The sequence below is a fragment of the Bacteroides rodentium JCM 16496 genome (genome assembly GCF_000614125.1).
Taxonomy (GTDB): Bacteria; Bacteroidota; Bacteroidia; order Bacteroidales; family Bacteroidaceae; genus Bacteroides; species Bacteroides rodentium.
On record NZ_BAKJ01000001.1, the window covers coordinates 1 to 57,671 of the forward strand.

Sequence of the window (57,671 nt, forward strand, 5' to 3'; positions counted from 1 at the left end):
GCGGAATGCGTCGGGTGCTTATGGGGGAATGATATTTGTTCTTATGCCTTTACATACTTCCTTTTGGCTATCAGCACTGCCACGATGATACCTATCACCAGCAGCGCCAGTGCTCCGTAGGCGATGCCTTCCGTCACGTGTAGGCTGGTGGGGTCAAAGCGCATTTCGATGGTGTGCTGTCCGGCAGGAACATACATTGTGCGCAGGATGTAGTCGGCGCGTGCCAGTTCGGCAGGCTGTCCGTCGATGGTTACGTGCCAGCCGTCCGGATAATAGATTTCGGAGAATACGGCAATACCGTCTTGGGCATTGTTCGTTTCGTACGTCAGGCGGTTAGGTGCGTAACTTGTTAGGCGGATGCTGGAGAGGCTGTCTTTATAACTTTCCGTGGCACCTTTCAGTACATCCTTGAAGCGGGCATCCACTACGCTGTCTCCGTGGGTATGATGCTGTCCAGGGCGTCAATTTCTTCGTTGGCGTTGTTCACATACTGCACCTTGTTTACAAACCATGCATTGCCGTAGGCGTGCGGGTTGAGGATGGGAAGTGTCTGCCCTTGCTGTCCGGCAGGCAAGATGAAATATTTGGTGTTCAGCATGTTCAGTACGCGGAACTGGTTGGCATCCACTTCCTCCATCTTGCCCCCGGCGGTGGCGATGGCACGGTAGGCGGCCTGCATTTCGGGCGCTATGTGGCGGTCTATCATCTCCTGGTAGCGGCGCAGCTTGGCGGGATGGTAGCCTCCGACACTCTTATGCCAATAAGAAGTGTTGCTTTCGTTGAAGGTGTTGGTGGAGAGGTTCAGTACGCGGTAGTCCGGGTCGGGGTCTTGCAGGATCTGCTCATCCGCCTGGGTCTTGTTGAAGGTCTCGGTGCGGATGGAACCGGGCACGAACTGTGCATCGTTCAAGTAGCGTTTGTTCACTCCCCACATGTCTCCCAGGCAGAGTATGGTGATGCCTGCAATGGTCAGCGAGCTGCGCAGCTTGCCGTTTGCATAGAGCCAGAGCAGGCTGCAGCCGATGCCTATGATGATGAAGCTACGCAGGGCGTCGCTGCTGACGAGTTCGGCACGCATCTCTCCCAAGTTGGCAAGGATGCCGGAGAGCTCGTTGGCGGGTATCATCTGCTGGTTGACGGCATTCTGCAGCATCTGTGCCTCTTGGGCGGGCACGTAACCGGAGCCGATGCTGCCCGGGGCAACGGCAAGCAGCAGGGCGATGCCTGCAGTGAGCAGCAGGCTGATGCCGAGGGGCTTCTTTTCTTGCTTCAGGATTTCCGGCTCTTCAAGCAGGCGTTTCAGGGCAAAGATTGCCAGCAAAGGTATCGTGAACTCTGCTATGACAAGGATGGAGGACACGGCGCGGAACTTGTTGTACAACGGGACGTAATCGATGAAGAAATCCGTCAGCGGCATGAAGTTCTTGCCCCAGGACAAGACAATGGAGAAGAAAGTGGCTCCTATCAATGCCCACTTCAACGGTCCTTTCACGATGAAGCATCCCAGTACGAACAGAAACAAGACGAATGCTCCGACGTAGACGGGACCCGACGTCATGGGTTGGGTACCGAAATATTGTGTCAGTGAGCCGTACAAGCTGCTGTACATCGGGTTTGCCTTGCTCATGGCGGTTTCACTTTGGCTGAGGGCGGCGGATGCTCCGCCTTTGAAGTTGGGCACCAGCAGAGTCAGTGTTTCGTCGATGCCGTAGCTCCACTGGGTGATGTAGTCGCGGTCCAGCCCGCTACTGGTCTGCTTGGCAGCGTCGCCGGTCTGCACCAGTTCGCTCTTGCCGCGCATGGTTTCTTTGCTGTAAGCATAAGTGTGATAGAGGTTGGATACGTTGGCGGCTATGCCGACGAGGGCTGCCACAATCAGTACGGCACTTGCTTTGAAGAACTGGGGCAGTGTCTTGGTGCGCCATGCTTTCTCGAAGTAGGCTCCCACAAAGAAGAGGATGACGAAGAAGAAGTAATAGGACATCTGCACGTGGTTCGAGGTGATTTGCAGGGCCACGAACAAGGCGGTGAGGATGCCTCCCCACAGCAGTTTCCCGCGATAGGCAAGCACGATGCCCGCTATGGTGGGCGGCACGTAGGCAAGGGTGATGAACTTCCAGATGTGTCCGGCAGATATCAGGATGAAGAAATAGGAGGAGAATGCCCACATGACACCGCCCAGTCCGGCCAGCCAGACCGGTATGCCGAAGACGCGCAGCAGGATGTAGAAGCCGAGCATCAGCATGAACGTGAGGCACACATAGTCGGGCAGGAAGAGTTGATAGGCTTTCTGTACCCACTGCAGCGACTTGGTGGAGTCATACGAAGGGGCTATCTGATACATGGGCATACCGCCGAACAGCGAGTTTGTCCAACGGCTGCGTTCGCCCGTCTGTTCGTAATACTCCTTGACTTCTTGTCCGGCGCCTGCTCCTGCAGCTGTGTCGTGCTGAAAGAGAATACGGTTTTCTATATCCGCCGGGAAGAAGTAGGCGAAGGAAAGGAGGACGAATGCCAGGATGGCAATAAGGTCGGGAAGAAGCTTCTTCATGAGTTGTTGAGTTGTTGAGTTAATTAATTATTTACAATATCTTTCAGGGTATAATGAATGGCAAATAGCCTCTTTATATACATTTCCTTCCGGTAGATTTAGAGCAGAAAATGCTTCCTGGACTTTATAGACTGTCGTACAATGTTCTTCTATAATGCCCAAGCGTGCTATTTGTCCTTCTTCTATCTTTTCCTCGATAGAGTCATAAGCTACGAAATGAATGGCTGCCGGTTGGTTTGGAAAAGCTGGTAGTTTTTCTTTGCCGCCCAAGCGTCCGATAACTCTGTGATATATAGGGCTGGGACACACAAAAAACAGTCCGCTCCGACACAAATCCTCTCGTTGCAGAACTTGTCCTTTATAGATTAGTTGTGGTATGATTCTTTTTGAAACATTTTCCCAATTTAGCCCTACGGTGTCGCTTATCACTTCCCTGTTTTCTGCCAATGCTTTTCTTGCATTGCCATAACTTCCGGTAGTGTCTATGGTTTGTACTTCAATGGCCGTCAGTTCTGCAAGTTCTCCGTTTCCATCCAGCCGGGCCAGTACCCAATCGACAAAATAAGAGCCGCTCCCTTTTCGTTGCGGCAGTCTTAGTTCTCCTCCCCATCCTTTACCAAAAACAGCTACCGCCCCTTTTTCTTGCTTGGCTTTGAGGATAGCGTTTCGTCCGGCATATAAATTCAACTTCATGTTGAAAGCTCTTTCTGCAATTTCATAAAGCATTTTGTAGTTGTCTGCATACAGCCTGATTGGGCAACAAATCACATTGGGCGAACCTGCTGTTTTCTGCCTTACAGAACAGACACCTGCTATAGTTTTATCTCTTGCGAGAATCTTTGTGCAGAAACTTCCGATAAAGGGACATGTGTTTTTAGCTGCCGCCATAAGTGCCTTTTCGGACTTATCGGTTGCTCTGAATCCGAAAAATTCTGATATGTATCCTGCCATTTTTATATTTCTTCGGTTAAGATGTTTCTGATGGAATTGCCTACGGCTTTAGCCAACAATGGAGGGACTGCGTTGCCTACTTGGCAAATTGTTCGGCTACAGTTCCTTCAAACACGAAATGGTCTGGAAAGGATTGTATTCGGGCAGCTTCTCGTACGGTAAAGGAACGGTCTTGCTCATAATGTATGTACGCTCCCCAATGAGGGTCGCATTTAGTGAGAATAGTCGAAGCAAGCCCATTCTTAGTGACTCTGCCATATCGTTTCGTGTGGTCTGAACGACGTGCTTTTTGCATTCCTTTGGGCAGAATCTCAAATGGAATATCCGTCCAATTTCCTCCCGGCTTTATATACTTCATTCTTTCGATGTTTATCTTGGCCAATTTGGGTGATTCATGATTGAATACTCCTGATGTGCCTTGCCGCATGGCTTTCTGGAAATCACAAAATGGTTTACACGCATATTCTTTTACGGCTTCACCTTTCTCTCCGCACTCCAACGAAGGCAGGTCTCCGATGGCCTCATATACGGTAGTGAATTTGGCCTCTGTTGCTGATGTCGGGAAGGAAACAAGACTTTTCCCATTGAAGACTGTTGCAAAATTCGGGCGGATAGGAGCATGATATACAGGCTCGGGAAAAGCAGAAAGAGGAAGTTCTATTCCTCTAAAACCAATAATAATTGTACGCCACCGCATTTGGGGTACACCATAATATGCAGCCCCTAATATCCTGACATCAGCGCCATAGCCCAATTCGGCGAGCGCTTGCAGTATGGCATGAAGGGTTTCGCCCTGTTCAAAGGACACTAAGCCCGGAACGTTTTCTATCAAAACGGCTTTGGGAGCAAAAGCTTCAACGAATCTTAAGTATTCTCTAAACAGATGATTCCTTTGGTCTGAAACACTTCTGACAGGGGCGTTTATCGAGAAGCTTGACAAGGAGGGCCACCGGCAATAAGGTCCAACTGCCCTTTCTCCATACCTAAATCTTCACGTATCTTGTCGGCGTCCAACTGACGTATGTCCGCTGTTTCCACTTTGGAACCTATATGGTTGCGGGCATAAGTCTGAGCGTATGTGTGTACGATTTCATTTGCGAACAAACTGTGAAAGCCAGCCTCGGTCAGACCCTCCGACAGTCCTCCTGCACCTGCAAACAAATCTATGAATTGTAAACTTGTACTCATGAAGCTTGTATTTTGCTACAAAATTACGATAAAAGGTTGAAAGAATATAATTATCTATAGATTATTAGCTTCCTGATGTACGGCTCTTTCATTTAAAGGAGTCGTCAGCCGACAAGTCGTCTTGGGAGTTAACTCCCAGGCATGAATAATGCAGGTTAAAGCCGATACTTCTTTTAAAATTTAAAGGAGTTAAATGCAAGAGCCGTGTTCCTGATGCTATTTCTAAAGATTATAGAGATGATGCTTCTGAGAAAACAATAAATGAATTACCTTTGCCGGAGAATTGATAACTCATAAACTTACCCCTATGACGATAGGAATAATCAGCGCAATGGACAGCGAACACCGCCGGTTGGTGGAGCGCTTGCAGGATAAGAATACATCGGGCGATGGTAGTTTCCGCTATGTGGGAGGTACATTGGGCGGTAACCATGTAATCTTGACGCAATGCGGCATCGGTAAGGTGAGTGCAGCGGTAGGAGCTTCGGAACTGATACGGCGCTTTTCTCCGGACTGCATCGTCAGCACCGGTGTGGCGGGCGGCATTGATGCTTGCCTGAAGGTGACGGATATAGTGGCAAGCCAACGTCTGGTGTATCACGACGTCTGGTGCGGCGACGGTAACGAGTACGGACAAGTGCAAGGTTTCCCCGCCTCTTACGAGGGATGTCCCTCTCTGTTGAAACATGCCTTGTCGCTGAACGAAGCCGGAATGGAAAGCCGCATCCACAGCGGACTTATCTGTACCGGTGACCAGTTCATCACCAACCGTACGGAGCTGGATACCATCAAGCAACGTTTCCCCGACGGTCTTGCTGTTGATATGGAGTCTGCCGCCATTGCGCAGACTTGCTATCTGTACGGTGTCCCTTTTCTCAGCTTCCGCATCATCAGCGACACACCCGGAGTAGAGGACCATGCTTCGCAGTATGCCGATTTCTGGGGAACCATGGCAGAGCGTTCGTTCCTCACGATATGGACCTTCCTATCCACCCTTCCCGGTAATTTATAACTCATAACTTATAACTCATCACTCATGAAGAAGATTCCCAGTTTTACAATCGACCACATCCGCTTGTTGCGCGGCATTTACGTATCCCGCCAGGATAAAGTGAATGGAGAAACAGTCACTACTTTCGACATCCGTATGAAAGAACCCAATCGCGAGCCTGCCTTGGGACAAGGTGCTCTGCACACCATCGAACACCTTGCCGCCACCTACCTGCGCAACGACCCGCAGTGGCAGGACAAGATTATTTATTGGCCCATGGCTGCCTCACCGGTAATTATCTGTTGATGAAAGGTGACTTGAAGCCGCAGGACATACTGGCACTGATGCAAGACACCTTCCGCTTTGTTGCCGAATATGAAGGTGAAGTCCCCGGTGCCGCTCCGCAAGATTGTGGTAATTATCTGCTCCACGACCTGCCAATGGCTAAATGGGAGTCTGCCAAATACCTGCATGAGGTACTGGAACAGATGAAAGAGGAGAATATGAAGTATCCGGAAAAAGAAGAAAAATAAGGAATAAGGGTTAGGGATTAAGGATTAGGGATTAGGGATGGTTTATGCCTATATTAAAGTCTATGCGACCCCAATAATCCCTAATCCTTTATCCTTAATCCCTAACCCCTACTCCTTTATTATTACACAATCTCAATCCCCTGCTCCTTGCAGAGTTGCAATCCCAGGTCTTTCAGCTTGAATTTCTGTATCTTGCCACTTCCCGTCATGGGGAATTCCTTGATGAAGAAGATATACTTGGGTATCTTGTAGCGTGATATTTTGCCGATGCAGAAGTCTCGTACATCCGATTCGTGCATATCCACTCCTTCGTGCAGGATGATGAAAGCGCCTACGGCTTCACCGTACTTTTTAGAGGGAATACCGGCTACCTGTACGTCTTTTACGCCTTCCAGTTGATAGAGGAACTCTTCTATCTCGCGGGGATAGATGTTTTCGCCACCGCGGATAATCATGTCCTTGATGCGTCCTGTGATGCGGTAATTGCCGTCCTCGTCCTTTACTCCAAGGTCTCCCGAGTGCAGGAAGCCGTTCTCATCAATGACTTCGGCTGTGGCTTCCGGGTTTTTGTAGTAGCCCTTCATGGTGTTGTATCCGCGGTTGCACATTTCGCCTTGTACGCCTACGGGACACTCTTCTCCGGTTTCGGGGTCGATAACCTTTACTTCCGTATGTTCAAAGTCGTGTCCTACGGTGTTGCAGCGCACGTCGAACGGGTCGTCTATTCGGGTGGCGGTCATTCCGGGAGCAGCTTCGGTCAGCCCGTAAACGCTGGTTACCTTCATGTACATTTTCTCTTCCACCTGCTTCATCAGCTCTACCGGACAGAGGGAGCCTGCCATGATACCCGTACGTAGGCTGGACATATCGAACATGTCGAACATCGGATGGTTCAGTTCGGCAATGAACATGGTGGGTACGCCGTAAAGTGCCGTGCAGCGCTCCTTGTGGATGGAGGCGAGCACTACCAGCGGTTGAAGCGTTCCACCATTACTTCCGTACAGCCGTGTGTCAGGCAGTTCATGGTGGCAAGTACCACACCGAAGCAGTGGAACAATGGTACGCAGACGCAGAGCTTGTCATCGGCGGTAAACTTCATGTGTTCGCCCGTCAGGTAGCCGTTGTTGGCAATGTTGTAGTGGGTAAGCATGACGCCTTTCGGGAATCCCGTAGTGCCGGACGTGTATTGCATGTTCACTACATCGTGGCAAGTGACCTGGCTTTTGAGCTCATTCAGGCGGCTGTCTTCCACGTTGTCGCCCAAGAGAAGTATTTCGGCCGTGTTGTACATGCCCCGGTGCTTCTCCTGCCCCACGTAGATGACGTTTTTCATATAAGGGAAACGTTCGCTTTTCAGGTGTCCGCGCTGGCAGGTTTTCAGTTCCGGAAGCATGGTATAGGTCATCTGCACAAAGTCGCTGTCCTTTTCGCCATTGACGATGCAGAGGGTATGCATGTCGGAGTTCTGGCAGAGATATTCCAGCTCGGACTGTTTGTAGTTGGTATTTACCGTTACGTAGACGGCCCCTATCTTGGCGCAAGCGTATAATAGAGTCAGCCAGTCGGGTACGTTGGCTGCCCAGATACCTACGTGTGTTCCCCGCTCCACGCCGATGGCGATAAGTCCTTTGGCCATGTCGTCCACCCGGCGGTTGAACTGGCTCCAGGTGAAACGCAGGTTGCGGTCAGAGTAAACGATATATTCTTTGTCTGGTGTTGTTTCGGCCCAATGTTCCAACCATTGGCCGAGGGTACGTTCGTATAACATGATGTGGAAGTTGAAAGTGGAAAGTTGAAAGGTGAAAATAGAAAGTATTTATCATTTTCCATTTTCACCTTTCAATTTTCCATTAATTTAAATGGGTGTATAAACTACTGCAAGTATCTTGGCTGCCTGCCCTTCATAGGCGTGTACGTGGTGCGGAACGATGGAATCGTAATAGATGCTGTCACCTTCTTCGAGCAGGTAGGTGTTTTTGCCGTAACTGATTTCCATGGTCCCTTCCATCACCATGATGAATTCTTCGCCTTCGTGTGAGGAGAGTACAAAGTCACTGTCGTCCGTAGCGGCCACATCAATGATAAACGGCTCCATATGGCGGTCGGCTTTGGATTTGGAGAGTGAATGATACTCCATATGCTTGCGGCTGTGGATGGCATTGTTGGAGAAACTGATGCTGTTCTGCGACTCGTCCTTACGGCAGACCACGGGACCGTTCTCATCCTGGTCGTCAAGAAAAGTTCCCAAACGTACACCCAGCACACGAGCTATCTTGATGAGGGGAGCCAGTGACGGGAGGTCGATGTTGTTTTCTATACGTTCAATCTGTTCGATAGCAAGTCCCGAACGCTGTGCCAGTTCTTCCATACTGATGGATTGGCTTTCACGGAGTGATTTTATTTTTTCTCCTACGATTTTGCTGGTATCCATAATGATAGTATTTTCTGTCTAAAGGTTATAATTTATAGCTGTTAAACCGCAAAAATAAGAGAAACTTTTACTTGATGCAACATTCTGGGGGAAAATATTGCTGAAATATTTCCGGTGGTCGGCTTATTTGTATAATATTCTTCTGTTCTGTTTCTCTTTCTTCCCCAAAGTTCTGTTTATAGCCGCTTCAAGTCTTGTTCCGATACGTGCTTTCCTTTGTACGCTTTGCCTGCTGCATTGAAACGATAGCTTAGGTTCAGGGAGAAGCTGCGCGAGTCCGGGTTTGCCTTTTTCGTATAGGTCAGCCGGGGACCGAACAGCATGAAGGAGCCATACCGGGAATTCCACAGGTCATTGGCTTGTAGTCCGAGCGTCAGCCTTTTGTTGAAGAATGTTTTGCGGATGCCGGCGTCTATGCCCCAATAGGAACGTTGCAGCATGGCGCCGAAGTTGCCTTCGCTCTGGTAGTCGGCATTAAGGGAAAGAATCCACTCGTCCGGAAGCTGGAGACTGTTTTGCAGAAAGAGGTAAATGCTGCCGCGGTTCATTTTCTTGCTACTGCCTTGATTGGTGACTTTGAAGAACGGTTGGGCGAAGTAGATGCCGAGCCCCGGTTTCCAGATGCCGACGGTGGGTGACAGATGGGCAGAGGCGGTGAGATACTGCATCCGTTTGAAATTTCCGGTAATGAAGATGACAACATCCGGATTGTCCTCATATTCTTTGGTCATGAAGGCAATGGCATTGCGGCGGTATTGGTAGTTGAGTCCGAATTGCATCCACTTGTAAAGGACCGTGAACTGTAGGTCGTGGTTGGTTTCGGGGGTGAGCAGCGGGTTGCCGCCTTCGTAGATGAAACGGTTGTTATAACTCAGTGTGCTACGTAGCTGGAAGAAGCTGGGGCGGTTGCTTTTGGCTGTATAGCTGAGATTGGCTTGGGCTTTGCCGAGAGGAAAGTCTACCGATAGGTTGGGGCACCAGTCATTGTAAGTACGACTTTGACCGGACACGTACTCTTCCTGCTCCCAATAGTCGGAGACGGCATGCTCGAAGCGCAGTCCTGCAAGAAGGCTGATTTTTCCTAATGTCAGTGAATATTCGGCAAAGACGGCAGACTTGCTTTCGTCGATTCGACTGTCTGTATCGGGAAGTATGTGCTGCCGGTTCAGGAAATTGTCATTCCGTCGGATGAAGGTGTAATCGGCACCGGTCTTCAGTTCACCTTTCCAAAGGGGATGGGTCAGAATCAACTTGGCGGCATAAAGGCGGTTGTCGGCGTGGTTGAAAGAGCTGATATCGCGATTGCCTTCGGTCTGGCTTTCTTCTTGAGCCTCCTGGTGATCATAACTTTTGCCGTACACCAGGTCGGTGGTGAAGTTTATGTGGAGTTGCTTTATGCTGCCCTGATAGTAGGCATTCAGCTGGTGCCGGCTGGTTTGCTGCAGGTTTTGGGAGGAATGTATGGTGTGATCGGCCAACTCTTCATTTGCCCGGACGGTATATGCCGAATGGTCACTGCTGTGATAATCGGGGGTACGATGAAACTCATAGGAGGCACCGAGGCTGTGTTGAGGGGTGAAGTCGTAACTGGCGCTTGCTTTTCCTCCGGCAAGCAGTCCCTTATTATATAAGTGACCCCGGTTGTTTACATCCCATTGTATTTCGGACGGTATCTGGTAGCGAACCTCCTGGTGGCGTTTTCTGTTTTCATAATTGGTGTACAGCATGCCCAGCAGGGACAGCCCTTTCTTCTGATAATTCAGATTGATTTGTCCGTAATGGCTGCTGCGTCTCCGTTGGGTGATTCCTGCACGGAAATTACCGCCAAAACTGTCTCTTTTGTTACGTACGGTGCGTATGCGTACAACGGCTTTAACGGTAGCATCGTACTCTGCACCCGGGTTGGTGATGAGCTCCACTTTTTCAATATCGGCGGCAGAGAGGCGTTGCAGCTCGGAGTTGTCTTGCAGAAGGCGGTTGTCTATATAGATGACCGGTGTCCCTTTGCCAAAAACGGTATACCCCTCATCAGAGGAGCGCAGTCCGGGGATATGTTTCAATACGTCGTTGGCATCATTCAAGGATGCGAGCAGGGTTTGCCGTACACTTGTCTCCAACTTTCCGCCCTTTAGTCTGAAAACGGGGCGGGCGGCGGTGATGACGGTTTCCGCAAGTAGCACGGCATCGGTTTGCAATATCCAGTTGTGGGTACTCCCGGTGGAGCAAGGCTGGCAAAGGTTTTTGTAACCGATGGAAGAAATTTGTAGTAGATAGTTTCCGGGAGCGGGAGGGAGAAGTTCAAAACCACCGTCGCTTCGGCTGCACGTTCCTTGTATGAAGGTGGAATCTTCGGAAAGGAGGGCGATGTTGGCAAACTCTACCGGTTGCTTTTCTTCTGTGAGAATTCTACCCCGGATAGAGGGTGTTGCCGGGCTGGTTTGTGCTTTTGTTGTCATGACGCTCATTAGGAGCAGGGCAAGAATACATACTATCTGTTTCATGTTCCGGTTGTTGTTTGATTTCGGGACACGAAGGTATCCGCTTTCTGCCGGGATGGAAGAAACAAAAAGCGGATAATTGTCTGACATTTGCCTGACAATAGGCTGACAATGCCTTTTCTTACTCTTCTGGGCGGGGAATGGCTATTTTTCTGTATCCATATCTCCGGTAAATGAGATGGACTGCTTGTTCATGAACTGTATATGGATACTGGTAGAACCGTCGGGAAAGACGGTGAGGCTGTATTCATAATTGTCGTCTTCACTGCGAGTCTTGAAGTCTATTTGGGTTTTGCCTTTTTTGAGAGGCTTGGTTGTGTATCCGGTGATGGGGGCGTTGAAGTTTAGACTTTTGCCTCCTCCATAGGGAGCGTTATAGGCCACTCCAAAGTAAGGTAGATAGGAAAAAACAGAGTCATTTCTGACTTCCAATGTATAGTTGGTGGTCAGGCTACGGCTGCTGCCTCTCATCGGTTGCATCCGGTCTACGTTGATTTTGTATTGTCTGGCAGCTATGGCTTCCTTTACTATACGTTCGATTACGTGTTTTCTTTTCGCTTTCGGCTTTGAGCAGTTGCCGGCATTGCGGCAGTCAGGCAGATTAGCTGATAGGATAAGTCTGTTAGTCTTCATGATTCTTATAATGTTTAGGTTCTTATTTCCAGTCCGTAGGCGCGGCCGCGGTCTGTTGTTATTCTGAGGTTGCTGTTGTCCTCGACAATGGGCTTCAGGCGCCGTATCAATGTGTAAAGCGTTTCGTCTGCATTGTCTTTTCCCGGCCATAGTGATTGGCAGATGTCGGATTTGAAAAGTAGGTGTGAGGAAGAAAGATAGAACATCTCCATCAGTGTGTACTGCATGGGTGTGAGCTTCAGCTTCTCTTGCCGCTCATTATAGAAGCAGGCTTCCTGGCGGGAAAATGAAAGGTTGCCGAAAGTGATGACGTTTCCCTGCTGTTGCCCGTTATGAGTATCAGCATCAGTCCTTGTGCACCGACGGAAATAGAAAAAGGTGAATCCTCCCCAGAGTAGGGCGGCCAATAGCAATGTTGCCGGAATCGTCTGCTTGGATAAGCTGAACAGCATGGCAGCTGAGCAACGGGCATATCCCCGGAAAGAAAGTGTCAGTCCAGATGCATCGGCTGTGGTGGAGAGCCATACCAATGTGTCGCTGGCAAGACATCCGGCAGGAATTTCATTGAATACGGTGGCGGTAGCATTCTTTTTCAGTATATGCAGCGAAAGTGTAGAGACATCTTTCAATCCGGTGATGGACAATGCTTCGGTAAAGGCTCTGTGGAAACCGCTTACGGAAACGGGAGCACCCATCACTTCTTGCAGCTTGGCATAGGTTTGGATGGTATCTGCATTCAACCATAATCCTTTGTGCTGCAATACTGTGCGTTGCAGCGCTTGATTCAGGTCAGAGACCACGTGTTGTTCTGCCTGCGAATAGTTGCGATAACCGAAGCCGAATGATAGCAGTACCAATAGAAAAGTGATTGCTATCGAAAGATTTGCTGCTGATACTTTCCTTTTCATGGATACAAAATTACGTATAAATCGGATTATAAACAAAAAAGGAAGTTTCCTTTTGGAAAACTTCCTTTTTTAATGGTTTTTGCCGCAAGTAGATTACTTACGCAAGCCGAGTTCTTTGACGATGGCACGATAGCGGTTGATGTCGCGGTCCTTCAGGTAAGTCAGCAACGCGCGGCGTTTACCTACCAACATAGTCAAAGCTCTTTCTGTACTATAATCCTTTCTGTTGAGCTTAAGGTGCTCAGTCAGACGGGCAATACGGTAGGAAAACAAAGCTATCTGAGCCTCAGCTGAGCCAGTATCAGTGTTAGACTTTCCGTATTTGCCGAAGATTTCTTGCTTTTTAGCAGCGTCTAAATACATAATGTTTAATTAAAAGTTATTATAAATATTCCCTTTCGGGGCTGCAAAGATAGGGATAAACTTTTATATCACAATGATATTCAGCAAAAAAATCATATCTATACTGCATATCTAATCCAAAATCACTAACTTTGTCGCCTGAAAATAATAGGTATTATATGCAAAACATTAGAAACATTGCAATTATTGCCCATGTGGACCATGGGAAAACGACGCTCGTTGACAAGATGCTTTTGGCCGGAAACCTTTTCCGAAGCAACCAGAGCACAGGTGAATTAATGTTGGACAACAATGACCTGGAGCGTGAACGAGGTATAACGATTCTCTCAAAGAACGTTTCTATCAACTACAAGGACACCAAGATTAACATTATTGATACTCCGGGACACAGTGACTTCGGAGGTGAAGTAGAGCGTGTATTGAACATGGCGGACGGATGCATCCTGCTTGTGGATGCTTTCGAAGGTCCTATGCCGCAGACACGGTTTGTATTGCAGAAAGCTCTGCAGATTGGTTTGAAGCCTATCGTTGTTGTGAACAAGGTGGATAAGCCAAACTGCCGTCCCGAAGAAGTATACGAGATGGTGTTCGACTTGATGTTCAGCTTGAATGCAACCGAGGATCAGCTGGATTTCCCCGTTATCTACGGTTCTGCCAAGAATAACTGGATGAGTACGGACTGGCAGCAGCCGACTGATAACATTTATCCGCTTCTGGATTGTATCTTGGAGAATATTCCTGCCCCCGAACAGTTGGAAGGTACACCGCAAATGCTGGTTACTTCGCTGGATTATTCTTCGTATACCGGGCGTATTGCTGTGGGGCGCGTGCACCGTGGCACATTGAAAGAAGGCATGAACGTGTCTTTGGCAAAGCGTGACGGGAGTATCGTGAAATCAAAAATCAAGGAACTGCATACATTCGAAGGTATGGGCCGTGTAAAGGTGCAGGAAGTATCTTCCGGTGACATCTGTGCATTGGTAGGTATCGAAGGATTTGAAATCGGAGATACGGTCTGCGATTACGAAAATCCGGAAGCGCTGCCGCCCATTGCCATTGACGAGCCTACGATGAGTATGCTCTTCACCATCAATGACTCTCCATTCTTCGGTAAGGAAGGTAAGTTTGTTACTTCCCGCCACATCCACGACCGTTTGATGAAGGAGTTGGATAAGAATCTTGCTCTTCGTGTGCGCAAGAGCGAGGAAGATGGCAAGTGGATTGTTTCCGGTCGTGGTGTGCTTCATCTTTCCGTATTGATTGAAACCATGCGTCGTGAGGGATATGAGTTGCAGGTAGGGCAGCCGCAGGTAATCTTCAAGGAGATTGACGGCGTGAAATGCGAACCTATCGAAGAGCTGACCATCAATGTTCCCGAAGAATATGCCAGCAAGATGATTGATATGGTGACCCGTCGTAAAGGTGAAATGGTGAAGATGGAAAGTGCCGGCGAACGTGTAAATCTTGAGTTCGACATGCCGTCGCGCGGTATCATCGGTCTGCGTACCAACGTGTTGACCGCTTCCGCTGGAGAGGCCATCATGGCGCACCGTTTTAAGGAATACCAGCCGTATAAGGGTGAGATTGAACGGCGTACCAACGGTTCTATGATTGCCATGGAGTCCGGTACGGCTTTTGCCTACGCCATCGACAAGTTGCAGGACCGAGGCAAGTTCTTCATCTTCCCGCAGGAAGAGGTTTATGCAGGCCAGGTAGTGGGTGAGCATTCCCATGACAACGACTTGGTGATTAATGTAACGAAGTCCAAAAAGCTTACCAATATGCGTGCCAGTGGTTCGGATGACAAGGCACGTCTGATTCCTCCTGTACAGTTCTCTCTTGAGGAGGCGCTGGAATATATCAAGGAAGACGAATACGTGGAAGTTACTCCTAAATCAATGCGTATGCGCAAGGTTATCCTCGATGAGCTTGAGCGTAAGCGTGCGAACAAGAGCTGATAAACAGAAGAGTTTTAGTTGTTATATATAAAAGGAGTGCGCTGCCGCAAGGTGAGACACTCCTTTTGTTATATTATCATTCATCAGAAGAGAGTCAATCGATGAATTTTACCTTTGCCGCATTACGGGGTTTGGCAACGGGCGTTTCGTCCGGATAGCCGAAAGCTATACAATAAAGCAGCTGATAGCCTTCCGGAATATCCAGTTTCTTCAGGTATTCGGCAGCAGCTGGAGTAGAGGTCATGAAGCGTGTGGGGCCGCCCAAACAGCAAGAACCGATTCCCATGGACCAGGCCGATAGAATCATATTCTCACCCAGCAGTCCACAGTCAATCTGCGAAAGGTCATAAGACGGATCATTGGCAATAAATACTATTGTAGAAGCGTTGCGGAACATGTTCTTGAATTTCGGGTCTTCGGCGGCTTTGGGATTTTCCTTCTTGTAGATTTCCGTAATGCCGTTGATGAAATCCGGGTTATCCACTACACGCACTTCCCACGATTGCTTGTTCTGTCCGTTGGGTGCATTGATACCGCAATCCAGGATAATCTGCATGGTGTCGCGATTCACGGCTTGCGGTTTGTACTGGCGGATGCTGCGGCGTGACATGATGGTTTCAATCACCGTATTCTCTTTGCTTTCATTTGCATAGGCAACTTGGGACTCTTTCTGGGCCTGGGCGCTGCAACTGCAAAGTAGCAGCAAACTTGCACCTGCCAACATCAATTTGATACTTTTCATATTGCTTTATTGGAATAATGGTTTCTGCAAAGCTACTAAAACTTTCGGATTATCAATGAGATAGAGATGTAAAAAAAGAAAAAGGCAATCTCCCGGAGGAGACGCCTTTTCCATATGTTTCTAACTTTATTGTCAGATTAGAGCTTCGGACCAGCAGCAACCAGAGCCTTACCAGCTTCGTTGCCAGTGAACTTAGCGAAGTTCTTGATGAAGCGACCGGCCAGGTCTTTAGCTTTTTCTTCCCATTGGCAAGCGCATTCGTAAGTGTCACGAGGATCGAGGATCTTCGGGTCTACATTCGGCAATTCAGTCGGAACCACGAAGTCGAAGAAAGGAATAACCTTCGTCGGAGCCTTGTCGATAGAGCCGTCGAGGATAGCATCGATGATACCACGAGTGTCTTTGATAGAGATACGTTTGCCGCTACCGTTCCAACCGGTGTTAACCAAGTATGCCTTAGCACCAACCTTGTTCATCTTCTTAACCAATTCTTCTGCATATTTAGTAGGATGCAAGCTCAAGAAAGCAGCACCGAAACAAGCAGAGAATGTCGGAGTAGGTTCAGTGATACCACGTTCTGTACCAGCCAACTTAGCAGTAAAGCCGGAGAGGAAGTAGTACTGAGCCTGGTCGGGGTTCAGGATAGATACCGGAGGCAATACACCGAATGCATCGGCAGACAGGAAGATTACCTGATGAGCGTGAGGACCTTTGGAAACCGGCTTAACGATGTTGTTGATGTGGTAGATAGGATAAGAAACGCGAGTGTTTTCTGTCACGCTCTTGTCAGCGAAGTCAATCTTGCCTTCTGCGTCAACAGTTACGTTCTCCAGCAGGGCGTCGCGCTTGATGGCTGCGTAGATATCGGGTTCGCTTTCTTTATCCAGGTTGATAACCTTAGCGTAGCAACCACCTTCGTAGTTGAATACACCTTCGTCATCCCATCCGTGTTCGTCGTCACCAATCAACAGACGTTTCGGGTCAGTTGACAAAGTAGTCTTACCTGTACCGGACAGACCGAAGAAGATAGCAGAGTCAGTGCCTTCCATGTTAGTGTTGGCAGAGCAGTGCATAGAAGCGATACCACGCAACGGGTTCTTGTAGTTCATGATAGAGAACATACCCTTCTTCATTTCACCACCGTACCAAGTGTTCAGGATAACTTGTTCGTTGGTCTTCAAGTTGAATACAGTAGCTGTTTCAGAGTTCAGACCCAGTTCCTTGTAGTTGTCAACTTTTGCCTTAGAAGCGTTGAATGATACGAAATCAGGTTCTCCGTAGTTAGCAAGTTCTTCAGCAGTCGGGCGGATGAACATGTTAGTTACGAAGTGAGCCTGCCATGCCACTTCCATGATGAAACGTACTTTCATACGAGTAGCGGGGTTGGCGCCACAGAAAGTATCGACAACGAACAGACGCTTGCCGCTCAGCTGCTTAACAGCCTTAGCCTTCAGGTCAGCCCAAGCTTCTTCAGAGCAAGGTTTGTTGTCGTTTTTGTATTCTTCAGAAGTCCACCATACAGAATCCTTGCTGGCTTCATTCATTACGAAGAATTTATCTTTAGGAGAACGACCGGTATAGATACCTGTCATTACATTTACAGCACCCAGTTCAGTTACCTGACCTTTTTCAAAGCCTTCCAAACCTGGTTTGGTTTCTTCTGCGAACAGTACATCGTAAGACGGGTTGTGGATAATTTCCTTCACGTCTTGGATACCGTACTTGCTTAAATCTAAATTTGCCATTTCTTTTAATGATTTAAAATGTTGGTATTTGGTTTATAATCTCTTTCTTTAATCTCTTTTTACCTTTGATTTACAAGGGAAAACGAATGTGGAAAAGTTCTCTTTTTCCTGCTTTTCAGCAGGTCCCTTGTTTTTCGCCTACAAAAGTAATACTTTCTTTTTAAAGAAAAGCTCTATTAGAGAAATTTTTCTCTAATAGGAAATCTTTTATAAAACCATAACAATATCTGCTAACTGAATGTTGCAAATTGGGTGAAATTCGTTTACTTTGCAGCATATTAGCACATTTATAATTATGAAAGTTATCAACTTTGCTGAGACAAATTCTGTCTTGAACCAATACGTGGCGGAAATTCGTGATGTGGCAGTCCAGGGCGACCGTATGCGTTTCCGCCGTAATATTGAACGCATTGGAGAGATAATGGCGTATGAAATGAGTAAGGAACTGACGTATTCTGTCAAGCAGGTACAGACTCCCTTGGGAGTGGCGCCGGTCAGCACACCCGATGACGAGGTGGTGATTGCCACTGTTTTCCGTGCCGGACTGCCCTTGCATACTGGTTTTTTGAATATGTTCGACCATGCCGGGAATGCTTTTGTTTCCGCTTACCGTTATTATAAGGATAAGGAATGCCGCACGGTGGATGTACACATCGAATACATCGCTACTCCGGATTTGTCCAAGAAGACATTATTGATTGTAGACCCGATGCTTGCCACGGGAGAAAGTATGGAATTGGCCTGGAAGGCTTCATTACTAAGGGGATGCCCGCCAAGTTGCAGATAGCTTGTGTCATAGCCAGCCGGCAGGGCGTAGAGCATCTGGAAAAGCTGTTCCCCGGAGATGAAGTGACCTTGTGGTGTGCAGCAATCGACCCGGAGATGAACGAGCATTCCTATATCGTGCCCGGTCTGGGAGATGCCGGAGACTTGGCTTTCGGGGAGAAACTATAAACTTTCTATATTTTCTCCATCGTAAAAACCCCTCCACCTGTCTTGCCGGACTGGTGAAGGGGGATATTGGTGAACAAAGAACATCTTAGTGGTCTATTTGACTTCCCACGTATCGTTTGTCATCAGCAGTTCTTCGAAATTGTGATATTTCTTCTTGCCGCTGACTTCTTCAATTTGTGCATAGACAGCATCGTCGTAAGTGGGGGCTTCTACATCACGGATAACGCCGAGGGCAATCGGGAAGTCAGGACCTTCCATCAGGGCGAGCTTCAGTTGCAGGGTGTTGTCTTCGCAATGGGCATCGTGGATGAGGATGTCTTTCTCCGTGATTCCGTTTTCGCCAAGCTTGACGACTTTCAAGCCAAAGCCTTCCTGCATCAGTCCGTATTCATTGTTTTCGCCGAAGAGCATCGGTTCGCCATGCTTCAGATAGATGGCATTCTTGGCGCGGTCTTCCTTCTTGGCTACGGCATCGTGTGTGCCGTTGTTGAAGATAACGCAGTTTTGCAAGATTTCGCAGACGCTGGCACCCTTGTGGCTGTAGGCCGCTTTCAAAATCTCCACCGTGCCGGCGGCATCCGTGGCCACGGCGCGGGCAAAGAAGTGTCCGCGGGCGCCGAAGCAGAGTTCTGCCGGGTGGAACGGGTCTTCCACCGTGCCGTAGGGGGACGACTTGCTGACGAAGCCGCGCGGGGAAGTGGGAGAATACTGTCCTTTCGTCAAGCCGTAGATGCGGTTGTTCAGCAGAATCATGTTCAGGTTGATGTTGCGCCGGTTGGCGTGGATGAAATGGTTGCCTCCGATGGCGAGTCCGTCACCGTCACCGCTCACCTGCCATACGGCCAGTTCCGGATTGGTCACTTTGCAGCCGGTGGCGATGGCGGCGGCACGTCCGTGGATGGTGTTCATGCCGTAGGTGTTCATGTAGTGGGGCAGACGGCTGGAGCAACCGATGCCTGAGATTACTGCCGTCATATAAGGCGGGACACCGATTTCGGCCATGGCTTTGTGCAGGGAAGCGAGGAAAAAATGGTCACCACAACCCGGACACCAACGGGGTTGCCCTTTCTTGAAATCTTTTGCTGTATATTCGTTCATGATGTTTCTTGTATTTTAAGTCAACTTGTCACCTGTTTGCTTGTCAACTTGTTTACTTATTTATTTATAATCTCCTCAAACGCCTGTACCAATTCGTTTACCAAGAAGGGCTGTCCTTTCACTTGATTGAACTGGTAGGGTACGAATCCGTCCACTTTCATGCGCAGGTATCCGGCAAACTGTCCCATGTTCTGTTCGGCAACCACTACCTTCTTGTAGCGCTTCATCACTTCAGCAGTGTTTCCCGGCAACGGGTTGATAAACTTGAAGTGGGCGAGGGCTATCTTTTTGCCGGTCGCGCGAAGTTCGTCCATGGCGGCATGCAAATGGCCGTAAGTGCCCCCGAAGCCTACAATGAGCAGGTCGGCATCTTCCTTGTCGCCCAATACTTCTACATCGGGTACTTCAATCTTGGCTATCTTCTCGGCACGCAGGCGGGTCATCAAGTCATGGTTTTCGGGGTCAGTGGAGATGGCGCCCGTCTTGTTGTCCTTCTCCAGGCCGCCCAGTACGTGAGTGAATCCTTCCGTTCCGGGGATGGCCCAGTAGCGTACACCCGTCTTCGGGTCGCGCTGGTAAGGAGTCCAGTTGCCCGCCATGTCAGGGCGGACATAAGGCGGTTGATGGCAGGATATTCCGCCAGTTTGGGGAGCTTCCACGAAGCAGAACCATTGGCCACGAAGGCGTCGGTCATCAGAATCACCGGGGTCATGTGCTCCAAGGCTATCTTCGAGGCGATGTAGGCGCACTCAAAACAGTCCGTTGGCGAGGAGGCTGCCAATACGGGCATGGGGCTTTCACCGTTGCGTCCGAAGAGGGCTTGCAGCAGGTCGGTCTGTTCCGACTTGGTGGGTAGTCCCGTTGCAGGACCGCCGCGCTGTACGTCAAGTACCACTAACGGCAGTTCCATAATGACCGCCAGGTTCATGGCTTCCGACTTGAGGCAGATGCCCGGCCCGGAAGTGGAGGTCACTGCCAATGCACCGGCAAAGGAGGCACCTACGGCGGAGGCGCAGCCGGAGATTTCGTCTTCGCACTGTACGGTGATTACACCCAATGACTTATGTTTGGAGAGCTCGTGGAGTACGTCGGTTGCGGGGGTGATGGGATAGGAACCCAGGTAAAGCTTCAGCCCGGCCTTTTCGGCAGCAGCGATGAAACCGTAGGCAGTTGCCTTGTTTCCGGTGATGTCCATGTAGCGGCCCGGAATGGCGGTTTTGCTTTCTATGCGGTAGGTGTTGGCCACGCTGGAGTGTGTGTTGTGTCCGTAGTCATATCCGGCACGAATCACCTTGATGTTGGCTTCGGCAATCTCGGGCTTCTTGGAAAATTTCTCGCGGATAAAGTTTTCGGCAATCTCCAGGTTGCGGTTGAACAGCCAGCACACCAGTCCTACGGCAAACATGTTACGGCATTTCATCATGCTCTTGTTGTCCATGCCGGTGTCTGCCAGGCAATCTTTCACCATCTGCGAGATAGGGGCTGCTATCACATCGTTCTTGATGCCCATTTCCTCGATGGGGTTGTCGGTAGTGAAGGCTGCTTTTTCCAAGTCTGACTTCTGAAAGGCGTCCGTGTCCATGATAATACAGGCGGTGGATTTGGCAAACTTGTATTGCGTCTTCAGAGCGGCGGCGTTCATGGCTACCAGCACGTCGCATTTGTCGCCGGGGGTATAGACCTTGTTTGCACCGATGTGTACCTGGAAACCGGAAACGCCGGTAAGTGAGCCTTGCGGGGCACGGATATCTGCCGGATAGTCGGGGAATGTACTGATGTCATTGCCCACGGTAGCCGAAACTGTTGAAAAGATGTTGCCGGCGAGCTGCATACCGTCGCCGGAATCTCCGGAGAAGCGGACTACCACTTGCTCCAGTTCTTTGACCATCATGTCGTTTGCCATAACTTACGAATTACTTATGGGTTAATGTTAGGGGTTGTTATTCATTTACATAAACGGCAAATTTCGTAAAGTTAATCGGATTAACAAAACTTTTCTTCGGAAAATTGGTGGAATATCTTCTGTTTGGTTTATATGCAGGTGTTTTTCATCTTGTCATACTCTTGTTTGACAGCCGCCGGCATCTGTCGGCTCAAAGGTCGGCGCCTGCCAAGAGGGAGACTTTTTTTTATGTTTTAGCGAAAAAGGTTTAGTCAGATTTGGAAAAGTATTTCGGTTTGAACTATCTTTGCAACATGAATCGGGCAGATGTCCGTCCGGTCTCTTGATGGTCTTGTAGTTCAACGGATAGAATAGAAGTTTCCTAAACTTTAGATCCGGGTTCGATTCCCGGCGAGACTACTGATGAGCACACATTTTTATAAGAAACCGCATGGCTCATGCGGGGTGGGGTAGTATGAGAAGTAATATCATATTTTTAATGTTGGGGTTACTTTGAATGAGTAGTCCGGCATGTATGGCGCAAGATGGGGAATTCGATGTGAAGCGTGCCAAATTGACTCCGGATATTAATTTTGAGATGGATAGCACGAAGACTGCTGCTTATCTTAAAGAGGTGAAACGCCAAGTAGCTCCAGAACTTTTCAAGGCATATACCGCTTCAGCCAGCAGTTATACGCTCGATTCTTATAAGGAATTCTCACGTCAGCTCAATGCTCATCCGTCTCGCTTTTCCGGTTTCTTGGAGTTACAGCGTATTCAGCTTTGGAGTATTATTTTCGGTGATTCCGTATCCCGGGATTCCATCGGATATTATTGTGATCGTATCAAGCGGGTATCCATGCAGCAAGAAGTATCTGCCGATGTTTTTATGCGGACGTGGTTTCTCCTCATTTTGAAATATGTCAATGGCTTGTACGATAGCGAAGCACTTCTGGAAGCACAATTGTTGATGCAGGCAGCGAAAGATATAGGTTATGACGAAGGGATGGTCTTTGCCAACGAAACCATCGCCCGTGTCTTCTATAAGCAGAAATTGTGGAGGCTTTCTATGACTCACTACGAAAAGACGCTGGACTTTATCCGGCAGCTCTACTTCAAGGAAACCGGATTCAAGGAAATAGAAGCGAAGGACGCTGGCTACAACAGCTATGCTTTCATCTCCGAGTGCTACCTGCTGGCTTGCATCCGTTCCGGTGACTATCGGTCTGCCAAGCGTTGCATCGGACAAATAGAACGCTTGCGGCAGGCGGATTTCAACGAGGAATCTTATTTTATATATGCCAAATGTCTGTATTGCATATATACCGGCAATGAACGGGAGTTCCTGAGGTTGGCCGGAGTATACAGGCAGGAAATACAGAAAAGGGGATGGTTCGAAGATTGTTCGGATGCAACGGCCCTGATAAACGTCTACCATTATTATGAGGTGATGACCGAGTATTACTTGGCCGGAAATCATTTGGCTGAGGCGCAGGCTTATTTGCCGCGCTGATGGAGAATGAAACGCTTCAATTGAAATACACCTATGCACAGATTGATGCGCAGAAAGCCGCATTGGAGCGTAACAAGGCCGTCACCTTTGCATTGGTCATTGTCATTCTGGTAGGGACAGCTTTCTTTTACCGCAATCATAAACTGATGAAGAAATTACGCTTGTCCAAGGATGAGCTGCAGGCCCGGCATCGGGAACTGTCGGTCAAGGAAGAGGAAACGCAAGCTGCATTGAAATGTGCCGAGGAGGCCAATCGGGTGAAAACGTCTTTCTTGAACAGTATAACCCATGAGGTGCGTACACCGCTAAACTGTATCGTAGGTTTTGTGCAATTGCTCAAACCTTCTGATGAGGAAGAGAAGGTGATGGTGGACGAAATTTGCGCCAACAGCTTCAAGTTGGTTCGGTTGATGGACAATGCTATCGAACTATCGGACTATGATACCGTTAGTCGTGACCTGGAGATAATGGAGGTGAATGTGCATGCTTGTTGTATGGCTTCTTTGGAGCAAATCTCTTTGTCGTTGCATCCGGGCGTATCTGTGCGTTTGATATCCGACGACGAGGCTCTGACGATTCGTACCAATGAGCAGGCGTTCTATCGGTTACTGAATTGCTTGTTGAGTAATGCCTCCAAATTTACCGAAGCAGGCAGTATCGAGTTGGATTACCGTAAAGAAGGACAACTGTTGTACCTTTATGTGCAGGATACCGGAAAAGGTATCCCTATAGACCGTTCCGAATGGGTCTTCGAACGTTTTACCAAGATTGATTCCTTTGTTCCCGGTTACGGATTAGGATTGCCGTTGGCACGTGCCATTGTTCACTGTTTGGGCGGAACAGTAACGTTGGATACGGCTTATGTCGGCGGATCACGTTTTATCATTGTTTTGCCTTTGCGGGTCGACTGATGAAAATGGCTCTCTCACGATGATGATTCCACGCGCAGGAAGACTTCCCGCTACAGACCAATTCTGCTTATCTGTTCTTGTCCAGCAGCTCTTTTGACGGGCACTCATAGTTGCTGATGGGCAGGGCAATCCTCTTCAGGTCTTCAAGATTATGTATGGGGCTTTCTATGTTTTGGGGAATAGGTTGTTTGGCATATTCCTGAAAATACAGCAGGCATGCATCTTTCCACCATATAGCGTCGCTTACTTGTATCTCCAAACGCTGTTGTACCTCTTTAAAGCGTTCTCCATCTATATATTTTTCCATGGAATCCCATGTTTTCTGAAAATTGCGGACTTGCCTCACACCGCAGTCATAGTGCAGGCAGACTCTTCCCATAATGTCCGTCCACTTTTCATCCGGTGGGTCCACGGAAGGTGGTGAAACCACAGAAGATACTCTTCTGGGCAGGTGGTAGGGTTGTCGTACAGCTTACCAAGGGAATCGCAATATTGGGCTGTGGCATTGCTGCCCCCGGTGCTGCGGTTGAAGCCGATGCCTTCTGCATCTGCCCTATGATAATAGGAGGGTAGCCAGTCTGGTCGGGCATCGGGAATATGGCACCAGGGCTCGGGACCGTAATGGTGCCCCCAGGCAAAGAGATGGTGGAGACCGAGAGGCATCATGTAGTTCACTACCGCTTCGCGGCTTTCGAGCATCATCCGGCTTACCGGTTCAATAAAATTTCTGTCATGGCTGAAAGTCTGCTTCAACCATTCATCTGCTATTTCTTCGGAAGTGAGTGCCGGATTCCAGGCAAGACGTCCGAAAGCATACCAGTTGGATTGTGCAAAGGGGTGTCCGCACCAATTGGCGTCTGTCCCGGTATTGGCAACTCCCGCTATGGCTTTCAGTGAAGAAGGGGGAACGAAACGAAAGAATTCTTTCCACATAGGGGCGAGGTAAACCAGATGGTTGGAGAATCCCAGATATTCTTGCGTAATCTGGAATTCGACCATTTGTGCAGTCTTTGGCATGGCACCGAATAGCGGGTTGTAAGGCTCACGCGGCTGGAAATCTATCGGACCGTTCTTTATCTGCACGATAACATTGTCACAAAATCTTCCGTCCAGCGGCTGGAACTCTTGATAAGCTTGTTTGGCACGGTCGGCATCATTGGCACTGTATACAAAGGCACGCCACATCACAATGCCTTGGTAGGGTTTCAAAGCATCGGCAAGCATGTTGGCTCCTTCGGCATGGGTGCGGTTGTAGTCGCACGGGCCGGGCTGTCCTTCGCTGTTGGCCTTTACGAGGAAACCACCGAAGTCGGGGATGAGGCGGTAGATTTCCTTCACTTTCTTCTTCCACCAGCGGATGACGTTCTTGTCCAACGGGTCGGCTGTGGATAGGTTGTCGAGAACCATCGGACTGGCAAAGTTGACGGACAGATAGACCCGTATGCCGTAGGGGCGGAACACATCGGCCAAGGCTTGCACTTTCTCCAGATAGACGGTGGAGAGTATCTGTGGTGAGGCGTTGACGTTGTTCAGCACGGTGCCATTGATGCCGATGGAGGCATTGATACGGGCGTAGGCTCATAACGGGGCGAGAGGGTGCCGGGCAGTTCGTCCCAGTTCCAGAGGGATTGCCCGGCATAGCCGCGCTCCACAGTACGGTCCAAGTTGTCCCAATGGTTCAGGATGCGGAGGGAGTATGCGGGATTTTCTGTAATACCTTCTTCCTGCATTCGGGTTTCCACTTTCCGAAGTTGGTCACAGTTGTGCATATCTTGCAGGCGAAGCAGGTGATAGACACCATAGAGCAGTCCGGTTTCACCAGGGGAGGTGATGGTGAGCTTGTCGGTTGTCCGGCGTATGTGGAAACCTTCGGGGAGCAGTTGCTTCTCCTTTTTCAGGACAAGCTCCACGGGGGTTCCTTTCCATCTTTGCAATTCGCGGTGGGCTATGTTCAATGTGGCAGGCAGTTGCCGGTTACTTTCCCCGGCTGCGGTGCGCAAGCCGAGGCAAAATAGCATATATAACAGGAAGAAGGCCTTTTTCATTTATTCTCCTCCTCCGTCTATAGTTACAATCTTTCCCTCTTCGTCGTATTCCAGTTCACACACCTTTAGGCTGCGGAGCCACGACTTGCCGCCACTTGGCACGCTGTCGTGATGGAACAGATACCATTTACCCCGGTATTCTACGATGGAGTGGTGCGTGGTCCAGCCCACAACGGGAGTCAGAATGACTCCTTGATAGATGAAAGGCCCGTAAGGGTTGTCACCCGTGGCATAGCAAAGCAGGTGCGAGTCGCCGGTGGAATAGGAAAAGTAATACTTGCCGTTGTACTTATGCACCCAGCTGGCTTCGAAGAAGCGGTGCGGATCGTTGGCTTTCAGCGGTTCGCCGTTCTCGTCCACCACTTGTATGGGGCGCGGATCTTCGGCAAACTGTAGCATGTCTTTGCTCAACCGTGCCATACGGCTGGGCAGCGAAGGTTCTTCTCCTTCGGGCAGTTCGGCGCTTTCCAGCGCTTTGTTGTCCTTGTAGCGTTGCAGTTGTCCGCCCCACAAGCCGCCGAAGTAGAGATAATAATCTTCGCCCTCTTTCAGCACGGCAATGTCCATGCTGTAGCTGCCCCGTATGGGGTCGGGCTGGGGAACGAAGGGACCTTCGGGGCGGTCGGCAATTGCCACACCGATGTGAAACACATCGTTCTTGTCCTTCAAGGGGAAATAGAGGTAGTACTTGCCGTCCTTCTCTGCCACGTCGCTGTCCCACAGCTGGCGGCCTGCCCAGGGGATATCGGCAATGTCGAGTGCCTTGCCATGGTCAATAACTTCACCGTTCATGGGGTCAGTGGTAGACAGTACATGGCTGTCTTTCATTACGTATTGGTCACCATTGTCGTTTTCTGTGTTCCCACATTCCCAGTCGTGGCTGGGGTAGATATATATACGGTCGTTAAATACATGTACCGATGGGTCTGCCATATAGTCGGCGGGAAAGAGGTACCGTTTGGTTACTTTCTTGGGAGTCATAGGGTATGAGTTTTTGAGTTATTGATTACTTGTTGTCTTGTTTACTTGTCAGCCGGGAATCTTCCATCAGTTCCTTCAGGAACGGTTTCATTTCGTAGTTGCGGTCGAAGAGCAGAGGGTACTCCTTGCGTCCTTTCACGGGGAAGTCGTTCTTCCAAGAATCGCCATCGCTCACGCCCCATACAGTGACACGCTCCATCACGTCGCTGTGCTTCACGAAGAGGTTGAAGAAAGCTTTCATGCGGGCGTTCCATACCCGTGACACGGAGTCGGGCAGGACTTCTGGATAGGGGTTCATAGCTGCATGGAATGCTACGGTGTCGCTGATATTTGCTCTTTCATGTACGGTGGGTAGGGCGCTCATTTCCCATTCGGTAATCATCAGCTTCACGTCGCAGGCTGCAAAGGCCATCATGCTCTTCTCAAAGTCTTCTACAGAGGGATAGTCCATGCCCATGTGCCCTTGCAGACCTACGGCATCAATGCGTAGACCTTTCTCTTTCAACGACTTCACCAGACGCACTACACCGTTGCGCCGTCCGGGGGCGTGCATGCCATAGTCGTTGTAGTAAAGCTCTGCATCGGGGTCTGCTTCATGGGCATATTGGAAAGCGAGGGGGATGTACTCTTCACCCAGAATCTCGTAGAACTTGGTTTGCCGCCACGAACCGTCCCCTTCGATGGCCTCATTCACTACGTCCCAGCCTTTAACTTTGCCTTTGTAACGGCTCATCACGGTGGTGATATGGTCTTTCATTCGCTGTTTCAGTACTTCGGCCGAAACCTGCTTTCCTTCCTTATCCGTGAAGAACCATGGGGCGCATTGCGAATGCCAGATGAGGCAATGTCCTATTATTGCCATGCCGTTCTCTTCGCCAAACTTCACAAACTCGTCCGCTTGCTTGAAGTCGTAGCAATCTTCTTCGGGGTGTATATTGGCGCTTTTCATGCAGTCTTCGGCCACAATGGAGTTGAAGTGTCGCTTTGCGATACTTGCCCCTATGGAGTCTTGTCCCGATGCTTGGCGTGCGTTGATAGCTACGCCTATAAGGAATTTGTTGCCGAAGGCTTCTTTCAATGTAGTTTCTTCTGTTGCAGCCTGTTTCCCTCCTCCGCAAGCCGACAGCCATGCGACTGTCGCAACGGAGCATACAATGTTTTTGAATTTCATTTTATTTCTGTTTTTTAAGTTACTGTTGTGCTTTGCGTTCTCTTGCCTGCCTTTCGGCAGATATTATTCGTTTAAATTCCGAGTCTCGATTTTCCGGTTGATTTCATCTATCTTTTCGTCCGTCAGTTCGTACTTGGAGATGATGAGCATGGCTACTGCCAGCAGCATGGCAGGGATGACAGCCACTAACCAGAGGATGCCTTGCTCGGCAAAGGCCGATTGGTTGACGGCATTGCCCTTGTCAAAGCCTACATACGCCAGCACCAGTCCCGGTACTACGCCGCCCAAGGCCATTCCTGCCTTGTAGAAAATGCCGGTCAGGGCGTTCACAATGCCCGAAATGCGCTTGCCCGTGGTGTATTCACCATAGGAGATGACTTCGGGAACAAGTGCCCACATATAGCCCGTGGCCACAATCACGCCTGTGGACTTGATGAACTGCGCCACGTATACCAGCCATATTTCGTTTCTCAGTCCCGGTGTCATGGAGATGATGTAGAGCAGTGCCATACCTGCGATGGCGATGGAAAGGAATACGTTGAACATGGCTCGCTTGCCTATCTTCCGCTTAATCCAGGGCACCAAAGGCATGAAGATGAAGGCGGGGATAGAGCCAAGTGCCATGAAATTGGCCATCTGGTCGCTGGTGCCGTGCACGTTGTATATCATGTAGTACGAGCCGGCAGAGTTGCCTACAGCCATCATGGCAAAAGCCGTAATGAAGAAGAAAGCGAGGATGCGCAGCGGGCGGTTGCGTTTGAATTCCACCCAGAGGTCGGACACCCGGACGTTCTCCGTATCCTTGGCATCCATTACTACCCGTTCCTTGCACTGTGTGAAACAGAAAGTGAGTAGAACCAGCCCCGCCACACCGTAGACGGCCATGGTGGTGAACCAGGCATCGGCACTCTCAACTGTATTGGTCATACCGTCGGGCGAGAGGAAAGAAACTATCTTGGGGATGCCGTAGGCCACGGCCAGTCCACCCGTATTGGCCAAGAACATACGCACGCTGGTCAGGGTGGTAATCTCGTCGGTGTCGCGGGTGAGCGAGGCATTCAAGGCACCGTAGGGTACATTTATCAGCGTATAGAGCATTGATAATCCTACATAAGTGATGTAGGCATAGGCCAGCGAACCGGAGAAACCGTTCCAGAAGCAGAGAATGGCAAATCCGGTAAGCGGAATGCCTGCCAGCACCAAATAGGAGCGGTATTTGCCCAGCGGTGGGTTGTGCTTGTCTACGAAAGCGCCCACTAACGGGTCCCACAGCACGTCCACTACTCTTACTACAAGGAACATGAAAGCTGCTTGCGATGGCTCCAGCCCGTATACATTGGTATAGAAAATCAGCAGATACATACACACTGTCTGATAGATAAGGTTCTGTGCCAGGTCGCCTGAGCCGAACCCTATGCGTTGCATCCATGAAAGTTTGTAGAAGCCTTTCGACTCCTCTCTTGTTTTTTGTGTCGATTCCATGATGGAAGATATTAGTTATTAGTTATAAGTTGTCCATTTTTAATTGCCTCTGCCACTCTCTTGCCCAATGTTTTCTTATCCAAGGGGTGAATGTCGTTCCATTCGCCCAAGTCGCTGTTTTTTATGAGGTAGGCATTGCTACTCTGTTCGGCGGCTTTGGCTTGTTCTTGGCGCATTTCTGCCCAGGCTTTTCGTCCACCGGTGTCATTCGGATGCAGGAAGTCGGCCAACTCCACAATATAGAATGGAAGTTCTGGGGCATCAAATGTCTTGCGCCAGTCTGCCATCATGGCTGTAAGCAGGTCGGCATATTCGTTCCGGCGCGATACGTTGGACTCTCCCTGATACCATATCACTCCTTTCACGCCGTATTCCTTCAATGGAGCTATCATGGCATTGTATAGGCATACGGGTTTGTAGCAGAAGAACATCATGCCCGGTGCTTGCGGCATTGGAGCGCCGGGGCGGTACTTCCATTCCCTTTTCAGGTTTATTTCCCGGGGGTCTGTGGAGCTTTCGGTGGGAATGCCGTCCTTCTGTCCGTTCAGTATAATCTTATAAGGCTTTTCCCGGACAAATGCCGGCTGCCCACCGTTACTGATGAGGCGCACGGTGATGCTGTTCTTCCCCGCTTTCAGCAGTCCGGAGGGGATGCGGTAGATGCGTGTGGGTATTGATAGCTCGTGGTGCCTACGAACTGCCCGTTCACGTATACCGAATCGGCATCAACCAGGCAACCCAGCCGGAGCGTTGCTTCTTTTCCATTCCACGTTGATGGAATTTCCACGCTTTGGCGCAGCCAATGTGAGCCACCGATAGCGTTCAGCCCATTATTGCCCCAAGTATTTGCAAACATATCTACGGTTTGCCATGCGCTGTCATCATAATTGGCAGCATACCACGGTGTGGTTTCATGCAGTCCGGCATCTCCCCGGTAGAGGGCGGCGTTCCAGCGACGGAAGCTTTCTCCTTCCACTTCCTTGATGTGCTTGCAGTAGGCATCGTCTTCGTACAGCCGTTTATCATTGATGTATTGCGGAAACTCTTTCAGACTCTCTTCGCTCATCCAAGCTTCTACGGGCGTGCCGCCCCAGCTGCTGTTGATGATGCCCACGGGTACGCCTGTCCTTTCATACATTTCTTTGGCGAAGAAGTAGGCAAGGGCGGAAAATTCCATTACGTTTTCCTGTGTCAGGGCTTTCCAGCTTGTGGCAGGCATGTCTTTTTGCGGTTCATGGAAATTATAAGTTTTCGGTACGATGAGGTGGCGTATCTTTTCGTTATGGTAGGCGGAAATTTCTTCGGCAAACATGTCCATCACACGCCGTACCGGCAGTTCCATATTTGACTGTCCCGAGCAGAGCCATACATCGCCCACCAAGACATCTTTCAGTTCGATGTCATTAACTTGAATCCGATAGGGGCCTCCGGCTTTCATGGCAGGCAGTTCGATGCTCCATGCTCCATGGCTGTCGGCGGTGGCAGTATAGGCTTCTTTGGCTTTCTTCCCTTTCAGGAAAGTTAGCTGCACTGTTTCTCCTGCATCTGCTGTACCCCATATTTTCAGAGGTTGCTCGCGCTGCAGCACCATCCCGTCCGAAACCAAGGCAGGCAGCTTCACCTTTGCTTCCGTCCGCGAGACGGAGCAAAGGCAAAGCAATGCTGCCATTCCTAACCAAACTTTATTATGAATCAAATCTTTCATGCTTACAGTCTTTAAGTTTATCTATATGCCTCTTTCATGCAGGCTTCCGCTCTTTTCTTTTCATTTATATTCGTACAGTTTCACGTGCAGCACTTTCCAATCGCCTACGGAGATGCGCACGTGCCGTCCTTGATGGGTTTGGTCACCGTTCTGCCTGCGCAGGTAGCTCAGACTTCCGTCTTTGTTTACATTTACTTCATCCACGAATCCGATGCCGCACCGCTCCTTTCCGTTCTTGGTAGAGGTAAGCGTCTCTTTCTCGACACCTCCTTTTCTGGTTTCAGCGGTAGCCTTCTCGTAGCCGCTCAAGGCGAAACCGTCTTCTCCCAGCACTTTTTGTTCCTGAAAATCTATCCTTTCCGAGGCTTTGGCAAATTCAATCACGATGCCACTGCCGGCCACAAGATATTCGTTCTTGGCAAGTTTCAGTACAATGCCTCCACCTTCGGGCCATGTGCTGCCGTCTGTGGCTCGCGAATCCCATGGCAGGGTGAAGTAGTGGCGGCAGGTCAGCGTGAGGTCATCATCGGTCAGGATGCGCTCCTTGTCTTGCTTGTCAAAGAGCAGGCCGTGCATGAGACCTTTTCCTTGATATTTGGTCAGCAAGGGCATCAGCTCTTTCAGAGTTTTGTAGCTTTGTACTAAGGGGGTATTGTCTTCATTGGCTCCGTCTTCGATGGAGAAGGGGCTGAACCCGAGGGCATCGTGCTCTCCGAAGGCGTAGAAGGCTCTGACTCCGTCGTTGTCCGTCAGGCGGATTTCGGGAATGAAGAGCGGGTTGTTGGGGCGGTGGTATTGTGCCACCCAGCTTTTGAAACCATTGTCGTAGAGGTCTGGGGCCAGAATGTCGATGGAGGGGGCGGCACAGTGCCACACGTCAATCAGATGTGCCAACGGACCTGCCGAAGGATATTCTCCCGGCTTGCGTCCGCGACTGTTCATGGCGGCGTTGACGTAGAGGGGAACGTTGTAGATGTTTCGGGCGGTCTGTGCCAGACGTTCCACATAGCGGGCATAATGCCATGCCATGAATAGTTCATCGGTATAGAGATCATCCCCGAATAGTTCCTGCCACGTGCCTGTTTGCGGCATCCTTGGCTTTCCCATTTCTTCAGCAGTTGGGGATGAAGTGTTTTTTTGTTCTTTTGCAGATATTCTGTCAGTGAGGCGGGCACATCGGCATGGAAAGCCTTTTCGGCTTCCGGAGAGTAGTCGCGTGCGTCTTCCAGCATACCAATCTCGTTTTCTATCTGTATCATAAGGACGGTACCTTCCTCTTTGTCATTGGCTGCGATATGCTCCATCCAATGGGAAAAAGCGCGGTGGTCTGCTTGGTACACGTTTTCGGAAAAGGCGCTGGCTATTTCGAGTGGTTTACCGCTGTGGGTGTGGGCGCGTGGATATTTTTTGCTGTTTTCCTTGAACCAAAGTGGGGCATAGCAGCTCATGGAGTTCTTCCAGGCTCCGAACCATAGGAAAATAACTTTCAGGTCGTTCTTCCGTGCCTGCTCCAGCACCTTGTCGGTCAGTGTAAAGTCATATTGCCCCTCTACGGGTTCTGTCAAGTCCCAGTAGGCGGTACAAGCACGGCATTAAGTCCCATGCGTTGCAGTTTGGGGAAAATGCGTTCGATGTCTTGTGTAGCTGATGCCGACGAGTTGCCCAGTTCGCCGCCGAGTATAAGGAAAGGCTTGCCCTCCACGACGAGCTGCGTGGAACAGCCTTGGTTTTGCAGGGTGCTTTTCTGGGCAGAGAGAGTCCCTGCAGTCAGTATAGTGAGCAGTATGGATAGGATTAATCTTTTCATTGTTTTCATCAGCATTAGTTCAAGTCATTACTATGGCTGCAAAGATAGCGCACAGTCTTGTAATGGGGTTCAAAAAATGTATCACGAACTTCTTTGTCGGTTACATAATTGTCGATGGATGTTACATTTTTATTCGGTTATCGTACATGAAAGGGGGGGGAGGCAGAGGGCATTCCCCTCTTTTTTGGGGGGCTTGTCTTTAAAGAAGAGAAGACCGGAAAAGTCTTCTCTTCTTTATGGGTGATTTGGGTCCTGTGGGCTTTATTCCCCTTTTGTCCCGTAGGCATCTTTCCAGTCGTCACCGCTGAAGTCCTCGCTGATGTCGCGTCCGGCTATGCCGTCGCACACCCCCTTATAGGCAGGCTTGCGGGCATAGTTGGCATCAAGCAGGTTGGGCGCATCGTTCGGAATCCAATAGACATGTTCATCTGGATGGTCGCTGATACCCCAGAGGGTGATGCAGGCTTGCTGTGCTTCGGGCACACAAGTTCTGTATTGCTCTATGATGTACCGGTACATTTCTGCCTGGGCAATGAGGTTCTCGGCTGTAGGCGAAGAGGTATTCACCTTGATGTCGAGTTCCGTTATGCGGACCAGCTTGCCTGTGGCGGCCATCTTCTCAAACATTTGCTTAATCTGGTCTTTGTTGGTGTTGAGGTCTACGTGCATCTGTGTGCCTATGCCGTCCACAATGGGCGAGCCGTTGGTCTGGTCTATGTAGTTCACGTACTCTATCAGCTTATCCAGCTTGTTCAGATTATATTCCAGATTATAGTCGTTGATGAAGAGTTTGGCTGTGGGGTCTGCCTCACGGGCATATTGGAAGGCTTTCACAGCATAATCCTTGCCCATGTACTTGCCCCAATAGAAGTCGTCTGCATCCATATCCGCGTCCGCAGGCATCACTTCCGCTCCGCGAATCTTCAGACCGTCGTCAATAGCTCGTTCAGCACATCCCAAGCGTGCACGCGCTCTTTGTAGTGCCCCACCATGCCTGTAATCCATGACTTCATGGCTGCATCCAGGATGGCTGCTTTCTCTTCGTCGGTCTTCTCTATGAACCCGCGGGTCATTGCCTGCCTGTAGAGACTTGCTTTTGTGGTCTCTGCGGCTTTTTCAGTGACTTTGATGTTGTCAAAGTAATAGGTGGCATCGGCTAAGTAGCCAAAGTCAAAGCTGCATTTGAAGGTAGCATTGCCTTCTTTGACAGCGGGCAGTGTAACCTTGACGAAAGTCCAGCTTGCTCCGAACTCAAAGGCTTCGGAAGCACTGCCGGTTCCGAGCCAGTCGAGCCATGGATAACCGTTCTCCAGATTGCTGAATGATATGCGTCCTTTGCCTTGCCCGTCGGCTTTCACATAGAAAGAGAGTTCGTAGGTTTTGCCGGGACTGCCGGGTATGTCGCCGGAGATGAATTGCAAGTCCCAAGCATTTGCACTGCTCGAACTGCTTGTTGCTTTCAGCACCTTTTTTCCGTCTATGGCATCGCTCAGTTCCACCACTTCCATTCCGGCACCTTTGTTTTGGAGGCTCCAATTGTCGGCTCCGTCCTCAAACGAGCCATTGGTCACGAGGTTCACTTCTACCGGGGCGTTCAAGTCGATGACCTTCAGCGTATTTACGTCAATGTAAGTAACGGCATCGGCCACGTAGCCAAAGTCAAAGCAGCATTTGAAGGTAGTGGCATCGGCTGCCGGTTCCGGGAGGTTCACCGTGACTTGCGTCCAAGCTGTTCCGTATTCAAAAGCTTCGGAAGCCCCGCCGGTTCCAAGCCAGTCGAGCCATGGATAGTTGTTGCTCAAGTTCTGGAAAGAAACCCTGCCTTTACCTGCTCCTTCGCTGCGAACCATGAAGGACAGCTGGTAGCTATGTCCCTCTATTACGGGAATATCGGGCGTAATCAATTGTAAATCCCATGCGTTGCTGCTCGATGAGCTGGCCACCATCTTAATGGCATTGCCGCCTGCTGCGCCTTGACCGGACTCAATGGTGATTCCTGCTCCTTTGTTTTGTGGATTCCAATTGCCAAAGTCACCGTCTTTCAGCGTGCTGACATCCAATACATTGCCGTCCGGGGTTTCGTCGGGTATGTATTCGGCTGCAATGATGGACTTCAGGTAAGTGGCTGCCTGTTGCGTGTGCCATATCAGGTTATGCCATATACGGCGATGTCTTGGGGAAGCACTTGTAGGAAAGCGTCTACCTTTGAGTAGTCGGCTTCTCCCTTGCTGTTGATGATGGAACTCATCTTCATGGCATTGCCCAACGTCACGCTGTTGAAGTTTTCGTTCACATAGGCTGCCACGTTTTCCTTGCTCAGGTATTGGTCCATCCCTATGCCTGCCCCTATCACGAAGTTCTCGTTGGGGATGTAGCTTTTGATGGGATTGTAGAGCTTAATCTGTTCTGCCAGAAGCAGTGGAAGTTCCGAACTGCTTGTGCCGTTGCCGTCATGCGGATCGTACCATTCCATCTTATTGTCATCGCAAGACTGGAATGCCAATGTTCCCAATGTAAGGATGGGTAATATATGTTTTAGTTTCATGATAATCACTCGATTTATAGATTATTGTTTGTTGATATTTTCCCCTGCTGCTTCATCGGGAAAGTCCGAGTAGGCAGGAGTGTTTAGCGGAACGATGCGCACGTTGTCTATGTAAATCTCCGCTTGGCTGGCTTGGGAAACGAAGACGGTGCTTTCGTCGCTGCTGTTGCCGGTGAGGTTCATCAGCGTGAAGTCTGCATTTTCAAAGTAGAAGCCGAAGTTGCAGTAGCTTGCCTTGGCGCGTCTGTCCAGCACGAATTGATAGGTCAGCTTGGGCAGTTCGTCGCTGGTGGAGCAGATGTAGAATTTGCTGAAGGGCACTGTTACCGTTTGCCATCCTGCGGTGCTGAAGGGCACTGCCTTCCCGTCTACCACCCAAGGTACGTAGTTGTAGCAGTCCTTGTTGTCGCTTGTGCTCCATTCGCCTCCGTTCACACCATTGACGAGGCACACTTTCAGGAAACCGCTGTTGCACCATGGGTTGCTTTCGGGTACATACATGTCGAACTGTATGCCGCATTCGGCCACGTTGGTCTCTGCGTCAATGCCACGGGTGCCCGGAGTCCAGTCATCACGTCGTTTCCGGCAGTCCATACTTCGGCTGTACGGGTCTTTCCTGCAGCTACCGGTTTCTGCTTGGCGGCAGGCAGCATGACGCATTTTCCGCGTCCGCTGTTCAAGGGGTCGTCCACCAGGTCTTCCGGGAAAATCATGCTGGCGTTGCTGCCCCAGGAGCCTTGCTGTCCTTCTGTGTCGAAGTCGAGGATGATGCCCTTGGTGTAGTTGAATCCGGCGTTGGAGTAGGCACCTCCGTTGGCGCATTCCACAAACAGCGAGCCGCTTCCGGTGATGCCCTCGGGTACGGTGAGCTGGAAAAACTTCCCGTCTTCGTCAGAGAAAATTTTGTCTGTTCCTTCCACTGTTACGCCTCCGGGGAAGGTTACTTTAGACACTTCCTGCAGTCCGGTTCCGTACACGATGATGCTTTCGCCTGCCTTGGGCAGGGTGTTCGATATGCTTGTGATGGATGGCGCACTGGCACGGATGGTAAAGGGGTAAGTGAGCTGTGTTCCGTCTTTCAGCAACTGAATGGTGTTTCTCACTTCCTCGGCTGCTTCTGTGGTAGGTACATCCTTGCTTACGCTCACCAGGATGGAGGTGTTGGACACGTATACCGGGTTGAAGTAGCAGTTGTAGCCGTTGATATACACTCTTTTCAATCCGCTGAACCCGCTGCCTTGTATGCGGATGAGTTGCCCCAGGCGGGCAAATTCCACGGGGCGGTCGGGGACGCTCGAAGTGGCGTCTTCCAGATAAATGGCGCTGATGCTCATTTCGGCGCTGTCGCTGTTGTCGTCATCATCGCACGCGCAGAACGTTAGCGGGACGAGGAGCAGGGCCAAAAGCAGGCTTAAAGCTTTATGCTTGTGATGAGATGTATTCTTTTCATATTCTTACCGTCTTATTTTATTCGTTAAACAAGTCTGTTATTCTCTCTTCGGTGAAAGTGTAGGCTGCAGGTGTCCCTTTCAGCAGGGGATTCTGCACGGTTTCCGATTCCGGGTAGGGGAGTAGGAAGATACTCTCCTGCACATTGCCCACGGAGCGGTTGGTGGCATCTTTCTCGCTGTCTATCTTCAGGTTTTGCGTTTCGGCATCCCATAGCACCGGGATGTTGGTGTCGCGCATCTGGCCGGTGATGTAGTTCATCACGGCTTGCTGCTGGTAGTATGCCCAGCGGACCATGTCGTACCAATATTGTCCTTCGAGGCAGAGTTCCAGGCGGCGTTCGCGTCTGAGGTCGTCAAAGGTGAACTGCTTCTTGGCAGGTGCCAGTCCGGCACGCTGACGGATGGTATTGTAGCATTCCAGTGCCTTCGCGTCGGTGCATACGGCGTCTGTTCCCAAGGTCACTGTGACTTTAGAGTCCGACTTTATGTCACCGGTCTTTACGGCTGTCAGCGTGAGGTCGGTGCCGAAGCAGGCTTCCGCATAGTTCAGGTACACCTCGGCCAAGCGAATCATGTAGGTATTGATAGGGGTGCTGCCATAGGTAATGGCCGCATTGTCCTTGCTTGAGCCACACACATACTTCTTGCAGTTGAGTTGTGTTTCAGAATATTCCATTTGCAGGCCTCCCTTGTCGCTCATCAGTTCGGGATAGAAGTCGCCATAGGCCATCCATGTGGCTTTGCGGCGGGTGTCTCCTTGCTCGTATTCCCAAATTACATTGGGCTGTGCCACGGTGGCTCCCCCCCAGGCGCGGTCTGTACCGGTCACGTCCGAGCCGTATGCAAAGTAGTTCTGAATGGTGTTCGATTCACCGTACACGTCACTCTTGGCCACCCATTGCAGGGCAAAGAGCGTTTCGCTGTTGTTGTTGTTCTCTATCTTGAAGAGGTCTGCATAGTTGTCCATCAGGCTGAACTTCTTGTTTTCTATCACCTTCAGCGCTGCCTTCTTGGCCAGTTCCAGATATTCGGCGTTGCGGGAACCGCTGTTGGGGTTGCTGCTGTAACCGGCATAAGTGAGGTATACGCGCGAGAGCATGGCGAAGGCGCTGTAGCGGTTCACACGCCCGTTGGCATACGAGGTTTCCGGCAGATACTTGGCAGCATACTCCAAATCTCTCATGGCGAACTCAAACACATCTGTAGCCGGGCTGGGGGCTATGATGGGATTGTTTACCAGCTCGTCCGAGTTCTCGTTCAGAATCACATTTCCCCAGAGCATGGTGAGGTAGTAGTAGGCCACGCCGCGCATGAAGCGTGCTTCGGCTATGTATTGGGGCTTCACCTCTTCGGACATCTTGCCGGATTTGATGCTGTTTATCACTTTATTGGCCTGCTGCACTACGATGTAGAACGACTCCCATGCTTGTACCAGCGAACCGGTAAGTCCGCTTTCGTTGAGGTCGGTATACGGGTAGATGTAGTCCGAGTAAGGGGCGCGCAGGTTATAGCCGCGTCCGTCGCCCATGCCGTAGTAGAACTTGTCGTTGAAGTGGAACCATACTTTACTGTATAGCGGTGCTGTGGCGGCTCTGCAGTCTTCTTCTGTCTGGTAGAAGGAGTCGCCCGAGATGCTGGAGTTGTCTTCGGAGTCGAGGAAGTCGCTGCATCCGGTGAACAAGAGTGAAACTCCCAGCATAAATATGCCTAATATGTTATTTGTTCTCATACTGATAAGTTTTTTTAGTTTAGAAGGTTACGTTCATGCCGAAAGTATAGATTCGGGGTGACGGGTAACGGTAGTTGTCGAAACCGGTGAGCAGCGCGTCCTGATTGGCCGAGCCGATTTCGGGGTCCATACCTTTGTATTTGGTGAAAGTGTATACATTCTGCAGGTTGCAGTACAGTTTCATATTTTCTAATTTCAGGGTGCGTACCCACTTTTTGGGAAGCGTGTAGCCCAATGAGATGGACTGTATGCGCAGGTAGGAGCCGTCTTCTACATAAAGGTTGCTGAAGCGGTAGTTGGACTCATTGGTCTTGGTGGAGCCGGACATGCGGCAGGCGTAGGCATCACCGGCCACAATCTGGACGTTGCGGTAGTCATCCGGCCCGTTGGGGTCTATCAGTCCTAATTTTGCATAATTCAGTGCGTCTTTCAGCAGATTGTTGTTGGAGTGGGCGTCTTCCATCTCGCGGCGTCCCCAGTTCACAACCTCGTTGCCTACAGAGCCGTTCAGGTAGATGCTCAGGTCAAACCCTTTGTAAGAGAAGGTGTTGCCGAATCCGAAGGTGAAGTCTGGCTCCGGATTGCCAATGTAGGTACGGTCTTTCTCGTTGATTACGCCGTCCTTGTTGAGGTCCTCGAAGATATAGTCGCCTATCCACATGCTGTTCTTGCCTATCTCCATACCTTCGGGCAGGGCTACAGGCTTCACTTTTCCTTCTCCGTCCTTGTAGTAGAAGTCGGTGGCTTTCTCAAAGCGTCCTATTACTTTGTAGCCATAGAATTGTCCGATGGGCTGCCCCACGGCAGTGCGGGTCAGTATGGTGATGAGCGAGCCGGTCTGGTTGGTCTTGTCTATCAGGCTGGTGGCGGTGTCCAGTTCCTTCACCTTGTTTCTGTTCAGCGAGAATACGAGGTTGCTTCTCCACTGGAATCCTTTCTTGTCAATGTTTACGGTGTTCAGGGTCAGTTCCACGCCTTTATTTTCCAGGGAACCGATATTCTTCCAGGGGGCTGCTGTGGCACCCGGACTGTTTGATGTCCCCACGTAGGCAGGCAGCGGCACTTGCAGCAGCAGGTCTTTGGTCTTCTTGTAGTAGATGTCGGCAATGAACTCTATGCGGTTGTCAAAGAGGTTGAGATCCAATCCGATGTTGCTGGAGTAGGTGGTTTCCCATTTCAGTTTAGGATTGGGGGTATTGCCGGCCAGCACGCCCGTTCCCCAAGTGGTGGCCAGGGAGGAATAGATGGCCCGGTAGGCATTGTTCACCACATTTTGGTTACCTACGGCACCCCACCCCAGGCGGAGCTTCAGGTTGTTTATTACAGGATTCTCTTTGAGGAACGACTCGTTGCTCACTTTCCATGCCAAGGCTGCCGACGGGAACCATCCCCAGCGGTTGTCCTTGTGGAATTTTGAAGAGCCGTCGCGACGCATGGTGAAGGTCAGCAGGTAGCGGTCGTTGAAGGAGTAGAACATACGCCCGAAGTAGGACAGGATGGAGCTTTCACCGCTGTTGCCGTTGTTGGTGGCTGTGGTGGCATCTCCCAAAACCAGGTCTGTGGAAGCGTTGGAGAGGTAGCCGGTGCGGGCACCATAAAGGTACTCCCAATGGCTCTGTTGCATTTCCTGACCCACCATGCATTGATGCTGTGCACGCCGAAGGTGCGGTTGTAGTTCACGATGTTTCTCCAGCTCCAGTATTTGTTGTACGACTTGGAGAAAGCTCCGGTGCGCACCTCGTTGGTGATGGCGCCAAAGTCGTAGGAGGGATTGAACTTGTAGGTGTTTGTGATGCCGTAGTCAAAGGACAGTTCGGTCTTGAAGGTGAGTCCTTCCAATATCTTGGCTTCGGCATAGGTATTGGCGCGGATGTTCATCTTCTCGTTGCGGTTGTCGTTCAGCATGGCCAGACCCACGGGGTTGGTCTGTACAAACTCATCGGTGTCGGGACCGTCGAAGTTGCCGTCGGCATTGCGCACGGCCACATTGGGCGTTTGCAGCAAGGCGGTACGTATGAGTGATTCATCAGAGATGGTCAGCTTCTGGCGCGATTCGCTGAAGGCGAAGTTGATGCCCATCTTGAGGTATTCCTTTACTTGTGAGTCGAAGCTTCCGCGCAGGTTCAAGCGGCGGAATCCCGAGCCGACGGCGATACCGTCTTGCTGCAGGTAACCGGCACCCATGGCGTAATTGTTCTTGTCGTTGCCGCCGGTTACGGAGAGGTTATGGCTTGTCATCAGGGCCTTGGAGAACATTTCGTCTTGCCAGTCGGTGCCGTCTCCCAAGAGGTCGGGGCGCACGAAGTTGTTGTCCTTGTTCACGATGCCCCAGTCTTGTCCGGCATAGTCTTTGCCGGAGCGCACGTTGCGGTGCTCGGCATATTCGCGCAGGTTGAGCACGTCGAGCTTGTTGGGCATTTCCTGCCAGCCCACATAGCCGTCGTAGGTGATGCTGGCTTCGCCTGCCTGTCCGCGTTTGGTGGTAATCATGATGACACCGTTGGCGGCACGTGCACCGTAGATGGCTGTGGCCGATGCGTCTTTCAATACATCCATGGAGACGATGTCCGAGGGATTGATGGACGAAAGGGCATTGTCTGAGCCGGAGCCGGTGGAGTTGTCAATGATGACGCCGTCAATGACGAAGATAGGTTCATTGGACGAGTTCAGCGAGTTGACACCACGGATGCGGATGGAGGAGCTGCCGCCCGGCATACCGGTATTGGCCTGCACCTGCACGCCGGCTGCACGTCCCTGCAGCGCTTGATCTACGGAAGTTACTACGGATTTCTTGATGGCGTCCTCGCTCACCGAAACCACAGAACCCGTCAAGTCCGACCGTTTCATCTGGCCGTAGCCACTACCACCACTTCGTCCAGAAGTTCGGTGTCTTCTTTCAGGGTTACGTCAATCTGCTTCTTTCCGGCAACGGCGATTTCCTGAGTCTTGTAGCCGATGAATGAAACAAGGATGGTGCTGTTGGAGGGGACGTTGAGCGTGAAGTTACCGTTCATGTCGGTAACGATGCCGTTGCTGGTCCCTTTTTGTACTACACTGGCTCCTATCACGGGGCCGAATGCATCTTTCACTGTTCCCTTCACAGTGATGTTTTGTGCATAACCCAGAAACGGGAGCAGGCACAGTAGGAAAATAAGCCCAAGAGGCTTAAAGATGGAATTTGTGCATTTCATAATGAAATTGATTTAATGGATAACTATTTATCTCGTTCTATTTTCCTTCTCTTATATAATAAGGAGGAAGGGAGTGAGCCTTGAATCTCATGTTTTCATATTGGTTCCAATTTGATTAATGGTTAAACTTCTTTTTTTTACTTTGTTACAAATTTACTTTATAGCGGTGGAAGACGTTTGCTGCAATGTTTCCTGCGTTACATGCTTATGTTACATTACTTTCCCCTGTGTAACATATCGTTTTCTTGTTGTAACATCTATGCTTTGCAGCAGTTTTTCGGGGCGATATTTAAGAAGAAGTTCTCTTTTTCATTTTTCATCCGCCTCATCCGAGTCCAAGAAATATATACAAAGCTTCAATGAAAGGTCCGTGTCTTGGGGAATGTAATCCTTTTTCTTTTCTTGTTTCGTGATACTCAGCCTCCCCTTTCCCGATTTTACTAAAACTTCGGGAAAGATTTACTAAAACTTCGGGGAAGATTTACTAAATCATCGGCGACGTTTTACTAAATCTTTTCTTCACGGCCTGCAACGGTCTGAGAGGGCATTTCCTTCCCCGTTTAGAAAAATAGACTTGAAAGGGATATTTGTCAAATAAATGTTCCCATGCCGACAGTTGTACACCTGGCTTTCACTTCCATCTGCTTCCGCGTCAAAGCGATGGCAAATTCAAGTTTCCGGGTAGCCAAGGGGAGGGAAATGGTGAAAAAACATCCGGTAGAATGGATGTATGCAAAATATTAACTATATTTGTGTGTAGGATGAAGCCTTGAAAGACTGTCTGGCTGGAATCCGGACTTTTGAATATAACCTTTTTGAATATTATGAAAATCAACTGTATACGATTCTTTTTATGTTGTTTGCTTCTGTCTTTGGGTTTGAATGCCGCTGCACAGACGGGGCGTTTGTATTCTACGGGAACCGGATTGTCCAGTAGCCTGATAAACCAGCTTTATCAGGACAGCAGGGGCTTTGTGTGGACGGCCACCGAGTATGGGCTGAATCGTTTCGACGGGCTGCATTTTACGGGCTATTGGCATCAGACAGATGACAGCACTTCCATCAAGAACAACTATGTTCGGACACTCTTTGAGGACAGCAGGCAGAATCTGCTGGTGGGCTGCATTGACGGGCTGATGAAGTATGACCGCGAACTGGATTCGTTCTGCGAAATCCCCATGATGCGTGCAGGCAGGCAGGTTTTCCCGCATGTCACGCAGATGCGCAAGTTGGGCAATGGGGAAATCTGGATTAGTACCACCGGGCAAGGAATGTTCCGGCTGGACGAACAGCGGATGCAGGCATTCTCCTTGGATGATGTGTTGAAGCAGGCCAACTATAACTATCAGTCCTGCTTCTACGAGGATTCCGGGGGAACTATCTGGATAGCACTTACGGCAAGGGAGTCATCTGCCACACTCCTTCGACGGGAGAGACGAGTGTCTTTAAATATCCGGCAATCAACGATAACAATGTTTATGCCATTCAGGAAGACGGGGATGACAATCTGTTTATAGGCACACAGAAGCAGGGCTTGTCCAGATACGATAGGCAAGAGGCTCGTTTCGTGCCGGTGCCTTGCGATGGGGAAGAGACGATTTCGGTTTACTGCCTGCTGTCGGTGGACGGAAGGTTGTTGGTGGGTACCGATGGGCAGGGCGTAAAACTGTATAATCCGGTGAAGGACTGTCTGGAGGTGTACAGCAATAATTCCACACCGCAGGATTTCTCTGCCGGGAAGGTTCATGCCATCATGGTGGACCGGGAAAGGAATCTTTGGCTGGGGCTGTTTCAGAAGGGGATAATCATGATTCCCAAGACGGGGAACCAGTTTGAATATTACGGGGATAAGTCGGTTTACCATAATCCCATCGGTCATGGCTGTGTAATGTCAATCTTCCAGGATAGCGGGCAGCACTTGTGGGTGGGTGCAGACAATGAGGGCCTTTTTGAACTCGACTCCGACGGAAAGAGGCTGAGGCACTTCAAACCCGGTGACTCTCCACATTCGGTGGCCAATACGGTGATGTGCATGTACGAGGATTCGGAAAAGAACTTCTGGGTAGGTTCTTATACCCGTGGATTGGCTAAAATGGACCGGAACACGGGAATGTGCGAATATGGACTACCCATCGACAATGAGAAGATTTTCTCCGTGACGGAAGACCGGCACCGGAATCTCTATATCGCCACTTTAGGCTCTGGTTTCTATCGGTATAACCTGAAGACGAAGATGCTGGAACATTTTGAATCTTCGAAGGATGAGATTGGTGACTTGAAGCGGGACGAGCTGGCCAATGATTGGCTGAACTATCTGTTCTGCGACAGTGACGGGCTGATATGGATAGCCCATTACAAGGGAATCAGTTGCTTTAATCCGCAGACGGGCAGTTTCCTGAGCTATAAGGATGCCAATGTCTTGGTGAAAGGATGTGTGGGATATACCATTTTGGAGGATGCCGACGGAAGGATATGGGCGGGCACCAGCGAGGGGCTTTATTGTTTCGACAAGAAGTCGGGTGAAGAGCGGAAGTTTACCACGGGCAACGGGCTGCCGAACAACGTTATATGCGGACTTTGCAAAGACGAGCGGCAGAACTTGTGGGTCAGCACCTATATGGGTATCAGTCGCTATGATGTGAAAAAAGACTGTTTCGTCAATTTTTATGTGGGCGACGGCCTTCAGGGGAATGAATTTACACACGGAGCTTTCTATAGGGCAGAGACCGGAAAAATCTATTTCGGAGGAGTCAACGGCATCACTTGCTTTCTGCCGCAGAACATCAACGGGGTGTCCAAAGAAATGGATGTGTGGATTACCGATTTCTATGTGTTTGACCGTGCGGTACACAAGAATGTCCTTTCGGGCGGCAGACCGATAGTTGACGGTGTGGTGCAGGATGCCGACCGATTCTGCCTTTCCCATAGCGACAATACATTCAGTCTCGTTTTCTCGACTTTGCAGTATAAGAATCCGGAGCAGATTTCTTATCAGTACAAGATTGAAGAGTTAGGGGGGCGATGGCTGACTACCGAACCGGGAGCAAACCGTGTGACGTATAATAACCTGCTTCCCGGGACATATACTTTTTCGGTGCGAGCGATGAGTCACGGCAATCTTTCGGAAACGCGTACGGTGAAAATCCTGATTACTCCTCCTTGGTATGAAACTTGGTGGGCTTATTGTATTTATGCCTTGTTGGCGGCTTTGCTGTTGTGGGGCATTGTCAATACGCTCCTTTCGCGTATGAGGCATCGGCGCGAAATCATGAAGCGCGAGCACGCCGAGCAGTTGAACGAGGCCAAACTACAGTTTTTCATCAATATTTCTCATGAGATACGCACGCCGATGACGCTCATCCTCAATCCGTTGGAGAAGCTGATTTCTGAGGAAAGCGAAGGTGAGTTGCGCAAGACGTATCTGATGATTTATCGCAATGCACAACGCATTCTTCGCTTGATAAACCAACTGATGGATATACGGAAGTTGGACAAGGGGCAGATGTTCCTCAAGTTCCGCGAGACGGATATGGTAGGGTTTATTGAAGATGTAATGCAGACTTTTGAGTATCAGGCGCGTAGAAAAAATATTGCCTTTTCTTTCAGACATGACATGCCGCAACTGAAAGCATGGGTGGACCTGAACAATTTCGATAAAGTGCTGATGAACATCTTCTCCAATGCCTTTAAATATACTCCGGAGAGGGGGGAGATAACGGTGGACCTGGCTGTGGGCAAAAATATGGCACGGCGGGATGCCTTGCGTGAATATTTTGAAATAGTGGTGACGGACAACGGTACCGGCATCAACCAGAGCGAAATAGAACGCATCTTTGAACGCTTCTATCAGGTGGACAATGACGTGACGAAATCCAACTTCGGCACCGGCATCGGCCTGCATTTGTCCCGTTCATTGGTGGAACTGCATCATGGAGTGATATATGCCGAAAATCGGGATGAAACGTCGGGAAGCCGCTTCGTCATCCGTATTCCGCTGGGTTCGGCGCATTTGCGGACGGATGAACTGGAAAGGGTGGAAGGTGAGGCATCGGTTTCGGTACCTCTCCACTTGCCGGATTCGGTCGCGGAGGAAGATATGTTCGAAGGGGAAAACTCCGGAAAAGGGAGCAAGGCCAAGACCAGTTTGCGCATATTGTTGGTGGAAGACGAAGAGGAAATCAAAAGCTATCTGAAGCAAGAATTGCAGAATGAATATCGCATATCCGTTTGCAGCAACGGCAAGGAAGCATACGACATCATCTTGAAGGAGATGCCGGACTTGGTGATTTCTGATGTGATGATGCCCGAAATGGATGGACTCACACTTTGTCGGAAGGTGAAACAGAATACGAACGTCAACCATATCCCGATAGTACTGCTCACGGCAAAATCCCGTATAGAAGATACTTTGGAGGGAATGGAAACAGGAGCTGATGCTTATATAGTGAAACCTTTCAACACGGAATTGCTGAGGAGCACTATCGTCAATTTACTTGCCAACAGGCGTCTGCTGCGTAACAAATTCAGCGGTGCGCAACAGCAACGGGACAAGATGGAGAAGATTACGATGAAATCGAATGATGAGGTGTTGCTTGCCCGGATCATGAAGGTGGTGAACGAACACTTGGACGATTCGGAATTCTGCGTGAAAACACTTGCTTCGGAGGTAGGGCTAAGCAGGGTACACATGCATCGCAAACTGAAAGAACTGACCAATCTTTCAGCACGGGATTTCATTAAGAATATCCGTCTACAGCAGGCTGCGACTTTACTGACTCAGAATAAGAAAATGGCAATATCGGAAGTTGCTTATGCTGTGGGTTACACGAACCTGTCGCATTTCTCCAGTTCCTTTAAAGAAAAATATGGATTATCTCCCAAAGAATATATGAATAGGGCCGAATAACAGACAGCCTGTCTGATTCGCTATGATTGCTGCGGGTGTTTTGCAGCACCCCAAAAAAAGAGTAGGAACCTCGATATGGGCTCCTACTCTTTGTTTATGTACAGAGAGAATGCAAACTCTCTTATTTCGCTTCTTCTGCGATAGACTCTGTGCCTTTCTTGTTCTTCATCAGCAGATATGCGATAGGAGATGCAACGAACAGAGAAGACATTGTACCGAATACAACACCCAGAATCATGGCGAATGCGAAGCTGCGGATGGAATCACCACCGAGGATGAAGATACACAGCAACACAATCAAGGTACTCAGTGAAGTATTGATGGTACGTGCCAGAGTTGTGTTCAATGAGTCATTGAACAATTGGAATCTGTCACGCTTCGGATAGAGGCCGAAGAATTCGCGTACACGGTCGAAGATTACCACCTTGTCATTGATAGAGTAACCGATAGCCGTCAGGATGGCACCGATAAAGGTCTGGTCGATTTCCAGAGAGAACGGCATCCAGCCCCAACAGATGGAGTAGGCACCCAGGATGATGATGGTATCACAGGCCAATGCGGCTACTGAACCGATACTGTATGCAATATTGCGGAAACGAATCAGAATATAAATACCGATGGCAATCAATGCAAGTACAACGGACCAGATGGCTGAAACCTTGATGTCGTCTGCGATACTCGGACCTACCTTCTGGGAACTGATGATACTTCCGCCCGTATGGTTTTCGCGGTCGATGAAGGTTTCCAGCGTAATGTTCTGGGTCAATACAGGTTTCAGAGTCTCATACAGATATGCTTCGATTTCAGAGTCGATGTTGTTACCTTCTTCTTCAATGCGGTAGTTCGTGCTGATACGTACAGTCTTACCGTCTGTACCGATAGCGATAACGCTGACATTGGCGTCACCGAACTTGCTGGAGATAAGCTCACGAATCTGTTCCGGCTCTACCTTGTTCTCAAACTGCACCTTGAAGTTACGTCCACCGGTGAAGTCGATGCTCTGGCTCAATCCGCGGGTAGCGAGGAAAGCGATACATACAATTACAGCGGCTCCGGTGATGGTCAACCACAGCTTGTTTCTGCCCATGAAGTCGAAATGTACATTCGCCATCAGGTTCTTTGAAATCTTGGAAGAGAATGTCAAGTTCAGCAATTTGTCTTTGCTCATGAAATAATCATAGAACAGACGCGTCATGAATACGGCAGTAAAGAATGAAATCAAGATACCGATAATCAATGTAGTGGCAAAACCACGGATAGGACCTGTACCGAAGTTGAACAGGATAATACCGGTGATGATAGATGTCAAGTTGGAGTCGAAGATAGCGGAGAATGCGTTGGCATAACCGTCAGCCAATGCCTTCTTCACACCCTTGCCTGCACGCAGCTCTTCTTTGGTACGTTCGTAAATCAATACGTTGGCATCCACGGCCATACCCAGTGCCAATACCATACCGGCAATACCGGACATGGTCAGTGCAGCCTGGAAAGAAGAGAGGATACCCAGCGTGAAGAACAAGTTCAGCACCAGAGCACCGTTGGCCACCATACCCGGAATGAATCCGTACATGGAGCACATGTAAATCATCAGCAGAATCAATGCAACGATGAATGACATGATACCGGCGTTGATAGAAGCTTGTCCCAGTGAAGGACCTACGATGTCTTCTTGCACAATGTGTGCGGGAGCCGGCATCTTACCTGAACGCAATACGTTTGCCAAGTCTTTTGCCTGTTCGGGAGTGAAGTGGCCGGTAATCTGTGAGTTACCACCGGTGATTTCATTGTTTACATTCGGTGCGGAGTAAACATAGCCGTCCAGCACGATAGCGATGCTCTTACCGATGTTCTGCTTGGTGAGCTGAGCCCAACGGCGTGCACCGTCGGTATTCATGGACATGCTTACAGCGGGCTTGCCATAATGGTCGTATTCGTCCTTGGCGCTAACTACTACATCACCTTCCAAAGGCGCTTTACCGTTACGTTCTGTAGAACGGATAGCATAGAGCTCGAAAGTCTGGGCTTTCGGGTCATACTCGTATGGAGATACACCCCACTTCAGACGCAAGTCTTTCGGCATTTCGGCCTGAACTTCCGGCATGGAAAGGTATCTGTTGATTTCAGCTGTATCCTTGTAGTTGGCATAGGCTACAACAGGACCTTGTCCGCTGGGGTTGACCTGCAGGATGGCGAACAGCGGATGTTCTTTCTTTATTTGTGCAAGGTCAGCGGTTTGTGTCTTGTTTTCACCCTTTAAAGCAGCGGCAAGGCTGTCGGCTGTGCTGGTAGCCTGTGCTACGGCAGGAGCTTCGGCGGCTGTGCTGTCTGCCTCTTCTGCCGGAGTTTCGCTTGCAACGATGGCACGCAACTTGGTGTCGGCAGCTTGCAGATAAGGAGTAACGTCTTTTGCTGTGTATGTTTCCCAAAATTCCAGATTGGCGGAACCTTGTAATAATTTTCTTACACGTTCTGGCTCTTTGATACCCGGAAGCTCTACCATGATACGGCCCATTTTGTCTTCCAGACTCTGGATGTTGGGCTGAACTACACCGAAACGGTCGATACGGGTACGAAGTACGTTGTAGGAGTTCTCGACTGCTGCCTTTACTTCTTCGCGCAATACTTTCTCAACTTCCGCGTCGGTAGATTTCTGAGTTACCTTGTCTTTTAATTGTTGGGTTGCGAACAGTTGTGAAAGAGGAGCACCCGGAGCAAGCTTGTGATACTCTCTGACGAATAGGGTGATTACGTCATCCTGGCTTGTGGTAGCTTGTTTGGCGGCAGTGGCCAATGCTTGGTTGAATGCTTCGTCAGTCTTGTTGTCAGCCAATACTTTGATGACATCGGGTACGGAAACTTCAAGGATGACGTTCATACCGCCCTTCAAGTCCAAACCTAAACTGATTTCCATCTCACGACATTGTTTCAGCGTCCAATTGCCGAAATACACTTTCTCATTAGCCAGAGAATCGAGGTAGTCCTGCTCTACTTTCACATCGCCTTTCGCAAACTCTTTGGCCTTACTTGTGTAATGGCGAGTTACAAAAGAGAAGGAGAGATAGAACACACACACCAGTGTGAGCAATATCGCAAAAACCCTTACAAATCCTTTGTTTTGCATGTTACTTTTAGTTTATTATGATTACTTTTTAATTAAATTCTGTTGCATACAAGGCTGCAAATATAGCTTTTTTTTCACAAATCTTACTTCATACCGCGATTTTTTAACATCGGGTCTAATTGAGGCTCAGTTCCTCTGAAGTTTTTATAGAGAGTCATCGGGTCTTCGCTGTCTCCTTTTTCCAGCACATTCTGGCGGAAGAGGTCGGCTGTCTGCTTGTCGAAGATACCGTGTTCCTTGAAGGCTTCGAAGGCATCGTTGTCCAGGACATTGGCCCAGAGATAGCTGTAGTAGCCTGCAGCATAACCGCCGATGATGTGGTTGAAGTATGTGGTACGGTAGCGGGGAGCTATTTCCGGAATCAGCCCCAGTTGGTCCATCGCTTCCTTTTCGTAGGCAACGACATCAAGACCTTCGGTATCAGTCAGGTTATGCAGGTTCATGTCGAGGATGGCGGCGGCCAGTAACTCGGTAGTCATGAAACCCTGGTTGAACGTTTTCTGGTTCAGTATCTTTTCAATCAGGCTGTCGGGAATGACTTCGCCGGTCTTGTAATGCTTGGCATACATTTTCAGCACTTCGGGTTCGGTGGCCCAATGTTCGTTGATTTGAGAGGGGAGTTCCACGAAGTCGCGTGCCACGTTGGTGCCCGATGTGCCCAGGTATTGGCATTTGGTCAGCAGTCCGTGCAGTCCGTGTCCGAATTCGTGGAAGAGGGTTTCCACTTCGTCGAGGGAGAGGAGCGACGGGGTGTCGCCCACGGGCTTGGTGAAGCTTGCCACGTTGCATACCAGCGGGCGTACGTCGGCTTTTTGTTCGCGGTAGTTGCTCATCCAGCTCCGCCGCGTTTGCCGGCACGGGGGAAGTAGTCTACATAGAAGATGCCCAGCTGGCTTCCGTCCGCGTCTTTCACCTCAAATACTTCTACGTCGGGGTGGTAGGTGGGGACATCCTTCATCGGGGTGAGGGTGATGCCATAGAGCTTGTTTGCTACGTCGAAGGCGCTTGGCGAACGTTCTCCAGCTTGAAGTAGGGTTTTATTTCCGTTTCTTCAAGGTTGTATTTTTCTTTGCGCAGTTTTTCGGTGTAGTACCACCAGTCCCAGGCTTCCAGTTTTTCGCCTTTGCCTTCTTTGTCCATCAATTGCTGCAGTTCGGCAGCTTCGGCTTTGGCTTTGGGCAGGGCATAGTTCCAGAGGTTGTTCAAGAAGTCCATTACTGTTTGTGAGTCTTTTGCCATGCACTCATCCAGCACGAAGTTGGAGTAGCAGTCATAGCCAAGCAGTTTCGCTTTTTCCAAGCGGAGTGCCACGATGTCGGTGATGACTTTCTTGTTGTCGTTGCCGTCGTTGTTGTTGCCCCGGTTGATGTAGGCTTTGTATATCTTCTCGCGCATAGGGCGGTTGTCGGCATATTGCAGGAAGGGCAGGCGGCTGGAGTTTTGCAGGGTGAAGAGCCATTTGCCCTCTTGTCCGTCGGCTTTGGCTTCGGAAGCTGCTGCCAGGCGCACACTTTCGGGCAGTCCTGCCAAATCTTCTTCCTTGTCGATATAGAGCTTGAAGGCGTTGTTCTCGTTCAGCACATGGTTGCCGAAGGCAATTCCCAGTGTGGAGAGCTGTTTGTTGATTTCGCGCAGGCGTGCTTGTTTGTCATCGGGCAGGTTGGCACCCGAGCGGATGAAGCTCTTGTAGGTCTTGTCCAACAGGCGTTTTTGCTCTGTGGTCAGTGCCAAGCCGTCTTTTTGTTGATAGACGGTGTTTACTTTCTTGAAGAGTTCCTGGTTCAACGAGATGTTGTCGCTGTGTTCCGACAGCAGCGGTCCCATTTTCATCTCCAGGTCGGCAAGCCCGTCGCTGGTTTCGGCTTCTGTCATATTGAAGAATACGCTACTTACGCGGCTTAGGATGGGCGAACTGTTGTCGAGGGCAACAATGACATTTTCGAAAGTAGGGGCTTCCGTATTGTCAATGATAGCTTGGATATTGGCGTTCTGCTCTTCTATACCTTTCTGGAATGCGGGCTCATAGTGCTCCAACTTGATTTTATCGAATGGAGGCACGCCATTGGGTGTTTGAAACTCAGTAAGGAACGGATTGCTTTCCGTCTGGGTGGCACAGGAGTACATCATACAACTTGCTGCTAAAATTAGAATACATTTTTTGAACATTGTTTTCTAAGTATTAAATGTTTAAGTATTGATTTTCAATTTCTCTTAGTGATATAGCACCATATCGGATAGTGGTCTGACTCCTTGATGGAGCGGTCTACTGTACAATTGTAGGCTCTCAGGTTCTTGCTTGTCAGTATGTTGTCTATCCGGAAATAGAATCTGTTCTGGTTGTAGGAGATGCCCAGCCCCCGTCCTGATTGGGTGAATGCGTCGTCCAAATCCCGGGCGATGGTGTGGTGGGCATAGGAGATGGGGGTATCGTTGAAATCGCCGCACACAATAATGTAAGGATGCGGTGAAGCGGCTATTTCACGGGCGATTGTGTCGGCCTGCGGGGCACGGATGGCCGATGCTTCTGCCAGCTTGCGTATGAGCAGGCGTGTGCCGCTTTTCACTTTTTCCTTTTCGGGAGATTTCAGCATGTCTTCGTACACGACTTTATCGGCTTTGGTCAGTTTGTTGGACTCCAGATGATTGTTGATGAGGGTAACCGTGTCTTCCCCAATCTTGACTTCATAGAGTACCGAACCGTTGTATTCGCTGGGATAATCCAATACGCGTGACGAGAGAATCGGAAATTTAGAGTAACATGCTATCTTGTTGGTATGTCCCTTTCCGCTCCCCACTGTGTTGATGCGGTGGTATGGATATGCCTTGAGTTCCCGCTCTACGTCTTTTTGCGAAAGATGCTTTGAGGATTGTACTGTGGAATATTCCTGCAAACAGAGAATATCGGCGTCACTTTCCTTCAAATAGGTCAATATCGGGTTTTTGCCATCTCGCTTGGTGGCACCGTCAAATCCCATAATGTTGTAGGAGAGCAGTTTGATGCTTGTCTCCGGCAGGTGGTCTGTATGGAAGTTGATGGGCAGATAGGTGCGTATCTGCGAATAGCAGAGCAACATCCCTATCAGGGGCAGCAAAGCCGACCTATAGCGCTGAATGACCAGCCAGAAAATGAGGAAGCCTGCATTTATTATCAGGAACACGGGAAATGTCAGCCCCAGGCACGATTGCACCGGATGTGTGACCGGCTGGATGTGCGGACTATAGGCGGTGAACAGTAACAGGCCCGTAAACAGGGCATTGACCGCTAAAATCAGAAGAGCGACAAAATTACCGAGATGCTTCATTATAATAGTTGAAAATTGAAAGGTGAAAACTGAAAATAAGAGTGGCGGTTATTTTCCCATTTCCTATTTTCCACTTTCCGTTTTCCATTGGTTTAACGTTTACTTGCGTCGAACAAACTTTTCTTTTCCTCCGTAGTAAGGCTTTCGTATCCCGATTTCTTTAATTTGTCGAGGATGCGGTCTATCTCGTCGGATTGGGCTTTTTTCCGTGCGTTGTAATCATAATCTTTTTGTTTGCCGGTACCGTAGTGTACTTTCATTTTCGGTTTTCGGGGTTTGAAGCTGACGATGGAAACTAAGGCATCCAGACATTTGTTTATCCATGAGGTCAGGTCGCTGCCTTTGCTGAGGCTGGCGGCAAACCATAACCCTGCCAGCGCACCTCCTAAATGTGCGATGTGTCCGCCGGCATTGCTGGAGGTGATGAACAGCAAATCGGTGCCTATAACGATGAGTGCCAGGTATTTCAGCCGGATGGTTCCGAACAGCAGCAACCGTATCGGATAGTTGGGCTCGCGATAGGCGGTGGCGGCTACAATGGCAAGTACGGAGGCAGAGGCGCCCAGCATGAAGGAATAGTCCGTCATGGGACGGAAATACGGAAAAATGTTATAGGCGGCCATATAGAGCAGACCGCCGCAAATTCCTCCCAGAATGTATACACCCCGCAGATGCTTTGCAGAGAAGAAACTCAGGAACAGTGCACCGAACCAGTAAAGCCACAGCATATTGAAAAGAATGTGCATGAATCCTGCATGCATGAACATATATGTCAGTAGTGACCATGGTTGCAGGATGAAGCGTAGGACTGATGCCGGCAGTTCCAACCATTCGAATACGCCTGCTATGCTCCGGTTGAACAACTGGAACATGACTTCGGTTAGCGTAGTAAGTATGAATACCGCAACATTGATGTAAATCAGTTGGATATAAATGTTCCCCCTACGGAAGGTCTCTTTCAAATCAGTTATAATAGTAGCCATTTCCTCTGTTCTTTTTTCTCCAGTACATAATCAGGATAAAGCCGAATACCATACCACCCAAATGTGCGAAGTGAGCCACATTGTCTCCTGCACTGTTTGCAAATCCGGCATAAAGCTCAATCAGGGCATATCCGATGACAAAATATTTGGCCTTGATGGGAACCGGCAGCGGGAAGATGAACATTTGCTGGTTGGGGAACAACATGCCGAATGCCAGTAGAATGGCGTATACTGCGCCCGAAGCTCCCACGGTAGTCATCATATTGAGATATTCCTTCATCGGGATGATGGCCATGCCGGTATTCACGCTGTCGTAGGCGGAAAGTACTGTCTCATAATGAATATACTGTACCACCTCCTGGATAATTCCGGCTCCTATGCCGCACACCAGATAGTAGAACAGAAATCGTTTTGGCCCCCATACCTGCTCTAAAATACGTCCGAACATCCATACGGCAAACATGTTGAAAAACAGGTGCGCGAATCCGGCGTGCATGAACATATATGTTATCAATTGTGCTGCATTGAAATCTTCGGCAAGGAAAAAATGCAATCCCAGATATTGGGCGAGGTCGATGCCGTAGCTTTGGGCGACAATGGTGCCCAAAAACATCAGCACATTAATGATTAAAAGGTTCTTGGTTACAGTAGGTATAGTATTCATAATCTGTTGTTTCAATTCATTTTACAGTTCAAAAACAGTTGTCTGTTTTTGCATTCTCCGGCAAAAATACGAATAAATTCTGTTCTATAACAGAAAAAGCAGATTCTATTCCTTCTTTTTCGCTGTTTTCCAATATTTTTTTAATGTTTTTATTTGATATTCAGAAATATTGCTCTATTTTTGTGGAGGTTTGTGATGAAAAGTAAAAATATCTTTTGTGTAACATATTAATTAATTTTAAGCATTATGAATAAGGCGGAACTTATTAGCGCTATGGCAGCGGAGTCTGGTTTGTCAAAGACTGATTCAAAGAAAGCATTGGATGCATTTATCGCATCAGTCACTAAGGCAATGAAAACCGGTGATAAAGTATCATTGGTTGGTTTTGGAACTTTCAGTGTGGTGGAAAGAGGAGCGCGTATGGGTATCAACCCCTCTACTAAAAAGCCTATTGAAATTGCTGCAAAGAAAGTTGTTAAATTCAAACCAGGTGCGGAATTGACAGCTGAATAAGAACAGTATACTCAACATACAAAGAGGGGACGTTTTACAAGGAGCGTCCCCTCTTTGTATGTTGAATATCTTGTGAGGCCATAAAAACAAGCCTGCTTGTTTTGTACTGATTTCGGTTTACGCTATCTTTGCACGCAGGAAAATACATTTGAATCATGAATATAGAACAGAAACTGGTATCGTCCGTCATCGGCGGGCTGAAAGCGCTTTACGGACAGGATGTTCCTGCCGCACAAGTGCAGTTGCAGAAAACCAAGAAAGAATTTGAGGGACATCTCACGCTGGTTGTATTCCCTTTCCTCCGTATGTCCAAGAAAGGACCGGAGCAGACGGCCCGGGAAATCGGTGAATACTTGCAGGCAAACGAGCCTTCGGTTGCGGCATTTAATGTCATCAAGGGCTTCCTGAACCTGACCATTGCCTCCTCTGCGTGGATAGAATTGTTGAATGGCATTCATGCGGACAGGCAGTACGGCATCGTGGCTGCTACTGACAACTCTCCATTGGTGATGATTGAGTATTCTTCTCCCAACACCAACAAACCGCTTCATTTGGGCCATGTACGCAATAATCTTTTGGGAAATGCGCTGGCTAATATAGTGGCTGCCAACGGTAATAAGGTAGTAAAGACAAATATTGTCAATGACCGTGGAATTCATATCTGCAAGTCCATGTTGGCATGGCAGAAGTACGGGAATGGTGAAACTCCCGAATCATCCGGCAAGAAGGGAGACCACTTGATTGGCGATTACTATGTTTCCTTTGACAAGCATTATAAAGCGGAAGTGAAAGAACTGATGGCCAAATTCCAAAGCGAAGGCATGAATGAGGAAGAAGCCAAAGCCAAGGCGGAAGCTGAATCTCCTTTGATGAAGGAGGCTCGTGAAATGCTGGTAAAGTGGGAGGCCAATGACCCCGAAGTGCGTGCGCTCTGGAAGAAGATGAACGACTGGGTGTATGCAGGTTTTGACGAGACTTACCGTATGATGGGCGTAACTTTTGATAAGATATATTACGAATCGAACACGTACCTCGAAGGTAAGGAGAAGGTAATGGAGGGCCTGGAGAAAGGCTTCTTCTACCGCAAAGAAGACGGCTCTGTATGGGCAGACCTTACGGGTGAGGGATTGGACCACAAGCTGTTGCTGCGTGCGGACGGTACATCCGTCTACATGACGCAGGATATAGGTACTGCCAAACTCCGCTTTGCAGATTATCCCATCGACAAGATGATTTATGTGGTGGGCAACGAACAGAATTACCATTTCCAGGTATTGTCCATCCTGCTCGACAAACTGGGCTTCGAATGGGGTAAAGGGTTGGTGCACTTCTCTTACGGTATGGTGGAGCTTCCCGAGGGCAAGATGAAGAGCCGCGAAGGTACCGTAGTTGATGCTGACGACCTGATGGCGGAGATGATTGATACAGCCAAGGAAACCAGCAATGAACTGGGCAAGCTGGATGGTCTGACAAAGGAAGAGGCGGACAATATCGCCCGTATCGTTGGTCTGGGTGCCTTGAAGTACTTCATCCTGAAAGTGGATGCCCGCAAGAACATGACATTCAATCCGAAAGAGTCCATCGACTTTAATGGTAATACGGGACCGTTCATCCAATATACCTATGCACGTATCCAGTCTGTTCTCCGCAAGGCAAAAGAGGCCGGTATCGAAATCCCTGCCCAGTTGCCTGCCGGCATTGAACTGAGTGAGAAGGAAGAGGGACTGATACAGATGGTTGCCGACTTTGCCGCTATTGTGAAGCAGGCAGGTGAGGATTACAGCCCGTCCATCATTGCAAACTATACGTATGACCTTGTGAAGGAATATAACCAGTTCTACCATGACTTCAGCATTCTGCGTGAGGAGAACGAAGCAGTGAAGATATTCCGCCTTGCATTGTCCGAGAATGTAGCCAAGGTGGTACGCTTAGGCATGGGATTGCTGGGAATTGAGGTGCCGGATAGGATGTAAACATCGCACTATAAAAGATAAGCCCGGGGATACTTCTTCGGGCTTATTCTTTTATAGTACAATTTTTATTCTTGTGGTATAAATAATAGAAGTTTAAATTATCGTCTCCTTTCTCCCATTTTATACGTGTAGACTAAGTCCTATTTTGTCTTGCTTGTTTTGGCAGTTGCTTGGCGGTTGTTTTAGTCGTTTTCGTTGCTTTCACCGCCTTTGCAGTCCGCTTAGACTTGCCCGTATCCTTGTCGCTTTGCA

33 protein-coding genes, 1 tRNA gene and 11 pseudogenes (1 of these 45 running past the window's edge) are annotated in these 57,671 nt (G+C 49.4%); 11 read left to right on the forward strand and 34 right to left on the reverse strand.

The features are described from left to right. Positions 1-41 precede the first annotated feature (41 nt). The 3 genes and pseudogenes from JCM16496_RS00005 to JCM16496_RS00015 form a co-directional block, all read right to left on the reverse strand. Positions 42-2,551, reverse strand: a pseudogene (locus JCM16496_RS00005) (YfhO family protein). 27 nt (positions 2,552-2,578) lie between these two features. Continuing rightward, positions 2,579-3,502, reverse strand: coding sequence for a NotI family restriction endonuclease (locus JCM16496_RS00010; protein ID WP_025831466.1), 924 nt, complete (start codon positions 3,500-3,502; stop codon positions 2,579-2,581). 76 nt (positions 3,503-3,578) lie between these two features. Beyond that, positions 3,579-4,690 (reverse strand): annotated as a pseudogene (locus JCM16496_RS00015) (DNA cytosine methyltransferase). A 307-nt stretch (positions 4,691-4,997) separates the two neighbouring features. Here JCM16496_RS00015 and JCM16496_RS00020 point away from each other — a divergent pair. Both JCM16496_RS00020 and JCM16496_RS00025 read left to right on the forward strand, forming a co-directional pair. Beyond that, on the forward strand, positions 4,998-5,702 hold the full coding sequence (locus JCM16496_RS00020) for a 5'-methylthioadenosine/adenosylhomocysteine nucleosidase (RefSeq protein WP_025831468.1): 705 nt from the start codon (positions 4,998-5,000) through the stop codon (positions 5,700-5,702). 24 nt (positions 5,703-5,726) lie between these two features. After that, positions 5,727-6,214, forward strand: a pseudogene (locus tag JCM16496_RS00025) (S-ribosylhomocysteine lyase). 122 nt (positions 6,215-6,336) lie between these two features. Here JCM16496_RS00025 and JCM16496_RS00030 read toward each other — a convergent pair. The 6 genes and pseudogenes from JCM16496_RS00030 to rpsO all read right to left on the reverse strand — a co-directional run bounded on the left by JCM16496_RS00030 (position 6,337) and on the right by rpsO (position 13,047). Next, positions 6,337-7,985 (reverse strand): annotated as a pseudogene (locus tag JCM16496_RS00030) (AMP-binding protein). A gap of 84 nt (positions 7,986-8,069) precedes the next feature. Then, positions 8,070-8,645, reverse strand: a complete 576-nt coding sequence (locus JCM16496_RS00035; RefSeq protein WP_005830747.1) for a helix-turn-helix domain-containing protein — start codon at positions 8,643-8,645, stop codon at positions 8,070-8,072. Between the two features lie 176 nt (positions 8,646-8,821). Then, positions 8,822-11,146, reverse strand: a complete 2,325-nt coding sequence (locus tag JCM16496_RS00040; RefSeq protein WP_025831478.1) for an outer membrane beta-barrel family protein — start codon at positions 11,144-11,146, stop codon at positions 8,822-8,824. Positions 11,147-11,287: 141 nt separating this feature from the next. Continuing rightward, entirely contained in the window at positions 11,288-11,776 is a 489-nt protein-coding gene (locus JCM16496_RS00045; protein ID WP_025831480.1) for a DUF4251 domain-containing protein, read from the reverse strand. A gap of 14 nt (positions 11,777-11,790) precedes the next feature. Then, positions 11,791-12,684, reverse strand: coding sequence for a helix-turn-helix domain-containing protein (locus JCM16496_RS00050; RefSeq protein WP_025831481.1), 894 nt, complete (start codon positions 12,682-12,684; stop codon positions 11,791-11,793). A gap of 93 nt (positions 12,685-12,777) precedes the next feature. After that, entirely contained in the window at positions 12,778-13,047 is a 270-nt protein-coding gene (rpsO, locus tag JCM16496_RS00055; protein WP_025831482.1) for a 30S ribosomal protein S15, read from the reverse strand. 158 nt (positions 13,048-13,205) lie between these two features. Here rpsO and typA point away from each other — a divergent pair, with 158 nt between their 5' ends. Continuing rightward, positions 13,206-15,005 (forward strand): translational GTPase TypA, encoded by a 1,800-nt coding sequence (gene typA, locus JCM16496_RS00060; protein WP_025831484.1) that lies wholly within the window; start codon positions 13,206-13,208, stop codon positions 15,003-15,005. A gap of 94 nt (positions 15,006-15,099) precedes the next feature. Here the strand turns inward: typA and JCM16496_RS00065 are convergent, their stop codons facing one another. Together JCM16496_RS00065 and pckA are read right to left on the reverse strand one after the other, a co-directional pair. Next, a complete protein-coding gene (locus JCM16496_RS00065) occupies positions 15,100-15,747 on the reverse strand; it encodes a nitroreductase family protein (RefSeq protein WP_025831486.1) in 648 nt (215 codons plus the stop codon). Positions 15,748-15,884: 137 nt separating this feature from the next. Beyond that, positions 15,885-17,492 carry a phosphoenolpyruvate carboxykinase (ATP) gene (gene pckA / locus JCM16496_RS00070; RefSeq protein ID WP_025831488.1) on the reverse strand — a complete coding sequence of 536 codons (1,608 nt, stop codon included), beginning with the start codon at positions 17,490-17,492 and terminating at the stop codon, positions 15,885-15,887. A gap of 295 nt (positions 17,493-17,787) precedes the next feature. On the opposite strand from pckA, the pseudogene upp reads away from it, so the two are divergent. After that, positions 17,788-18,446: pseudogene (upp, locus tag JCM16496_RS00075) on the forward strand (uracil phosphoribosyltransferase). 93 nt (positions 18,447-18,539) lie between these two features. On the opposite strand, the gene JCM16496_RS00080 reads toward upp, so the two are convergent. Both JCM16496_RS00080 and JCM16496_RS00085 read right to left on the reverse strand, forming a co-directional pair. Then, a complete protein-coding gene (locus JCM16496_RS00080; protein WP_025831490.1) occupies positions 18,540-19,544 on the reverse strand; it encodes a 2-oxoacid:ferredoxin oxidoreductase subunit beta in 1,005 nt (334 codons plus the stop codon). Between the two features lie 56 nt (positions 19,545-19,600). Beyond that, positions 19,601-21,447 (reverse strand): annotated as a pseudogene (locus JCM16496_RS00085) (2-oxoacid:acceptor oxidoreductase subunit alpha). A gap of 327 nt (positions 21,448-21,774) precedes the next feature. Here JCM16496_RS00085 and JCM16496_RS00090 point away from each other — a divergent pair. The 3 genes from JCM16496_RS00090 (at position 21,775) to JCM16496_RS00100 (ending at position 23,850) form a co-directional block, all read left to right on the forward strand. Next, positions 21,775-21,846 (forward strand) — tRNA-Arg (locus JCM16496_RS00090). A 115-nt stretch (positions 21,847-21,961) separates the two neighbouring features. After that, on the forward strand, positions 21,962-22,939 hold the full coding sequence (locus JCM16496_RS00095) for a hypothetical protein (protein ID WP_025831492.1): 978 nt from the start codon (positions 21,962-21,964) through the stop codon (positions 22,937-22,939). After that, complete coding sequence (locus JCM16496_RS00100; RefSeq protein ID WP_025831494.1) at positions 22,939-23,850, forward strand: sensor histidine kinase; 912 nt, start codon at positions 22,939-22,941, stop codon at positions 23,848-23,850. Before JCM16496_RS00095 ends, JCM16496_RS00100 begins: the two co-directional genes overlap by 1 nt. A 67-nt stretch (positions 23,851-23,917) precedes the next feature. Here the strand turns inward: JCM16496_RS00100 and JCM16496_RS00105 are convergent. The 15 genes and pseudogenes from JCM16496_RS00105 to JCM16496_RS24800 all read right to left on the reverse strand — a co-directional run bounded on the left by JCM16496_RS00105 (position 23,918) and on the right by JCM16496_RS24800 (position 41,957). Continuing rightward, a pseudogene (locus JCM16496_RS00105) lies at positions 23,918-25,868 on the reverse strand (alpha-glucuronidase). 27 nt (positions 25,869-25,895) lie between these two features. Next, a complete protein-coding gene (locus tag JCM16496_RS00110) occupies positions 25,896-26,876 on the reverse strand; it encodes a glycoside hydrolase family 43 protein (protein WP_025831496.1) in 981 nt (326 codons plus the stop codon). A gap of 25 nt (positions 26,877-26,901) precedes the next feature. Beyond that, positions 26,902-28,047, reverse strand: coding sequence for an endo-1,4-beta-xylanase (locus tag JCM16496_RS00115; RefSeq protein WP_025831499.1), 1,146 nt, complete (start codon positions 28,045-28,047; stop codon positions 26,902-26,904). 63 nt (positions 28,048-28,110) lie between these two features. After that, positions 28,111-29,529 carry an MFS transporter gene (locus tag JCM16496_RS00120; protein ID WP_025831501.1) on the reverse strand — a complete coding sequence of 473 codons (1,419 nt, stop codon included), beginning with the start codon at positions 29,527-29,529 and terminating at the stop codon, positions 28,111-28,113. 11 nt (positions 29,530-29,540) lie between these two features. Beyond that, positions 29,541-31,234 (reverse strand): annotated as a pseudogene (locus JCM16496_RS00125) (sialate O-acetylesterase). A gap of 60 nt (positions 31,235-31,294) precedes the next feature. Next, the gene (locus tag JCM16496_RS25160) at positions 31,295-32,263 is read right to left on the reverse strand and encodes a DUF5597 domain-containing protein (RefSeq protein ID WP_439644496.1); all 969 of its coding nucleotides are present in this window, start codon (positions 32,261-32,263) and stop codon (positions 31,295-31,297) included. Beyond that, on the reverse strand, positions 32,173-32,799 hold the full coding sequence (locus tag JCM16496_RS25165; RefSeq protein WP_439644497.1) for a beta-galactosidase: 627 nt from the start codon (positions 32,797-32,799) through the stop codon (positions 32,173-32,175). The genes JCM16496_RS25160 and JCM16496_RS25165 overlap by 91 nt, the downstream gene beginning before the upstream one ends. Continuing rightward, the gene (locus JCM16496_RS25170) at positions 32,796-33,041 is read right to left on the reverse strand and encodes a hypothetical protein (RefSeq protein WP_439644498.1); all 246 of its coding nucleotides are present in this window, start codon (positions 33,039-33,041) and stop codon (positions 32,796-32,798) included. Before JCM16496_RS25170 ends, JCM16496_RS25165 begins: the two co-directional genes overlap by 4 nt. A 261-nt stretch (positions 33,042-33,302) precedes the next feature. After that, positions 33,303-34,001, reverse strand: a complete 699-nt coding sequence (locus tag JCM16496_RS24490; protein ID WP_159102422.1) for an endo-1,4-beta-xylanase — start codon at positions 33,999-34,001, stop codon at positions 33,303-33,305. Next, the gene (locus JCM16496_RS24495) at positions 33,965-35,101 is read right to left on the reverse strand and encodes a carbohydrate binding domain-containing protein (RefSeq protein WP_128809365.1); all 1,137 of its coding nucleotides are present in this window, start codon (positions 35,099-35,101) and stop codon (positions 33,965-33,967) included. The genes JCM16496_RS24490 and JCM16496_RS24495 overlap by 37 nt, the downstream gene beginning before the upstream one ends. Before the next feature lie 86 nt (positions 35,102-35,187). Then, a complete protein-coding gene (locus JCM16496_RS21195) occupies positions 35,188-35,586 on the reverse strand; it encodes an endo-1,4-beta-xylanase (RefSeq protein WP_128809366.1) in 399 nt (132 codons plus the stop codon). Between the two features lie 21 nt (positions 35,587-35,607). Next, a complete protein-coding gene (locus JCM16496_RS24500; protein WP_262482731.1) occupies positions 35,608-36,114 on the reverse strand; it encodes a glycan-binding surface protein in 507 nt (168 codons plus the stop codon). Next, positions 36,042-36,989 (reverse strand): glycan-binding surface protein, encoded by a 948-nt coding sequence (locus JCM16496_RS24505; protein ID WP_262482732.1) that lies wholly within the window; start codon positions 36,987-36,989, stop codon positions 36,042-36,044. Before JCM16496_RS24505 ends, JCM16496_RS24500 begins: the two co-directional genes overlap by 73 nt. A 64-nt stretch (positions 36,990-37,053) precedes the next feature. After that, positions 37,054-38,766: a RagB/SusD family nutrient uptake outer membrane protein gene (locus tag JCM16496_RS00145; protein ID WP_025831503.1), complete on the reverse strand. Its 1,713-nt coding sequence runs from the start codon at positions 38,764-38,766 to the stop codon at positions 37,054-37,056. 19 nt (positions 38,767-38,785) lie between these two features. Continuing rightward, positions 38,786-41,957 (reverse strand): annotated as a pseudogene (locus JCM16496_RS24800) (SusC/RagA family TonB-linked outer membrane protein). Between the two features lie 606 nt (positions 41,958-42,563). Between JCM16496_RS24800 and JCM16496_RS22595 the strand changes: the two are divergent. Both JCM16496_RS22595 and JCM16496_RS00160 read left to right on the forward strand, forming a co-directional pair. Continuing rightward, a complete protein-coding gene (locus tag JCM16496_RS22595) occupies positions 42,564-42,701 on the forward strand; it encodes a hypothetical protein (RefSeq protein WP_159102423.1) in 138 nt (45 codons plus the stop codon). A gap of 80 nt (positions 42,702-42,781) precedes the next feature. Next, positions 42,782-46,863, forward strand: a pseudogene (locus JCM16496_RS00160) (hybrid sensor histidine kinase/response regulator transcription factor). Positions 46,864-46,984: 121 nt separating this feature from the next. Here the strand turns inward: JCM16496_RS00160 and secDF are convergent. The 5 genes and pseudogenes from secDF to JCM16496_RS00185 form a co-directional block, all read right to left on the reverse strand. After that, on the reverse strand, positions 46,985-49,984 hold the full coding sequence (gene secDF / locus JCM16496_RS00165; RefSeq protein WP_025831505.1) for a protein translocase subunit SecDF: 3,000 nt from the start codon (positions 49,982-49,984) through the stop codon (positions 46,985-46,987). A gap of 83 nt (positions 49,985-50,067) precedes the next feature. Then, positions 50,068-52,150: pseudogene (locus JCM16496_RS00170) on the reverse strand (M3 family metallopeptidase). A 35-nt stretch (positions 52,151-52,185) separates the two neighbouring features. Further along, entirely contained in the window at positions 52,186-53,286 is a 1,101-nt protein-coding gene (locus JCM16496_RS00175; protein ID WP_025831507.1) for an endonuclease/exonuclease/phosphatase family protein, read from the reverse strand. Positions 53,287-53,378: 92 nt separating this feature from the next. Next, entirely contained in the window at positions 53,379-54,269 is an 891-nt protein-coding gene (locus tag JCM16496_RS00180) for a rhomboid family protein (RefSeq protein WP_025831509.1), read from the reverse strand. After that, positions 54,250-54,933 carry a rhomboid family intramembrane serine protease gene (locus tag JCM16496_RS00185; protein WP_165852461.1) on the reverse strand — a complete coding sequence of 228 codons (684 nt, stop codon included), beginning with the start codon at positions 54,931-54,933 and terminating at the stop codon, positions 54,250-54,252. Before JCM16496_RS00185 ends, JCM16496_RS00180 begins: the two co-directional genes overlap by 20 nt. Positions 54,934-55,179: 246 nt before the next feature. Here JCM16496_RS00185 and JCM16496_RS00195 point away from each other — a divergent pair, with 246 nt between their 5' ends. Together JCM16496_RS00195 and argS are read left to right on the forward strand one after the other, a co-directional pair. Next, a complete protein-coding gene (locus tag JCM16496_RS00195; protein ID WP_025831513.1) occupies positions 55,180-55,446 on the forward strand; it encodes an HU family DNA-binding protein in 267 nt (88 codons plus the stop codon). Between the two features lie 155 nt (positions 55,447-55,601). Then, positions 55,602-57,419 carry an arginine--tRNA ligase gene (argS, locus tag JCM16496_RS00200; protein ID WP_025831515.1) on the forward strand — a complete coding sequence of 606 codons (1,818 nt, stop codon included), beginning with the start codon at positions 55,602-55,604 and terminating at the stop codon, positions 57,417-57,419. 133 nt (positions 57,420-57,552) lie between these two features. On the opposite strand, the gene topA is transcribed toward argS, so the two are convergent. Continuing rightward, positions 57,553-57,671, reverse strand: the 3' portion of a protein-coding gene (gene topA, locus JCM16496_RS00205) for a type I DNA topoisomerase (RefSeq protein WP_128809367.1). It continues 2,290 nt past the right edge of the window; only the last 119 of its 2,409 coding nucleotides appear in the window; its start codon lies off the right edge, out of view — the gene reads right to left on this strand; the stop codon is at positions 57,553-57,555.

Coding starts and splice junctions, on each gene's coding strand:
- rpsO (WP_025831482.1), bottom strand. CDS start 13,047: ATGTATTTAGACGCTGCTAAAAAGCAAGAAATCTTCGGCAAATACGGA.
- JCM16496_RS21195 (WP_128809366.1), bottom strand. CDS start 35,586: ATGAAACTAAAACATATATTACCCATCCTTACATTGGGAACATTGGCA.
- pckA (WP_025831488.1), bottom strand. CDS start 17,492: ATGGCAAATTTAGATTTAAGCAAGTACGGTATCCAAGACGTGAAGGAA.
- JCM16496_RS00035 (WP_005830747.1), bottom strand. CDS start 8,645: ATGGATACCAGCAAAATCGTAGGAGAAAAAATAAAATCACTCCGTGAA.
- JCM16496_RS00045 (WP_025831480.1), bottom strand. CDS start 11,776: ATGAAGACTAACAGACTTATCCTATCAGCTAATCTGCCTGACTGCCGC.
- argS (WP_025831515.1), top strand. CDS start 55,602: ATGAATATAGAACAGAAACTGGTATCGTCCGTCATCGGCGGGCTGAAA.
- JCM16496_RS00095 (WP_025831492.1), top strand. CDS start 21,962: ATGGCGCAAGATGGGGAATTCGATGTGAAGCGTGCCAAATTGACTCCG.
- JCM16496_RS25170 (WP_439644498.1), bottom strand. CDS start 33,041: ATGAAAAGATTAATCCTATCCATACTGCTCACTATACTGACTGCAGGG.
- JCM16496_RS00020 (WP_025831468.1), top strand. CDS start 4,998: ATGACGATAGGAATAATCAGCGCAATGGACAGCGAACACCGCCGGTTG.
- JCM16496_RS00110 (WP_025831496.1), bottom strand. CDS start 26,876: ATGACTCCCAAGAAAGTAACCAAACGGTACCTCTTTCCCGCCGACTAT.
- JCM16496_RS00120 (WP_025831501.1), bottom strand. CDS start 29,529: ATGGAATCGACACAAAAAACAAGAGAGGAGTCGAAAGGCTTCTACAAA.
- JCM16496_RS00180 (WP_025831509.1), bottom strand. CDS start 54,269: ATGGCTACTATTATAACTGATTTGAAAGAGACCTTCCGTAGGGGGAAC.
- JCM16496_RS00065 (WP_025831486.1), bottom strand. CDS start 15,747: ATGAAAAGTATCAAATTGATGTTGGCAGGTGCAAGTTTGCTGCTACTT.
- JCM16496_RS00010 (WP_025831466.1), bottom strand. CDS start 3,502: ATGGCAGGATACATATCAGAATTTTTCGGATTCAGAGCAACCGATAAG.
- secDF (WP_025831505.1), bottom strand. CDS start 49,984: ATGCAAAACAAAGGATTTGTAAGGGTTTTTGCGATATTGCTCACACTG.
- JCM16496_RS00175 (WP_025831507.1), bottom strand. CDS start 53,286: ATGAAGCATCTCGGTAATTTTGTCGCTCTTCTGATTTTAGCGGTCAAT.
- JCM16496_RS00080 (WP_025831490.1), bottom strand. CDS start 19,544: ATGAACGAATATACAGCAAAAGATTTCAAGAAAGGGCAACCCCGTTGG.
- JCM16496_RS00115 (WP_025831499.1), bottom strand. CDS start 28,047: ATGAAATTCAAAAACATTGTATGCTCCGTTGCGACAGTCGCATGGCTG.
- JCM16496_RS22595 (WP_159102423.1), top strand. CDS start 42,564: ATGCCGACAGTTGTACACCTGGCTTTCACTTCCATCTGCTTCCGCGTC.
- typA (WP_025831484.1), top strand. CDS start 13,206: ATGCAAAACATTAGAAACATTGCAATTATTGCCCATGTGGACCATGGG.
- JCM16496_RS00100 (WP_025831494.1), top strand. CDS start 22,939: ATGGAGAATGAAACGCTTCAATTGAAATACACCTATGCACAGATTGAT.
- JCM16496_RS00195 (WP_025831513.1), top strand. CDS start 55,180: ATGAATAAGGCGGAACTTATTAGCGCTATGGCAGCGGAGTCTGGTTTG.
- JCM16496_RS25160 (WP_439644496.1), bottom strand. CDS start 32,263: ATGGCATGGCATTATGCCCGCTATGTGGAACGTCTGGCACAGACCGCC.
- JCM16496_RS00050 (WP_025831481.1), bottom strand. CDS start 12,684: ATGAAAAGGAAAGTATCAGCAGCAAATCTTTCGATAGCAATCACTTTT.
- JCM16496_RS00185 (WP_165852461.1), bottom strand. CDS start 54,933: ATGAATACTATACCTACTGTAACCAAGAACCTTTTAATCATTAATGTG.
- JCM16496_RS00145 (WP_025831503.1), bottom strand. CDS start 38,766: ATGAGAACAAATAACATATTAGGCATATTTATGCTGGGAGTTTCACTC.
- JCM16496_RS00040 (WP_025831478.1), bottom strand. CDS start 11,146: ATGAAACAGATAGTATGTATTCTTGCCCTGCTCCTAATGAGCGTCATG.